The organism is Bacteroides sp. 2201st1_D9_2201SCRN_220225, assembly GCF_040928965.1.
Taxonomy (GTDB): Bacteria; Bacteroidota; Bacteroidia; order Bacteroidales; family Bacteroidaceae; genus Bacteroides; species Bacteroides stercoris.
Map to the genome: position 1 here is coordinate 37,441 of NZ_JBCODG010000011.1, position 54,494 is coordinate 91,934.

Annotated in this window: 69 protein-coding genes; 18 read left to right on the plus strand and 51 right to left on the minus strand. The window is 51.5% G+C overall.

Going from position 1 to position 54,494, the window contains the following annotated elements:
- The 41 genes from AB5903_RS05345 to AB5903_RS05545 form a co-directional block, all read right to left on the minus strand.
- On the minus strand, positions 1 to 646 hold a 646-nt coding region (locus AB5903_RS05345), incomplete at its 3' end, for a tyrosine protein kinase (protein ID WP_368117684.1).
- 140 nt (positions 647 to 786) lie between these two features.
- A complete protein-coding gene (locus tag AB5903_RS05350; protein WP_004293663.1) occupies positions 787 to 1,659 on the minus strand; it encodes a DpnD/PcfM family protein in 873 nt (290 codons plus the stop codon).
- The gene (locus AB5903_RS05355; protein ID WP_008143046.1) at positions 1,656 to 3,560 is read right to left on the minus strand and encodes a hypothetical protein; all 1,905 of its coding nucleotides are present in this window, start codon (positions 3,558 to 3,560) and stop codon (positions 1,656 to 1,658) included. The genes AB5903_RS05350 and AB5903_RS05355 overlap by 4 nt, the downstream gene beginning before the upstream one ends.
- On the minus strand, positions 3,547 to 4,137 hold the full coding sequence (locus AB5903_RS05360) for a hypothetical protein (protein WP_018665671.1): 591 nt from the start codon (positions 4,135 to 4,137) through the stop codon (positions 3,547 to 3,549). Before AB5903_RS05360 ends, AB5903_RS05355 begins: the two co-directional genes overlap by 14 nt.
- Positions 4,138 to 4,267: 130 nt before the next feature.
- A complete protein-coding gene (locus AB5903_RS05365) occupies positions 4,268 to 4,936 on the minus strand; it encodes a hypothetical protein (RefSeq protein WP_004293660.1) in 669 nt (222 codons plus the stop codon).
- 81 nt (positions 4,937 to 5,017) lie between these two features.
- Positions 5,018 to 5,608, minus strand: a complete 591-nt coding sequence (locus AB5903_RS05370; protein ID WP_004293659.1) for a tyrosine-type recombinase/integrase — start codon at positions 5,606 to 5,608, stop codon at positions 5,018 to 5,020.
- Between the two features lie 11 nt (positions 5,609 to 5,619).
- Complete coding sequence (locus AB5903_RS05375) at positions 5,620 to 6,519, minus strand: DUF932 domain-containing protein (protein ID WP_004293658.1); 900 nt, start codon at positions 6,517 to 6,519, stop codon at positions 5,620 to 5,622.
- A gap of 69 nt (positions 6,520 to 6,588) precedes the next feature.
- Positions 6,589 to 7,350 carry a hypothetical protein gene (locus tag AB5903_RS05380; protein ID WP_017140898.1) on the minus strand — a complete coding sequence of 254 codons (762 nt, stop codon included), beginning with the start codon at positions 7,348 to 7,350 and terminating at the stop codon, positions 6,589 to 6,591.
- 2 nt (positions 7,351 to 7,352) lie between these two features.
- Positions 7,353 to 8,165: a hypothetical protein gene (locus AB5903_RS05385; protein ID WP_008860793.1), complete on the minus strand. Its 813-nt coding sequence runs from the start codon at positions 8,163 to 8,165 to the stop codon at positions 7,353 to 7,355.
- Positions 8,166 to 8,186: 21 nt separating this feature from the next.
- The gene (locus AB5903_RS05390) at positions 8,187 to 8,402 is read right to left on the minus strand and encodes a hypothetical protein (protein WP_004303944.1); all 216 of its coding nucleotides are present in this window, start codon (positions 8,400 to 8,402) and stop codon (positions 8,187 to 8,189) included.
- A gap of 15 nt (positions 8,403 to 8,417) precedes the next feature.
- Positions 8,418 to 8,954 (minus strand): hypothetical protein, encoded by a 537-nt coding sequence (locus tag AB5903_RS05395; RefSeq protein WP_004293654.1) that lies wholly within the window; start codon positions 8,952 to 8,954, stop codon positions 8,418 to 8,420.
- Between the two features lie 2 nt (positions 8,955 to 8,956).
- Positions 8,957 to 9,979 carry a hypothetical protein gene (locus AB5903_RS05400; protein WP_004293653.1) on the minus strand — a complete coding sequence of 341 codons (1,023 nt, stop codon included), beginning with the start codon at positions 9,977 to 9,979 and terminating at the stop codon, positions 8,957 to 8,959.
- 59 nt (positions 9,980 to 10,038) lie between these two features.
- Entirely contained in the window at positions 10,039 to 10,248 is a 210-nt protein-coding gene (locus AB5903_RS05405; RefSeq protein ID WP_004293652.1) for a hypothetical protein, read from the minus strand.
- Position 10,249: 1 nt separating this feature from the next.
- On the minus strand, positions 10,250 to 10,468 hold the full coding sequence (locus tag AB5903_RS05410) for a hypothetical protein (protein WP_004293651.1): 219 nt from the start codon (positions 10,466 to 10,468) through the stop codon (positions 10,250 to 10,252).
- A 51-nt stretch (positions 10,469 to 10,519) separates the two neighbouring features.
- Positions 10,520 to 10,867 carry a hypothetical protein gene (locus tag AB5903_RS05415; protein ID WP_008143041.1) on the minus strand — a complete coding sequence of 116 codons (348 nt, stop codon included), beginning with the start codon at positions 10,865 to 10,867 and terminating at the stop codon, positions 10,520 to 10,522.
- Entirely contained in the window at positions 10,867 to 11,799 is a 933-nt protein-coding gene (locus AB5903_RS05420; protein WP_195422076.1) for a hypothetical protein, read from the minus strand. The genes AB5903_RS05415 and AB5903_RS05420 overlap by 1 nt, the downstream gene beginning before the upstream one ends.
- Entirely contained in the window at positions 11,780 to 12,016 is a 237-nt protein-coding gene (locus AB5903_RS05425; RefSeq protein ID WP_004322721.1) for a hypothetical protein, read from the minus strand. Before AB5903_RS05425 ends, AB5903_RS05420 begins: the two co-directional genes overlap by 20 nt.
- Positions 12,017 to 12,049: 33 nt before the next feature.
- The gene (locus AB5903_RS05430) at positions 12,050 to 12,634 is read right to left on the minus strand and encodes a hypothetical protein (protein ID WP_008860792.1); all 585 of its coding nucleotides are present in this window, start codon (positions 12,632 to 12,634) and stop codon (positions 12,050 to 12,052) included.
- A gap of 11 nt (positions 12,635 to 12,645) precedes the next feature.
- Complete coding sequence (locus AB5903_RS05435; protein ID WP_008860791.1) at positions 12,646 to 13,371, minus strand: hypothetical protein; 726 nt, start codon at positions 13,369 to 13,371, stop codon at positions 12,646 to 12,648.
- Positions 13,372 to 13,384: 13 nt separating this feature from the next.
- The gene (locus AB5903_RS05440) at positions 13,385 to 13,672 is read right to left on the minus strand and encodes a hypothetical protein (protein ID WP_004322729.1); all 288 of its coding nucleotides are present in this window, start codon (positions 13,670 to 13,672) and stop codon (positions 13,385 to 13,387) included.
- A gap of 12 nt (positions 13,673 to 13,684) precedes the next feature.
- Positions 13,685 to 13,837: a hypothetical protein gene (locus AB5903_RS05445; protein WP_009316556.1), complete on the minus strand. Its 153-nt coding sequence runs from the start codon at positions 13,835 to 13,837 to the stop codon at positions 13,685 to 13,687.
- A 389-nt stretch (positions 13,838 to 14,226) separates the two neighbouring features.
- On the minus strand, positions 14,227 to 15,315 hold the full coding sequence (locus tag AB5903_RS05450) for a hypothetical protein (protein ID WP_008143029.1): 1,089 nt from the start codon (positions 15,313 to 15,315) through the stop codon (positions 14,227 to 14,229).
- Positions 15,312 to 15,791, minus strand: coding sequence for a hypothetical protein (locus tag AB5903_RS05455; protein WP_004293642.1), 480 nt, complete (start codon positions 15,789 to 15,791; stop codon positions 15,312 to 15,314). The genes AB5903_RS05450 and AB5903_RS05455 overlap by 4 nt, the downstream gene beginning before the upstream one ends.
- An 869-nt stretch (positions 15,792 to 16,660) precedes the next feature.
- Positions 16,661 to 17,923 (minus strand): RNA-directed DNA polymerase, encoded by a 1,263-nt coding sequence (locus AB5903_RS05460; protein ID WP_195422075.1) that lies wholly within the window; start codon positions 17,921 to 17,923, stop codon positions 16,661 to 16,663.
- Positions 17,916 to 18,554: a hypothetical protein gene (locus tag AB5903_RS05465; protein ID WP_009316558.1), complete on the minus strand. Its 639-nt coding sequence runs from the start codon at positions 18,552 to 18,554 to the stop codon at positions 17,916 to 17,918. The genes AB5903_RS05460 and AB5903_RS05465 overlap by 8 nt, the downstream gene beginning before the upstream one ends.
- Positions 18,555 to 18,597: 43 nt before the next feature.
- Positions 18,598 to 19,245 carry a hypothetical protein gene (locus AB5903_RS05470; RefSeq protein ID WP_004293639.1) on the minus strand — a complete coding sequence of 216 codons (648 nt, stop codon included), beginning with the start codon at positions 19,243 to 19,245 and terminating at the stop codon, positions 18,598 to 18,600.
- A gap of 28 nt (positions 19,246 to 19,273) precedes the next feature.
- Positions 19,274 to 19,519, minus strand: a complete 246-nt coding sequence (locus AB5903_RS05475; RefSeq protein WP_004293638.1) for a hypothetical protein — start codon at positions 19,517 to 19,519, stop codon at positions 19,274 to 19,276.
- A 12-nt stretch (positions 19,520 to 19,531) separates the two neighbouring features.
- Complete coding sequence (locus tag AB5903_RS05480; RefSeq protein ID WP_008143020.1) at positions 19,532 to 19,711, minus strand: hypothetical protein; 180 nt, start codon at positions 19,709 to 19,711, stop codon at positions 19,532 to 19,534.
- 10 nt (positions 19,712 to 19,721) lie between these two features.
- Positions 19,722 to 20,042, minus strand: coding sequence for a hypothetical protein (locus tag AB5903_RS05485; protein WP_004303957.1), 321 nt, complete (start codon positions 20,040 to 20,042; stop codon positions 19,722 to 19,724).
- A 5-nt stretch (positions 20,043 to 20,047) separates the two neighbouring features.
- On the minus strand, positions 20,048 to 20,527 hold the full coding sequence (locus AB5903_RS05490) for a hypothetical protein (RefSeq protein ID WP_004293635.1): 480 nt from the start codon (positions 20,525 to 20,527) through the stop codon (positions 20,048 to 20,050).
- Between the two features lie 4 nt (positions 20,528 to 20,531).
- Positions 20,532 to 20,807 carry a DUF3846 domain-containing protein gene (locus AB5903_RS05495; RefSeq protein WP_008143017.1) on the minus strand — a complete coding sequence of 92 codons (276 nt, stop codon included), beginning with the start codon at positions 20,805 to 20,807 and terminating at the stop codon, positions 20,532 to 20,534.
- Between the two features lie 15 nt (positions 20,808 to 20,822).
- Positions 20,823 to 21,281: a hypothetical protein gene (locus AB5903_RS05500; RefSeq protein ID WP_004293633.1), complete on the minus strand. Its 459-nt coding sequence runs from the start codon at positions 21,279 to 21,281 to the stop codon at positions 20,823 to 20,825.
- A complete protein-coding gene (locus AB5903_RS05505) occupies positions 21,278 to 22,168 on the minus strand; it encodes a hypothetical protein (protein ID WP_008860787.1) in 891 nt (296 codons plus the stop codon). The genes AB5903_RS05500 and AB5903_RS05505 overlap by 4 nt, the downstream gene beginning before the upstream one ends.
- Positions 22,169 to 22,178: 10 nt before the next feature.
- Positions 22,179 to 23,276, minus strand: a complete 1,098-nt coding sequence (locus AB5903_RS05510; protein ID WP_004293631.1) for a hypothetical protein — start codon at positions 23,274 to 23,276, stop codon at positions 22,179 to 22,181.
- Positions 23,277 to 23,316: 40 nt separating this feature from the next.
- Positions 23,317 to 23,844 (minus strand): hypothetical protein, encoded by a 528-nt coding sequence (locus tag AB5903_RS05515; RefSeq protein WP_004293630.1) that lies wholly within the window; start codon positions 23,842 to 23,844, stop codon positions 23,317 to 23,319.
- Between the two features lie 5 nt (positions 23,845 to 23,849).
- Positions 23,850 to 24,089, minus strand: a complete 240-nt coding sequence (locus AB5903_RS05520) for a hypothetical protein (protein WP_004293629.1) — start codon at positions 24,087 to 24,089, stop codon at positions 23,850 to 23,852.
- Positions 24,090 to 24,093: 4 nt separating this feature from the next.
- Positions 24,094 to 24,306, minus strand: a complete 213-nt coding sequence (locus tag AB5903_RS05525; RefSeq protein ID WP_004293628.1) for a hypothetical protein — start codon at positions 24,304 to 24,306, stop codon at positions 24,094 to 24,096.
- Positions 24,307 to 24,455: 149 nt separating this feature from the next.
- Entirely contained in the window at positions 24,456 to 24,713 is a 258-nt protein-coding gene (locus AB5903_RS05530; protein WP_004303959.1) for a hypothetical protein, read from the minus strand.
- Positions 24,714 to 24,729: 16 nt separating this feature from the next.
- Entirely contained in the window at positions 24,730 to 25,122 is a 393-nt protein-coding gene (locus tag AB5903_RS05535) for a hypothetical protein (RefSeq protein ID WP_004303960.1), read from the minus strand.
- Positions 25,123 to 25,392: 270 nt separating this feature from the next.
- Positions 25,393 to 25,764 carry a hypothetical protein gene (locus tag AB5903_RS05540; protein ID WP_004293624.1) on the minus strand — a complete coding sequence of 124 codons (372 nt, stop codon included), beginning with the start codon at positions 25,762 to 25,764 and terminating at the stop codon, positions 25,393 to 25,395.
- Between the two features lie 65 nt (positions 25,765 to 25,829).
- Positions 25,830 to 26,402 (minus strand): hypothetical protein, encoded by a 573-nt coding sequence (locus AB5903_RS05545; protein ID WP_117721218.1) that lies wholly within the window; start codon positions 26,400 to 26,402, stop codon positions 25,830 to 25,832.
- 1,922 nt (positions 26,403 to 28,324) lie between these two features.
- Here AB5903_RS05545 and AB5903_RS05550 point away from each other — a divergent pair.
- The 3 genes from AB5903_RS05550 to AB5903_RS05560 all read left to right on the plus strand — a co-directional run bounded on the left by AB5903_RS05550 (position 28,325) and on the right by AB5903_RS05560 (position 31,498).
- Positions 28,325 to 29,116, plus strand: coding sequence for a hypothetical protein (locus AB5903_RS05550; RefSeq protein ID WP_004293621.1), 792 nt, complete (start codon positions 28,325 to 28,327; stop codon positions 29,114 to 29,116).
- Positions 29,117 to 29,643: 527 nt separating this feature from the next.
- On the plus strand, positions 29,644 to 30,891 hold the full coding sequence (locus tag AB5903_RS05555; RefSeq protein WP_004293619.1) for an ATP/GTP-binding protein: 1,248 nt from the start codon (positions 29,644 to 29,646) through the stop codon (positions 30,889 to 30,891).
- On the plus strand, positions 30,866 to 31,498 hold the full coding sequence (locus tag AB5903_RS05560) for an RloB family protein (protein WP_004293618.1): 633 nt from the start codon (positions 30,866 to 30,868) through the stop codon (positions 31,496 to 31,498). Before AB5903_RS05555 ends, AB5903_RS05560 begins: the two co-directional genes overlap by 26 nt.
- Positions 31,499 to 31,649: 151 nt before the next feature.
- Here the strand turns inward: AB5903_RS05560 and AB5903_RS05565 are convergent, their stop codons facing one another.
- The 6 genes from AB5903_RS05565 to AB5903_RS05590 form a co-directional block, all read right to left on the minus strand.
- Positions 31,650 to 32,093: a hypothetical protein gene (locus tag AB5903_RS05565; protein ID WP_195291946.1), complete on the minus strand. Its 444-nt coding sequence runs from the start codon at positions 32,091 to 32,093 to the stop codon at positions 31,650 to 31,652.
- Entirely contained in the window at positions 32,080 to 32,319 is a 240-nt protein-coding gene (locus AB5903_RS05570; RefSeq protein ID WP_004293616.1) for a hypothetical protein, read from the minus strand. The genes AB5903_RS05565 and AB5903_RS05570 overlap by 14 nt, the downstream gene beginning before the upstream one ends.
- 156 nt (positions 32,320 to 32,475) lie before the next feature.
- Complete coding sequence (locus AB5903_RS05575; protein ID WP_195291947.1) at positions 32,476 to 32,913, minus strand: hypothetical protein; 438 nt, start codon at positions 32,911 to 32,913, stop codon at positions 32,476 to 32,478.
- Between the two features lie 2 nt (positions 32,914 to 32,915).
- Complete coding sequence (locus tag AB5903_RS05580) at positions 32,916 to 34,049, minus strand: phage antirepressor KilAC domain-containing protein (protein ID WP_004303966.1); 1,134 nt, start codon at positions 34,047 to 34,049, stop codon at positions 32,916 to 32,918.
- A complete protein-coding gene (locus AB5903_RS05585; protein WP_004303967.1) occupies positions 34,036 to 34,374 on the minus strand; it encodes a hypothetical protein in 339 nt (112 codons plus the stop codon). Before AB5903_RS05585 ends, AB5903_RS05580 begins: the two co-directional genes overlap by 14 nt.
- A gap of 10 nt (positions 34,375 to 34,384) precedes the next feature.
- On the minus strand, positions 34,385 to 34,837 hold the full coding sequence (locus AB5903_RS05590) for a hypothetical protein (RefSeq protein WP_004293612.1): 453 nt from the start codon (positions 34,835 to 34,837) through the stop codon (positions 34,385 to 34,387).
- 288 nt (positions 34,838 to 35,125) lie between these two features.
- Here AB5903_RS05590 and AB5903_RS05595 point away from each other — a divergent pair, with 288 nt between their 5' ends.
- The 10 genes from AB5903_RS05595 to AB5903_RS05640 all read left to right on the plus strand — a co-directional run bounded on the left by AB5903_RS05595 (position 35,126) and on the right by AB5903_RS05640 (position 43,998).
- Positions 35,126 to 36,448 carry a DUF935 family protein gene (locus AB5903_RS05595; protein WP_008142945.1) on the plus strand — a complete coding sequence of 441 codons (1,323 nt, stop codon included), beginning with the start codon at positions 35,126 to 35,128 and terminating at the stop codon, positions 36,446 to 36,448.
- A 224-nt stretch (positions 36,449 to 36,672) separates the two neighbouring features.
- Entirely contained in the window at positions 36,673 to 37,308 is a 636-nt protein-coding gene (locus tag AB5903_RS05600) for a phage minor head protein (protein ID WP_008142943.1), read from the plus strand.
- Positions 37,289 to 37,867, plus strand: coding sequence for a hypothetical protein (locus AB5903_RS05605; RefSeq protein ID WP_008860784.1), 579 nt, complete (start codon positions 37,289 to 37,291; stop codon positions 37,865 to 37,867). The genes AB5903_RS05600 and AB5903_RS05605 overlap by 20 nt, the downstream gene beginning before the upstream one ends.
- Positions 37,864 to 38,568: a hypothetical protein gene (locus tag AB5903_RS05610; protein WP_004293608.1), complete on the plus strand. Its 705-nt coding sequence runs from the start codon at positions 37,864 to 37,866 to the stop codon at positions 38,566 to 38,568. Before AB5903_RS05605 ends, AB5903_RS05610 begins: the two co-directional genes overlap by 4 nt.
- 283 nt (positions 38,569 to 38,851) lie before the next feature.
- Positions 38,852 to 40,090 carry an ATP-dependent Clp protease proteolytic subunit gene (locus tag AB5903_RS05615; RefSeq protein WP_004293607.1) on the plus strand — a complete coding sequence of 413 codons (1,239 nt, stop codon included), beginning with the start codon at positions 38,852 to 38,854 and terminating at the stop codon, positions 40,088 to 40,090.
- A 126-nt stretch (positions 40,091 to 40,216) separates the two neighbouring features.
- The gene (locus AB5903_RS05620) at positions 40,217 to 41,266 is read left to right on the plus strand and encodes a hypothetical protein (protein WP_004293606.1); all 1,050 of its coding nucleotides are present in this window, start codon (positions 40,217 to 40,219) and stop codon (positions 41,264 to 41,266) included.
- Positions 41,267 to 41,341: 75 nt separating this feature from the next.
- Complete coding sequence (locus AB5903_RS05625) at positions 41,342 to 41,689, plus strand: hypothetical protein (RefSeq protein ID WP_004293605.1); 348 nt, start codon at positions 41,342 to 41,344, stop codon at positions 41,687 to 41,689.
- Entirely contained in the window at positions 41,689 to 43,041 is a 1,353-nt protein-coding gene (locus tag AB5903_RS05630; protein WP_004303973.1) for a DUF2586 family protein, read from the plus strand. Before AB5903_RS05625 ends, AB5903_RS05630 begins: the two co-directional genes overlap by 1 nt.
- Positions 43,042 to 43,044: 3 nt before the next feature.
- Positions 43,045 to 43,500 (plus strand): hypothetical protein, encoded by a 456-nt coding sequence (locus AB5903_RS05635; protein WP_004293603.1) that lies wholly within the window; start codon positions 43,045 to 43,047, stop codon positions 43,498 to 43,500.
- Positions 43,501 to 43,506: 6 nt separating this feature from the next.
- The gene (locus AB5903_RS05640) at positions 43,507 to 43,998 is read left to right on the plus strand and encodes a DNA N-6-adenine-methyltransferase (RefSeq protein WP_004293602.1); all 492 of its coding nucleotides are present in this window, start codon (positions 43,507 to 43,509) and stop codon (positions 43,996 to 43,998) included.
- An 84-nt stretch (positions 43,999 to 44,082) separates the two neighbouring features.
- Here AB5903_RS05640 and AB5903_RS05645 read toward each other — a convergent pair whose 3' ends face one another.
- From AB5903_RS05645 to AB5903_RS05655, 3 genes are read right to left on the minus strand one after another with little or no spacing between them, the layout of a single operon-like run.
- Positions 44,083 to 44,847 carry a metallophosphoesterase gene (locus AB5903_RS05645; RefSeq protein ID WP_004293601.1) on the minus strand — a complete coding sequence of 255 codons (765 nt, stop codon included), beginning with the start codon at positions 44,845 to 44,847 and terminating at the stop codon, positions 44,083 to 44,085.
- Positions 44,844 to 45,626, minus strand: coding sequence for a hypothetical protein (locus AB5903_RS05650; RefSeq protein ID WP_004293600.1), 783 nt, complete (start codon positions 45,624 to 45,626; stop codon positions 44,844 to 44,846). The genes AB5903_RS05645 and AB5903_RS05650 overlap by 4 nt, the downstream gene beginning before the upstream one ends.
- Complete coding sequence (locus AB5903_RS05655) at positions 45,620 to 46,597, minus strand: hypothetical protein (protein ID WP_004303975.1); 978 nt, start codon at positions 46,595 to 46,597, stop codon at positions 45,620 to 45,622. Before AB5903_RS05655 ends, AB5903_RS05650 begins: the two co-directional genes overlap by 7 nt.
- Before the next feature lie 224 nt (positions 46,598 to 46,821).
- Here AB5903_RS05655 and AB5903_RS05660 point away from each other — a divergent pair, with 224 nt between their 5' ends.
- From AB5903_RS05660 to AB5903_RS05680, 5 genes are all read left to right on the plus strand, one after another.
- Positions 46,822 to 47,178: a hypothetical protein gene (locus tag AB5903_RS05660; protein ID WP_008860783.1), complete on the plus strand. Its 357-nt coding sequence runs from the start codon at positions 46,822 to 46,824 to the stop codon at positions 47,176 to 47,178.
- An 11-nt stretch (positions 47,179 to 47,189) separates the two neighbouring features.
- A complete protein-coding gene (locus AB5903_RS05665; RefSeq protein WP_004293597.1) occupies positions 47,190 to 47,375 on the plus strand; it encodes a hypothetical protein in 186 nt (61 codons plus the stop codon).
- A 93-nt stretch (positions 47,376 to 47,468) separates the two neighbouring features.
- Positions 47,469 to 51,311 (plus strand): phage tail tape measure protein, encoded by a 3,843-nt coding sequence (locus AB5903_RS05670; RefSeq protein WP_004293596.1) that lies wholly within the window; start codon positions 47,469 to 47,471, stop codon positions 51,309 to 51,311.
- Positions 51,312 to 51,323: 12 nt separating this feature from the next.
- The gene (locus tag AB5903_RS05675) at positions 51,324 to 52,301 is read left to right on the plus strand and encodes a DUF6046 domain-containing protein (protein ID WP_004293595.1); all 978 of its coding nucleotides are present in this window, start codon (positions 51,324 to 51,326) and stop codon (positions 52,299 to 52,301) included.
- The gene (locus AB5903_RS05680) at positions 52,292 to 53,617 is read left to right on the plus strand and encodes a hypothetical protein (protein WP_004293594.1); all 1,326 of its coding nucleotides are present in this window, start codon (positions 52,292 to 52,294) and stop codon (positions 53,615 to 53,617) included. Before AB5903_RS05675 ends, AB5903_RS05680 begins: the two co-directional genes overlap by 10 nt.
- Before the next feature lie 9 nt (positions 53,618 to 53,626).
- On the opposite strand, the gene AB5903_RS05685 is transcribed toward AB5903_RS05680, so the two are convergent.
- Positions 53,627 to 54,358, minus strand: a complete 732-nt coding sequence (locus tag AB5903_RS05685) for a toll/interleukin-1 receptor domain-containing protein (RefSeq protein ID WP_241217366.1) — start codon at positions 54,356 to 54,358, stop codon at positions 53,627 to 53,629.
- Positions 54,359 to 54,494 lie beyond the last annotated feature (136 nt).

Consider the following 54,494-nt stretch of genomic DNA (forward strand, 5'->3'; position numbering starts at 1 on the left):
ATATAATCACCATCCGGGAGGAGAGCACCTTGTCGCGTACCGTGGGGTTGGCGATTGCCCAATCGGAATGGAAATGCATGTCCGGAATGGATGCGATGTCCACAATATCGCCCCCGTTTTCCAGATGGAGATAATCCGGCTGATACAGGTCGCAAAGGAATTTGCCGTCCGTATCGCTGATGGCGTATATCTTGCCGTCGAGTGCGGCCGTCATCTCCTCCTCGCTGCGGTAGACCAACAGGTATTTACAGCCGGTCTTCATCTCTTCCGCAATCCGCTTATGCAGTTCTTCAGGAGATAATTCACGCAGTCTTGACACGACCGCCCCGATACTTTCCACGGCATCGTAGCTGTCCAAGACATCATGGCAGGTCGTTTCAAACTCCTCTTTCGGACGACCCGCAAAATTGATGGTACGGACTTCCTGCCCGTGCCCGCCGAGCAGGTAAAAGGGCGTACCGTTCCATTGTTCCTTTCTGACAGAGAGCGGCCGGGAGCATTCCCGTGTCTGCCGGTTCACAACGGCATACAGTTCCAGACTTTCCCCGCATTCCATACGCAGGATATGCCGGGCGAACTCCGTAAATGTCATGATTTTGATTCCTTCCCCGTTCGCCGTGAAGAAATCCTGTCTTGTCTGTTTCATAAATCCGTTTTTTTAAGAGTAGGTAATCGTTTTGTATAAGGGGTGGAATACTCACCTCGTTTTGAAAAAAAAGACCGCCGCAGCCGTAGCCGCGACGGCCCGTCATCATTATGGCATGTGATGAACAGGTTCTATTTTCGTTATTCGGCCTCGTAGTACGGTACGCCGTGCCTTACCACTGCTTTTTCCATTTCTTCCCACCAGATTTCACTATGGCGGTCATTGTCAAAATCTATGGGCTTTCTTTTACCGAGCCGCAGCCGGTCCCGTGTCTCCATTTCCGTTTCGTACACAATCTGTTCCATTTCTTCGTCCGTAACATGGTAGGTATCGAACGGCTCCGGCAGAGATTCCAACTCCCTGCGTGACAGCTCGGATTGCCCGCAGGTGAAAACCTTGTCATAGAAAGCGTCATCTTTCGGCGGCAGTTCGGGTTCCTGTTCCGGCAGCACATCCAAATAATCCGACTCGTACAGGTAGTTTTCGTCGCGCCCCTTCGTCTGCCGGTTGTTCTTGAACTCTTCCAGATCACTTTCCGTCAGGCGGAATTCCTTCTTCTTACGCCGCAGGTACTCCATCATGTTTTCGAGGGAGGAGAACGGGGCTATGAGCTCCATGGAAGAACGGTTGTGCCAGGCATCGCTCCGGTACAGCAGGTAGACCTGCGGGCGGTTCCGGGCCGCCTCCTTACGGTATTCGCCGAACTCATACAGGGCGTTGTCGAAACTTCCGAATGCCAGCCGGACTTTGTCTTCGACGGATATGGACTCCCGGCATTCCTCGAAACGGCGTTGCACGTATCCGATGAAATCCACGTCTTCCAGAGTCTCCATGACCGTGCTGTCATCAGTCGAGAGCGCGATGTCAGCTCCTGCGAAATTGTCGGCTGACAGCACGTGTTTCTCTTCATTGTATTCGTCTTCCGCCCTGCAGACGGCCAGACCGGGCGTTTCTGCCTCGATCTCCACGACCTTACGGAGCGTCTCTTCGATAGCTATCCGGTATTTTTTCATTGTATGATGTTTATTTGTTTCAGTTCACGTTTGTAGTTTCTCAATGACGGCTTGTGCCCTTTCTCCCTTACGATCTGGCGCATCTGTGCAAAGGTGTATGCCTTCTCCATGTCCAGGCCGTAGTCCGTGGCGAATGCCGTCATTCCGATATAGCAGAAGCCGAACTTCCGGTGCAGCATGTCGGCCGTATAAGGAGTCATGTCTTCCGCCAAGGTTACGGGGACAGCCATTCCCCGGATCTTGAACTTCAAGCCCTCGATAAGGGTCCCGCAGTTGTCGCTGTGGTAGGTCAGGTCCCTGCGGCGGGCGCAGTAACCGATGGTCTCACCCATGAAGGTGTTGCGGAAGATTTCCGTACGGTTCAGGTCCTTCAACTTCTCGACACCGTAATAGCAGACCGCCTGTACGGCTTTCAACGCTTTGTCCACACGGGGTTTGACAAAGCGGGGGTCGTTTTCCGCCACGATCTTTTCCAGCCACGTGCGGTGGAAGGTTCCGACAGGCACGTCGAACACCTTCTCCGGCGTGCAGTATTTTGAATCCGACCGCGTCATCATCAGATGTGCCGAGGACGGCTCGTATTGTTCTTTCAGGTAAAAGGCCAGACAGGTATTGCCGACTTTGCAGTAAGTATAGTCGTCACGGCTGTTTTTCAGCGACAGCATCGTGGTTTCCCCGCCGTAGAACTTCTCGGGCAGTCCGGTCTGTCGGCAGAACTCCGTGAGGAAATGTCCGGGGATGGCATGTGCATAACTGCGCTCCTGGTAGCACTCCTTCGCCATTTGCGGAGTGATGAACCGTTTGGCAAAGTCACAGATATGGTAATGACCGTAATCATACGCCGCCTGCGTGTTCGCGGAGCTCTGGAACTTTTTGGGCATCTGGCGGAACCAGCGGAAACTCGTCCCGTGCTCCATGCAGTAGTCGACAAATTCCCGCGTCCATACATTTTCAGGAAATTCGGGACAGTTGCCGTTTCTTCGGATGAATGCCTTGCACACTTCCACCGAGAGCAGGGATTGTTCAGTTTCCTCGTCGATATAGCAGTTCGTCTCCCGTTTGCTGTTATCGATGGCAATGACCAGTCTTTCCGGTGTCTTGAACCGCTTCGGCAACTCCCCGAACATGTAAGGGTGTTTCTCCATCAGCCGGTCCGCCAGCATGTCGTCCAGATATACCGACAACGGCTTGAAAAACTGGGGGTCTGTGATGAAGTTTTTTCCTTCGGTCGAACAGACAGCCGCATGGAGAATCTCATAGGAATAGAACCGGGCGGGAACAAGCGAGAGGTCATGTTCCGCCATCTTGCGGTAGTATGCCGCAGTCTTGAAACGGGACGGCACGACGGCATCGGTAACCGTGCTCAATATTTTCATCCCGTCGAGCATCCCGTAATAGAACTCTTGAGTCTTTACCTCAACGGGGACATATCCGAGGATAAGCCCCGTTTTCATGACGGCGTCTGTCCTGCTGTCCGTGTAATACGGGTCGTAAATATAGCTGCGCAAGGCCAGGTATGCCAGTTGCGCGTCCCAAAGGCGTTCAGGTATGAAGGCGAGAATGTCGAAATCCCCGCGTCCGTTTCGGATGACCGCTTCTGCCATTTCTCGGGTAACCATTGCTTCGGGAACGGCCGTGATATTCTTCGGTTTTTTGCGCATGGCGTAGTCACAGACTGCTCCCGAACGGTACGCCTCCGGAATATTGCGCAGCTCGAAGCTGTGCCAGCTCTCCGTGCTGCCCGCGATGATTCGTTCTATACGTCCGGGTGTGAGGAAACGTCCCGGAATATGGCTCAGCACCTCTATTTCCTTGCTTTCGACGGCTGCTTCCACGATCTCTTCCGTGAACAGGTGTTCCGGCAGCCATTCTATGGCCGATACGATGTTATTGTGCCGCATACAGTTTCTTTTTAAGGTTGGACGAACGGACGATTCTCACAAGGCGGCACCCCCGGTAGACATAGAGTATCCTGGATTCCCGTTCGGCGAGTTCCTCAAGTCCCTGCCAGTGCTGCGGTGTATTTATCTTTTCGAGTCGGACATGGTTGTTCACATATACCGTGATCGGTTTCATGCTGTCATGGGAGGGCGTATCTTCGACGAAGAGCGGCAGTTCACAGTATTCTCCCTTGTCCATGACATGCCATCTGCCGTTATCGAACAGGAGGCACGTGTCCTCCATGCGGCCGAAAATGTCTGCGTTGTCCGCGATGCGTGATGCGGATTGCCGCGGTGTTTCCCGTCCGTCACGGATCTTTGAAAAACAGTGGACGGTATCGCCGGTTCCTGTCCATTTTCCATAGGGTGACGGTCCCAGTTTTTGTATGTCGCCCAGCGACAGCAGGGCATCTACCCGTCTGTCATTGGGATAGAACACCCGGAGTTTCCTCACAAGGTCTTTTGAAAGCGTCTCATGGAGCGCCTTGATGTGCCGGACACTGCCGTCCGGCAACAGTTTTCCGATTTGTATGCTCATAATAGTGCTATCTCTTGTTGTTGAAGTATAGCCGGGTCGTCCTTCTTTCGATTGACAGTCCGGCTTGAAAATTATGATTTACAGAAGTCTTCGGACTGGTATCCGGCCATGTCCGGTACGGAACCGCGTGTCATTCCGTCCTGTCGTCTTCCCGTCTTTTCATTTTCAGTTCCCTGCCGGTTGCCGTGCGGCAGAGCGGCAGTTTCCCGGAAGCGGTTTGCTTGCATCCCTCGACGAGCCGTCCTTCGGACACCATTTTCCCGTACATTTCCCTGATATAACGGTATGCCGGGGAGGTGTTCGAATAAACGGACTTCCCACGGAGTGTCTTGACACGCAGCTTTTCGACGAGTATTTCCAGCACCTGCTCCCGGCTCTTGTACAGGTTCCGGCGCTTGGTGCGGAAGGCGTCGAGAAAGACACCCCCGATAGTCATGTCATGAGTCTTGTGGTAATACGCGAGTTCTTCCTCCTCCGTCAGGTCGAGAATCTCGCCGTAAGTGTCAGTACGTAGGTACCGGAAGGTCGTTCCTTGTGCCAGAATCTTCTCGATAAGCTCCATGTGCTCTTTAAGAACAGGGCCCGATAACGATTGGGGATGACAGTACAGGCATGTCTTTCCGAGATACACCTCGGGACAACCGTCTTTGTATTTGTTTTCCTTGATGCTGAACCCTGTTTCCGTGAAAAGGCGCTTTACCTCGTCGAAGAAGCGTCCGGCTTTCTCTTCCGGCATGCGACCGCCGTCATAGCCGGACTCGACGCGGAAGTATGTGTCGATATATATCGGTGTGTCCATTTACAGTTCTGATTTTGATATGTTATATAAAGCATAGCCCGGAACCTCCCGCTCGGGTTCCGGGCATCGTTGAAAATATTCTCATAGACGTATGGAATCGAACACTTTGTCGATGTCCTCCTGCGCCAGCCCGATGTAGCGCCGGGTGGTTTCCAGGTTGGAATGGCGGAATATCTGGTTGAGCAGGATCAGGCCCTCGGCCGAGCGTCCCATCAGCTCGTAGACATAGCGCCCGAAAGTCTTGCGGAAGGTATGTGTGGAGAATGCCCTGATCGGCAGCCTGTACCTTACCTTGAATACCTTGAGCAGCCTGTTGATGTATTCCAGCGAGTAAGGTTTCCCGGTACGCGGGCTGAGAAAGATGTACTGTTCGGGGGCGGGTTGTCCGAGCATCTCGTACAGGAAACGGTTCTTCTCCTGCACGTCCCTGTTGAACTTGATCAGGCGGTTTTTCTTTGTTTTCTGCTCGATGCGGGTCATGGTGCTTTTTCCTAAGATGTCTTTCCAGCGCAGGGTCCTCACGTCGGAGGCCCTGCATGCCGTGCAGAACGACAGCCAGCAGTAGGTCTCCCACAGGTACTCGCCGTCCTTCTCAAGCCCGCGGACCAGCCTGTTATATTCCGCTATGGGCAGGTAGTCGGCTGTCGTCAGTTGTCCCTTGATTCTTGTCACGTGGCAGCCTTTTAAGATTCCGGCAACCCTTCCGAGAGCATCAGCTCGGCCAGCGCCCCGTTCTGGGGAATCATGGCCGGAATGTCCGTACGTCCGGGCTTGTAGATTTCGGTTGCCACGTTATAGATATCCCACGCCGTGAGCGTCTTCTTCTCTTCGGTGAGTTTGAGCAGGTCCTCGGTGAAGATGGAAATCTGGGACTGGTTCAGGGGATAGGTCTCCACCTTGGACGAAAGACGCTTGTCGGAACTGTCATGCGATACGCGCAATGCTGTCAGCAATCCGATGTAGGCGTACATCTCCACCGGGGTAATTACTTTCGCTTTCAGGCGGCGGATGCGTTCCCTGTCCTCGTTCATCTGTACCTCGAAGTTCGAGAGCCACTCGTCTACACGACCGAAAAGCTCTTCGGTGGTGACTTTGTCTTTCCCGTAGTTCGACACACTGCGTTCGGGGGAGAGGATGCACTGGTTGTGGCACACCCTGACGCACGGGCCGATGGCCGCCTGGATGCCGTCCTGATGGAAGGCGATGACAAGCGTCGTGGTCAGCTCGTCCGTTTCCCATTCCTTAATGCGGATGGTCGTATAAACGCGGCGCAGGATATGCGCCTCGACGGCCATCGCCCCGTACTTTTGTTCCACCTGGGGCAGGACGACCACGCCGGGCTGTGCCTTGTTCTTGTTCTGGGCGGCGAAGATTTCCTCCACCTCGTAATTCAGGTTGTGTTTCTGGCAGATGTCCGCCATGCGCTCTATCACCTCGTAATGGTAGATTCCCTTGAGCGGGTTGCCATAGATGTCATTTTCCTTGTGTGTGCGCCGGAGCGTGTCGAGCGTCATCACCTCGACGTTGTTGTTCTGGAAATCGAACTGCACGGGGGCGGCCGTTGTTGCTAATGCTGTTGCCATAATGATTGATATTAAAAAAGTTATACAATAAGAAAGGCGGTGAACCGTTGTCCATCGCCTTTCCGGAATTCATTTTGCGGTTTCAGGCAGGTAACGCCTGCATATCAGGTCCGTGATACTCGGGTAATACACGTTGCCATAAGTTCCGTATGGTCCGAAACGGGCAAGGAAGCGGAAGTAAAAATCTACCGGACGCCGGTAGCTCGTCTGTATTTTGGTTTTCAGCAGGCGGTAGGCGTACTCGTCAGAATTTTCCACCTTGACCTTGCGTCCGTTGAAATAATAGTTTCCCTCCTTATCTGAAGAAAACGATACCTCTTCCTTTGCCGGACGCTCGCCGGCAACGACCCTGAAGAAGTCCTCCAGGGAGCGGCAATCCTGGTATTCTACCGGAATCGTGTCGCCCTCTCGCAGTTTCACGTCCAGTTTGTCAAGCAGTGTCTTGATGGCGGGCGTGTAGATATTTTCGGATTGGAAGCATCTTGTATCCCGCCAGTATTTCTCGAAAAGAGAGCCGGTTTCAAGGAGTAGGAACAGGGTTTCACGCGCTGTCTGCGGTTTATCGGCCAGATACGGAATATACTCGGTCACCAGTATGGAAAGTGAAAGATACTCCTCCGGTTGCAGTTCGCTCTTCTGGTGCAGGTTACAGTGCCTCTCGAGCAGGGAGTCGATGTCGGCTTCCCGCAAGCTTTCGTCCGTCCATACCAGGCAACCTTCTTTCTTGCAGGCGGGACATTTATCCGCTCCATACGGCAGGAGCATCACCTTGCCGCAATCGGAACAGGTGACCAGGTCGCCTCGTTCCGTATAAACATCTACCGTTTCCATTCTCAATCCTCCGCGTAAGGCCATTCAAGGCAGCAGTCATTGCATACGGCCACGCCCTCGTCACTCAGAATGTCAATATCTGTGCCCCCACATTCGGGGCATACCGGTGCCTTTTTCTTGTCCATTCGTCGCTCTGCCGCTTCTTCCGTCAGAAGCAGCGGCACCCAGTATGCCGATGTGCCAAAATCCCGTATCCCGTTTTCATCCTGTATGGGTTCACAACCTTTCGTTCCCATGTATTTCTGGGAGTCCGGCCAACACACGGCACGGTAACACTTGTCCCGTTCGGGAGATTTGCCGGTATGGCGTATATAGTCTTCCTCGGGCACGTAAAGCGCCCCGTTGTCCCCGCTTCCCCATGCCGGATAACCGGTTCCTTCTTCCTCGAAAGGAGCACTTTCCTCGGGAAATTCCACGAGTGCATATAACTTGTCATCCCATGCCAGGGAACACTCGCCGCAGTGGAACCGACTTTCGTGAATATCATAACGGATATTTTCCGAATTGCATTTCGGACAGATAATGTCTTTTGTTTTTACTTTCGGGAAACTCAGGATTTCTCCGGCAATGATTTCCATGCTGGGCCAGAACAACTGTTCGCAGTAATCGTCGGCCATCTTTTCCGCCAGATTCTGCATGTCGTCATCGCTGATCTTTTCCACATCGAAACCTTGTCCTTCCAGGTCATCGCGGTGGACGGACGTGATAGGGAAATACCCGGCGTTCAGCTCCCGGATAAATTGTCTTTCCTCTTCTGTCGGTTCGGGTAAGTTGTTGAAATATTCCCTGAGCCGTTGATAAAGTTCTCTTACCATAATTATATTCCTGTTTTTAATCTAATATCCACCAGTCGAGGACCAGTAGTTCCGGTCCATGATTTTTTCAAGTTCGAGGTCGGAACGTTCTTTCCAGAGGTCGAAGTCATCAAGCAGCTCCGTTCCGTCCTCCAGAGAAAGCACAGTATCCTCATTGTCAAACAGATAGTCTTGTATGTCATATCCGGACGGATAACGGTTTTCCCGGATGATTTCTTCTGCAATTTCCTTGTCCATTCGGTTGCCATTTTTTCAGTTCGCCGGTATTGTAACCGGATTCATTTGTTTTGTCTTTTCCTTGTAAAACCTGTCGATGGCAAGGAAGTAGTCCTCCGCATCCCAATCAGTGCCCGCATGCTCAGTCTCGAATTCTTCCGCCCACTGGACGATCTCGGCATTGACGGCACGGGAGTCCCTGTCCTCCCACAGGTTGTCCGCCCCGGCATTGTAGGCAAGGTCCACGACAGCCTCCTGCAACTTGTTGTAGCCGTTACACTCTCTACCGTTGGAACGCAGCCATAAGTCCACGTCGACGGCATCCTCTTCCGTCGTCCCATTGTGCAGGCACAGGCACTGCCCGTTGCCGTTATGGCATACGAGGACCGGCCGTTTGGTGTCGGGGCATATCCGTACCAGCAGCTCATTGGCGGCAAGTGTTTCCGTATCATGCCCATTGAGCATTGCAGGAAGCGCCTGGCTGACCAGACTCAGGATTTCCTGTTCCTCCTTTGTCCCGGACGGCTTGGAAGCCAACAGGTTCTGTATGCGTTTAAGAAGATTGTAAATCATAATCAGCAGTCATTATGTTCTTTCCAGATTTTACGTTTCTCGTCATAGCCCTTGTTTTCCCACCATTCATTGCAGGTTTCGGCAAACCCCTGATGGTTGTCTCCGGCCGGACACTTGTCCTGACGGCAACCCGTGATCTGTTCCATTTGATTTGCGTCCAACGAGTTCCACCATTCCTCCATGCGTTCTTTGAACTCTTTTAAAGTACAGAATGGCTGATGGTCCTCGCATTCGTCGCACCAGTTATCATAGCGGTCTATACCCGTGGTACCGATGAATGTACGGGCATTCGGATCCACCCATGCCTGGGTCTGTATATTGTCTGAACCGCACCCCTCGCATACGACAATCTCGTCGTCATTGACATCAGCGGAGATGAACCCGTGTTCTTCCAGCCAGTGGGCAATCTCAAGCAATCCCTCGGTCTGTACCTGTCCGATGGGCTCATCGAAATCCTCGCCGGCTTCGCCGTTGAGCGTGCAGAGCAGTTTGCCGTTCCCGTCGATGAAAAGTTCATAAACGGTCGCACTTTCATAACCGCCGTATCCGTAAAAAGCGGAATTGTGGACCACCACTATCGGGGAGGTTTCATACTCCGCTGATTCCGCCTCCCGGTAATGTACGCCGCAGTTGCGGTAGAACGTGCCGATGATGTTGTTCTCCTTCTTCACGGCGTCGCGGATTTTCTCCATAAGTGATCTTCTGATGGAGATGATACTGAGGTGCGCATAATCCTTACGGAGACGTCTGTACACTTCCTGCTCGAAGTTGCCTCGAACAGAGTCGAAAGGGGATACGCCGGCGTTCTCCCGGATATATTTGTCCTCGTTAAAGTTGTAGCGCCGGCAGACAATATTCTTGACGCGGCGGAATTCCTCTCCGGCAAATTTGAGGATACTGTTCTCGCCTAGCGAAGTCGGAAAATAGCAGCGGGGCATGTGCACTGTCATTTCACGGTAAAGTGTGTCATCGTCTTCCGGAAAGGTTCTGTCTGTTTCCGGCTTTGTAGGTTTTTCCTGTTCCATGTTGCTTGTTTTTTATCTGTAGTTGAACAATTTCCGGTTTGCCGCCCGTTGCATGGCGGTCACCATATTCTTATGTCATAATCTTTAAAATAGTATTCCAACTCTTTTAATCCTTCCAAAGAGTGCAGCTCGTTCTTTCCGGTCACTTCGATGTCGACGGATACTGCATTTTCATCTTTGATGTTTACTTTGGCATTGTCAAATACGCATCTTACATATTCTGCAATGCATGAGGCAGGCAGGTCGTTTTTTACAATATTAAGTACCATATTATTTATTGTTCATTAAATGTTTGCTACGTCCATAAACCGGGCACCGCTTGCGGTATCTGCATTCGCCCCGGGCCGCGTCGGTATGCGCCCGGTGCCATTCATCCCAGCTCTTCACTCCATTGTCTGTAAGGAATATGATCAGTTGCATGCAGCAGAAACCGCGTTCCTCACGTTTCCGGTCATGAAGGTTGGCCAGCCCGTTATCTTTAGGTTTCATACAGGTTTGATGTTACGGCAGGTTTGCTCGAAACGCCTTCATGGCATATCATTAAAACCATGAGACATGCACATAGGCATCGCTTTGGTCACTGCCGTTGATTAGACAATCGAGTACTTCGATAAACTTTTCCCGGTCCATCCCGACCTTTGCCAGGCAGGAATAAAATTCTTCGGCATTCTGCCGGAAGGTTTCATCCTGTTCTGAGATATGTTTTCTTAGCTGCTGCAGACCCGAACGGGCTATTTCGAAGTCATCGGTATAGGCGTCTTCTGCGGAGTTATCAACTTCGAACATTGTCAGGATATCATAAAAGATATCCTGACCGTCCCCGCCATACATACCCGGATATTTGTATTCGATTTGCCAAACTCTGGCTACATGTAGTTTTCTGGCCATTATCTTTTCATTTTTCGGATTTGTTGTCTTATGCAGTACAGCATCAATTCGATACCACGGATGCTTTCCTCATTCTCTTTCAGTTTGTAATAGTAGGCGTTCGCTTCGTCGTAGTCTTCCCGTGCCTTGCGCAATCTGCATTCCTTGGCGTCACGGACCTGTTCATGGGACAGGTCGTAACCGATGAACTCGTCCATGAAACAGGAAACCGTACGCCCGTAATAGTGGTCCGTGCGGGTTTCCACCGCAGTACGGATGATGTCGTCGCACCGCCTTCCGAGTGTCCGGAGTACGTCGCTGATATGCCGGTCATGGTACTCGTAACCGAAGAAACGGGTATACCACTCGTGTTCCTGCCGGTTTGTCTTCCCCGCGTAATACTCGTACCATTGGGCGTCGCACTTGGTGTGCCTCTGGGTAACCTTGAATATGGCATACTCTTCACCGATCCATGTAAAACGTGAGAGTATCTCACTCGCTTCTTCCTCATAGTAGCTATCCCGCCAATTCAATTCTTCGGTCTGGCTGAGCGGGAGGAATGACTGTTTGGTGATCCACTGCCCGAAACCTTTGTGCGTGACATGCGGAAGCACTTTCACGACCTTGCTCCATGCCTCGTTGCAGGCTTCATCCAGTGAAGGGAAACTTTCAGGAAAGCGTTCCCTGTCCGTTCCGTCTCGCAACACCTCGTTCCAATCTTTGTCGCAGACAATGAGGGTGAGGTCCTCCCTCACATGGCAGTCGCGTTCGCAATAGCCGTAGGGAGCATCGCAGAGCGTGTACCACTCCTTCGGTCCATAACCGTCGTCACGTCCCAGATAGCGTCTGGGCTTCCCCTTCTCTGTCTGCACCTCCCACACTTCCGTGCAGTTTCCACGGTCGATATGGTGCAGGCGTACCCTGATTTCCTTGTTATCTCGTTTTTCTTCCATGTCGTTCATTTTTAGTATGGCCTGTCTTTTTCTTTTCGAGAATCCGGTAGATTTCTTCAAGGTCATGCTCATTGTCTATCGGTTGCCCGTATTCCGTATCCACGATGACCACCCTGGCATTGGCCAGGTGACATCCTGCTATCGTCTTGTCATAGTCGCTCCATTCAGGATTGATTTCTGTTACCGTGTCAAATTCAAGTCCGTATGATGTCTTCATTGTATTTCCAGTTATTATGCGTATTTTTCTATTTTATGCTGCCGCTTTGTTCTGCCCGTCGATAATATGCCTGCATTCGGCTTCCAGTTCTTTCATACATTCCGTACCATAGAATCCCCAACAACTGTCCAGTTCATTGTCATCGTCACTTTCCGGCATGATGCGATACCCGAAAACTTCCCCGGTATAGTAGTTGTCAAGGGTACTGATTTCGTCTTGCAGGTATCCCTCGATCCGCTTCCTGCGTTTCGCGGTGATGTTCTTCCACCCGTATTCCCGGCGCACCTTGTCCAACGGTACCGCGATGATTCCGAAAAATCCGGAATCCCACGGGCAGCTGAACGGCGAGGTGGATATTGTAATGCCGCCATGGTCGTAGAGGTAGACCGGCAGGGCGATATATTCCTTCAGGAACGATTCCTGGAAATTTCCGATATGCCCTTCAAAAACCTTGTCGATATCGAAGTGGTCATCAAACTCCTTCTCCGGGCGGTAGCGACGATGTGCCGTATAAAGCGTACCGAGATTGTCATACGCTTCACGCGGGCTTCGGGCGTCATCATCATAATAGATGTTGATGCGATACCCGTTATATTTGATTTGATTATATAGATTCATTTGCCTGGGTATTATGTTTTGTTACAAAGTCTTACAAATTGTTCCGTAATCTCGTCCCGCTCGAACTCGTCGCAGTTCAGGTCGAAGAATATACCCGAAGCCGCGAGCATGTCACGGGCTTCTCCGTAGGTAAGGTCGTTCCTGTGCCTGTATCTGTCCACCATATCCCGATGTTCGGCTTCCGCCCGGTCGTGCAGCCTCATTTTATACTGCCTGTACCATGCGGGGAACTGTTCCTTGGAAACCATATGTTCCAGCTGCAAGTCCCGGTATCTTCCCGGTGCCAGCAGGATGTGGCTGTCAATGTAGGACTTCGCCTCGGCTATGATTCCCTCCCTGGTGAAGGGACGGTGGGAGCGTGCCGTGAAATGCACCCATCCACCATGCAACGGGTGTTCGATTTCAATCTGCACACCCTGCCTCCTGACATGTACCACGATATAGGCGGTCTGGCCGGGGAACATATCGTCCTTGAGGCTCACTTCCCGGCAGGCCGGCGGGTCAACATGGATGTAGTGGTCCTGCCTTGCGCCCTCGAGGAACCTTTCAAGCTGCCGCATCGACTGGCAGTAGATGAATGTCCCCACGCGGCACTGGCCTCGGCGGATGTCGCCGTAATAGTACTTTCTTGCCCTTGCTCCGGTAATGCGGGACTCGTCCGATGCCTCGAAATAGCTCCGGTAGGTATCGTCCGTACGGCAGAAATCATATATTTCCTGAAAAGTCCTTGTTTTCATTTGTTACTCCTTTTTATGTATTGTCTTCTTCCGGCGGGGGAAATTCCCCCGTCCTGTAAAATATCTCTCCGAGACGGTCAGCCTGTTCCGCCAGACCTCTCTTCCGGACAGCCGACACGGCATCGCATGCGGCCTTTTCGTACATGCCCAGCAGTACCGCCTCGGGCAGGCGTTTCGTCCGCCACACCTCCTGTGCGGTGGCGAGCATCTCCACCTCGCAGCCCAGATGGGCGGCTGTGAGGATAATGACGGCATTGCCGATAAAGTTCGGTATGCGTTCTTCCTGTTGTTCTCCTTTCATTGTTCCGTGCCTTTAATCCGTTTCGAACTCGTCTTCATAGACCTCGATCTCCTTCCCGCTCTCGCAGATGCGTACCAGCCAGGTGTATTGGAGCCGTTCCAGCAGCTCTATACGGCGATAGCCCTTGTAGGGCACTTTCAGCGTTGCAATGTCTCCCGGTTTCATGTCAGGCGGGTATTTCAAACTGGACATGGAAATGGAATTCGCTTATCAGGCTGCAGATCTGCGGTACTGATTTAGGATCCTCCCCGTAAGGGTAGAAGATGGTCCGGCAACGTGTCAGGCATCGGATACCCTGTTTTCGTAACCGGTACAGCAGGTAGGCCCTGCGTCGTAGTTGTTTCTTGCTCATCGTATAAAGGATTATGTCGTTTTGATTAGAATAGCGGTGTGGTCGTCAAACAGGGGCATCTCTTTACGTTTTCGATGTAATGCCTCCATTGAAAGATGCTCATCTTGTGTTAACAGGGATGAGCATCATTTCAATGGAGGGAGTACTAATTTATTCTGACCCGCCACACCGTGCCGCCTACCGGGCGGATGGAGATGACGGCCTATTTCTTACGCCATGCCGCCATCTTCTTTTTGATGTTGATATTGTTGTCCGCCAGCATTTTTTTCAGGACTGCCAGCAACCGCCAGCCTTCTCCGTTTTTATACTCTTCCGCCTTGGCTGACAGGAACGCCAGTGACTGGTACTTGTCCAGACGCCGACCCCGGTCATTGACAGCCGTGCAACCGTGGAAACGAATCAGGTTCTGCATGGTAAAGAACGCCCCGGCTCCCTTATAGGCATCCATCCATGCCTTGCTTTGAGGAGTGCCCCATGGCAGCCGGATACGACGGTCATTGAACTGTCTGACCGCGTTGTAAAGCTGTGTGGCGTCCAACGCGTGCCTGATGTGGGTTATCGCGATGGAAAGCGGGTAGTACAGTTTGGATTGCAGGTCCTCCACGAAAATATTACGGCCGTGTATACGCTTGTAGGGAACTCCCTTGCATTTTCTTGTTTCCAGGTTGCCCACGTGTTTTTTCAGCGCGTTGACATAGTCGCTCGCGATGGCCAAAACCACATCACGGTTGAACCAGCGGTTTCTCTCGGCAAAACCCGTGATGTCCTTGTGTTCCATCTTCATCTGGGCGTGCAGCTCGTTCAAGAGCATTTTCCACTGGTAATCATAGCCTTTCCGGTGAATCATCTCGGTCACCCCTGCCGGCTCTTTTTCACGGTAATGCGTGTATGACATCATATGGAACATTTGTGCCATGACCCACCGGCGGAAGAGTCGGTTGTTGGGAACGGTACCCTGTGCCATGATGCTGCCGAATATCGGGTCGTTGTCATCCAGGATGGTAAGTTTCCCGTCTTTGTTGGAGGCGATATACTCGCCGCCCTCGGCTCCCTGCATGGCGAACAGGCAGCTCACGTCCACACCGGCACCGCGGAGTGCCTCGATACGCTCCCGCGCCCCTTTGGGAAGTCCGGCGGGAGAATTATGGCCGGCCACCACCGGATAGACGGTGCCCAAATCCGAATTCTTGCCGATAACGGTGCCCGTGGCGGCAAATTCCTTGTCCGCGATGGCGAATTCCGTGCCGCATCCGGGGCACAGGACTTTTGTTTCTTGTTTCTTTCTGCTCATTGTGAATTTGTTAATAGTTGATTACTTCCGGGTTCCACCCATTTTCTGAGTATCACCAGGTCCTTGTCTTTTTCGCTTTGCCAGAACCATTTGCCCATCGTTTCGGGATTCCATGTGAACCCGCCTATAATCCGGCAGAGGATATAGAATTCCAGCTCGAATTGCGCGGTATCCCGGTGTTGCCCGTACAGCATGTCCCCGTCCTCGAGGTCACTTTCGGGCAATGCCATGAAATACCGGCGGGACTTGCTCTGGCTGCGCTCCGATGGTATCGAATGTTTATAGCGGCGGTACAGCTCCTCCACATCCGTGAAAAAATCCCCGCAGCCGTACTCCGGCAACCACGGAGCGCCATCATACCTGCCGTTCCGTATCATGTGTCTCCCGTTTACTTTTAAACTTCTGGACTGGAAATCAATCCGGAAATTTGCGCCGTTCTCTATGGCGGTGACGGTTTCTCGGTAAATATCTTCCATTTTCTCACCTGTTTACAATAAATGGCACTCAAACCCCTGGCGCGTATCTTTATAGTCCTGATAAATACAGTAGGACTTCGGTCCTGAACCAGGTAGTTGCCTGGCTCAGGACCAAGCTTGAATACTGTATCTTGAATTTGGGTCCCTCGTGCATATGCGGTCGCGCTACCTTCTGTTCAGGGGACTCATCCGGACGGCACATCCCTTTAAAAACCTGATACGGGCCGCGAGTACAGCTGGAACCTGTGTCATCTGTCGTGTTAGCAGGAGATGACACAGGCTCCAGCCGTGTGAATTGCGGCTCTGTTGAAATCCCGGCCTTGCCCCCTTTGCCCTGTGCTGTTCTTTTTGCGGTTCCCGGAATGCCGGCACGTTCCTTTACAGGTCCGATGTCTGCTGTGGCGGAAGCCGGAATGGCGCCGTCGTATAACGTTAGGGATACGACGGCGCGAGACGGGCTTATCGGGGACAGCAGGCTGAATCCATTCCCCCGAACCGCACGTTCCCGTGCTGGAAAAGACTGAAAGTTCTCATAATACCGGCACATGGCTTTATGCTTCCGATGTATCCCGCGTATGGGTCTTCTGCGGAGTCCGAAGGCGACGGTCAGCCGCCTTCAGACTCGGAAAGAAGACGTTGGTACGCGGGATGCCCAAACCTATTCCTTGAACTTTCCCGGTGTGCTCCGGTAACGGGTGCGGGACAGACGGCACATGACTTTAATTTCCCGATACATTACAGGCGCAGCCAGAATCGAGATGGGATTAACCGGGTGTTAGACCGGTTAATCTCGATATGGATTCTGGTTATAAGCCTGTAACGTTGAATAGCCTGCCCGTCCACCCGTTCTGCCGTGTGCCCGGCGTAACTTATAGCGATGCCACCAGCGTGTTGTACACCGCCCGGCTGGTCAGAAGGGCGTTACGCATGCAGCCGACAGTCAGGTAACCCGGTATGTCCCGGTCTGTTTTATCGCGGTTGGCCTTCACGTTGCGTTCCCGTCCCCGGACGATGCAGCCATCCGGTTTGGTTCGGACATATCCCAGACCGCCGATCTTGCACCTGCCCGTCTGAACGGCTCTAAAGCAGTCCATCACGAACTTGTTCAGCTCGTTGAGGTCACTCTTCACATTACAGACCGGCAATACCTGTATCGCCCAGCTGAACTCGCCCTTGTACAGGTAACGGTTCACGGCGTCCACGGCTTTTACCAGTGTCGTGTCCCGGCAGCGGATTGTCCGCCGCTCGATCTCGTGCTGGAAGGTCTTGATGCGTGATGACGAGAGCGAGACCATGCCGCCCTTGATACTGAATCCTAAGAACTTGAACCAGACATCGGCTGCCAGGTATTCCACTTTCTTAGGATTTAGCTTCATGGATTTATCTTCCAGGCGTTTTTGGAGTGTGTCCATCGCTTTTTCATAATCCTTGCCGATAAAAAGCATATCGTCGGAATACCGGACGTAGTAGCCGTTCATTTGTGACAGTTCCCTGTCTAGGTCGTAGAGCAGTACATCCGCCAGCCAGCTAGCCACAGCACAACCCTGTTTCAAGGATTGATACTTGCTTTGCAACCGGTTATCTTCATCGAAATAGAGGTCCGAGTGGTAATATTTCCTAAGTACGTCTATCAGGGCAGACTGGCCGTGTTTGGCCTCCACCTTGTCGAACGCCTCGTCGATGAACCGTATCGGAACACTGTCGAAGTATTTGGAAAGGTCGGACTTCCAGCCCAGACAGCCGCTATTGCCGGTTTCTGTCATCCGGTGGCTGACTTCCGTAACTACCTTGCCGCACCCTATACCGGTCTGGTAGGACTTGCACGAAGAGTGCAGCATCTCCGGCATCAACTCGAAGAGCAGGTCGTTGGCGATACCCAGTACTACGCGGTCCATCGGCTCGTTTACGTACACTGTGCGGAACTCACCGTTGTCCTTGGGTATCTGCGCCGTGTGGGGAGGGGAAATCTCGTACTTTCCCCGGCGCATGGCATAGGCCATCGCCATACGGGTATGCTCGTCGGTCAGCCGAATAAGTTGGTCTTTCCTAATGTCTTTCAGCACGCCTTTCTCAATGGCCTTCGTCCACCGGCCTATGTCGAAGAACATTTGCAATATCTTGTCTTCATTCATAGCACTCAAAACTTTTTTGGGAAAGGATAAAATTCAGTATGTCCATGCCGGATTCTACGTCACATTCCTGCTCGTACTCCTCGCCCGTGTAGTAACTGTAACCCATGATGAAGATTTTCCCGTCTTTCCGGAGCGACGCGTTCGTGATGACCAGTTCCACGGGGTCACGGTCCACAACATGGAGATAGGTCGAGGATTGTTCACCGTTGTCATCAAGGCTGCCGCCACACTCGGAAAGCAGCTCCACGGACAGGGCGTAACATTTTTCATTCAGGGCTTTCTCCGCCACGTGATGGTTGTTCATCTCTTCCGTAAGTGTTCGGATGCGGTCACCGCGTCTCTGCTCGGGAACCGGTTCGAAAGCGGTTTCGAACATCCAGACAGGCATCCATTTATGGAAGACGGCGGGTCCCAAGCGGCATATGTAAACTTCATCGTTCTCTTTCTCCGTCTCCGGGATATCCATTCCCGAGGCTCGTGCTGCCGCTACGCTCATGCGCTCGAAACCGCCGAGGCAGGAAGGTGCCGACTTCAAACGGTAGGGACGGATGTTTCCTACAGGGACACCCATTGACATAAGTAGCATCCCCTTAAAAGTGTCGGTAACGGGAGTGGTTTGCTGTTTGTTCATTCTTTTATTCATTTTCTGGTCTTTGTACATACATTATGATTTCTCACGCATCCTCCGCAAGGGCCACAAGCCGCTCTTCCGGCAGCAGGAACTCCTCGTCCGTGAAGTAATAGCAGATTTTCCGGTCCACGGCCTCCGCCTCGTCCGATATGGGTGCGCCGTCTTTGCCGACCAGCACGTCTTGCAGACCCGTTACAGAGACCAAGGTTTTGTATTCCCCGCCCGTTCCACGGAACAGCGTCAGTTCCCTGACAAAATATTCCCTGTCATTCCATGTGATAATCTCAAACATTTCCTCCACTTCCGGGAACAGCCGGCACAGGACCGGAAACAGTTTGCAGGCATCGCTCCGGAGCATCAGGAAGACACATTCCATCAGGCATAGTCCGGCATCTTTGAGCATGGGCAGCAATACGTCCGTGCCTGCTCCGTTTGCCTCTGCCACTATCAGGGCTTTCCAGTATCCTTCCTGGAATGAGTCCGTCCAAGGGATGAGTTCGGCTGCCCTGACGGAATAGGAAACCGCGATTTCTTCCGGATTGTCCTCGTCCGTGGAAATCAGTCCTATTTTCGTGTCATCTTCGACAGGCTCCTTTACCGGCAGGCAGACTTTCATTTTCCGGAACGTGTCCGTGTCCTCGTCCGCCCAGTTGACAAAGCCGCCGAATCTTATAAAATCATATCTGCTCATTTGTCATTATTGTTTATTGTTATTTACCTTACAATTCTTCCGGTTCTCCATCGTTGATACTCCGGTAGAAACGGTCTCCGTCCGCCCACTTCTTGGCGGTGATAGCCAGCTCGAACGCTTCCTCTATGGAAAGGCCGTCGGCGGGAAGGGCATCAAGGAGTTCTCCCATGCATACGTCATTCTCGCGATACTCTTTCTGCACCTTTCCGAGTGTCATTCTGCCCTTGTCCGTCTTTTTACGCCACAAAAGCATCTGTTGTATCCAATTTTTCATGCGATTCTTTTATTAAAGGAAATCCTTGGCATAACTGCGGGCTTCATTGAAAGTGTTGAAGCCGATTCCACTCATGCAAGAGATTGCCCAGTATCTTAATTTCCTGCTTTCGGCACGGGCAAGATAGATTTGCCCGATACAAATCCCGTCTTTGAGAATGTCATGCCGCTTGTCTTTTGTAATCCGTACCATGTTCCGACATTCACTTGTCCATTTTCCAAAATCCGTAATCGGACCCGTCACCGAGATGAGCACCGAAATAGTACCCCTCCGGTGAGTAACTATCGAGCGTGTCGAACAGCGATTCCAGCAATCCCGCCGCGTCATCGCTGTTCCACCAGTCTGCTTCTTTGTCCTCCATGGCATGGGCGGGGATGGCATTCATCACCTGCACGTATTCCGGTGTGTCACGGATAACGTCCAAGAACGCCGGAATCAGGTCCTGCGTGCGCATCGTGCCGTGGGAGATACTCTCTCCCGGCACGGCATGGAGGCGGTTTTGTGTCCTCTCGTCTATGAACATGGCATTTAGATAAAGGGCAGACGGGTATCTTCCAGCATGGAGGCCAGCATTTGACACATCTCGTATGAAGCACGGTTGCGGTCGTCAATGCAGCGTGAATCACGCCCTGCCATAGCGGTAATGGAAGCCTTTACCGTTCTGAAGAATGTCTGTTCCAGTGTCTTGTGGAAATAAGGAAGAGCCTGGGCGAAACGTTCGGACTTGAATCCCAAATCGTTCATGGCGTATTCCAGCTGTTTGGCCGCCTTGTACTCGCGGCTGTTCTCCAGGCTTTCCGGAATATCACCGAACTGTGCGGTCCGGAGCTGGCGTTCCAGTTCGATGACGGCCACCGAAAGCAACAGCTTGATGGCTTCCGGGTTGCCGATACCGTGTTTCTGCCCGTCAGCGGTATGGAACTCGATCAGGTTTACACTGTTATTCTCTTGTAATTCTTTGTAGCATGCGAGGGTCTTGCTGAGCGCTTTTGCTTTCTCTTTATCCATAATTTTATCTGATTTGATTGTTATTGCACACAAGTACGTCCCCAACGATGAAGTCTTTCGACGCCGGGTGATGAGCACGGAATATCCTGCTCGCTTCAAGATTGAGGGACAGAGGGATAAGTTTGCCTTCCTCGTTGACGACCATTGTCGTGCTCCCGTCCAGTTCCACCAGTTCGATGTAGCCGCCGACAATCGCCTGCATCTCCTCCAGCGTGAAGTCTGAGCCATTGGCTGGCTGCACGGGTTGGCGTGTTCCGTCCGTTTTGATGATTTCTGTCATAGTTGCTTTGAAATTTTAAGATTCATGACTCGCCAGTATATCCAAAATCTGTTGCAAAGGGAATTTTTCAGTCCAGAATCGCTCGTCGGTATGTTTGCCGTACGCCCGGTATCTGGCTTCCCCGTTTGCAAATACCGCCAAGATATGGCTGACCAGCACATTGTCCGGCGGAACCAACCTTTCCAGTTCCGTTTCGGTCAGTTCCACGAAGCACCAGTTATTGTCTTCCGGCAAGTCCTCGCTGCCCAGTATCCCGTCCTCGTCCGGCTGGTAAAAACCAACCGATATGTCATAAAAGTTCAAAGACTGGAAACTGATGTCATCCTTGAATGGCTTGACGGCTTCCAGCCTGCCGGACTGTGTCTGTCTCCACTCTTTTGACAGGTACACGATTGCAAAGTCGCAGCAATCCCATGCACTGTCAGTTCCTGCCTTGAGCAGGAGGTATGGGGTAGGTTCATTTGAGATTTTCATCGTATTTCCCTCCTTTTATGCCACGCGTGATACCGTTTCACGGTGCGTAGCTGGTTAATGATATGGCCAAAAAGCTCGCGTGAATAGATGCGGTAATGGAACACAGCCGAATACTCGCATACATTGCCGTGAAAGTCCACGTGGGAGCGGTCATCCGCAAAGTCGAACAAGTCGCCCTGGATTTCCAGCGTGTATTTGTTCTTCCGTAGCCAGTCAAAAAACTCGAAGATGTCCTTCTTTTGGGAGTAGAAAGTGCAGTATTCGTAGCGGTTTCCGCGCAGGTTCCTCAGCAATGCCGCCATCTCGTTCCGTTCCCGGCGGTCGCCAAATTCGGATCCCGTCCGAGTGGCGAGGTTCTTCAGGAAATATATTTTACCTCCATACTCGAAATAGTACGGTATGTAGGTGACCGTCTTTTTGTACCAATTGACATATTTGACAAAGGAAGCCTTCTTGACGATGGCGGGATGCAGGTTTACTTTCTCCATGTGTTCCCGAATCTGGCGGTAGATTTCCGCATTGGAAAGACGTATGGGACGTTCCGCCCGGAAATACCTGCCGTCCGACTCGAAACAGAGCGCGTACAGGTTTCGGTAATACGGTTCCCCGACAAAGAACCAGTCGCTCTGCATGCGGGCCGGAGGCAGGCATTCCAGCAGTTCGTAATAACGTTCCTCCGTAATTTCATGGAAGGGCTTGCAAAGTGCCCGGGTATAACGCTTCACAAGCAGTGTCATGCGTACCGGTGATACAGCGACCAGGTACGGGTTCTTCTCCCTTTCGCGCAGTGCTTCCAGCGTCTCGCCGCCGTAGTCGCTGTGCATGTCATCCGACATCGACGTGAGGCATGTCCCGTCGAAATAACGTGAATCGATGATGTATCTCATGGGCACTGGATTAAATGGTTATTTTCAACACCTGACCGGCGGCATATTCGGCATTGCGGGTGAGCTGGCGCTGCCATGCCTGGTTGCGTGGCGCCCACTTGAAAGCGTTACGCTTCAAGGTCGTACGCATATCGGTATCGGGTATTTTGTCGAAGAGGATTTGCAGGCGGTCTTCTTCGAAGTTGTAGACCACCTTGCCGCCATCGAACGGAATCTCACGATTTTCACGGCTTGCCCGTTCCTGCTGCTTTTCCCGCACCTTGCGGACGAGTTCGGGATACTTGAAGATTGAATGGCGTGCCGTGACGACAGGTTTCTTGACTTTGTCGTTCCACTCTCGCAGACGAGCGACGGCACGGTCGATGATTTCCACGTTGCCATGGTTGACATAGGTGGAGAGTCGCCCGGCGAGGTTGCTGACGAAGAGAGCCCGGCTATAGCCTCGTGCCGTACCCGTATCGATACCGTGAATGGTCGAGGCGGCATCGTCGATAAAGGCTTTGACCTTCTGCCACTCCTCCTCGAGACGCTGTTCTTCGGGCTTGGCCGCTTCGGTAGCCTTGCGAATCGCTTCGAGTGCACGTTCTCGCCATTCCCGGAACGCCGTGACGCTCTTGGCGTGGCTGTTGCAGGCCTTTTCGTTGCGGCCCGTGTTGAAGCGTGCAGGTCCCGTAATCATCGCGCTGGCACAACGGCTGTTGGCGGCGATCATGGCAGAGAAATAGCGTTTGTAGTTTTCCATGTAACGTTCCCGCTGCTGCTCGGGCATCGACTGCAAATCCTCGTGCAGTTCCTTTTCGTGCGAGGCGATGTCTGACTCACCCCGCTCGTCGGGTGAGAAGGAGGTGAGGTTGTAGGAGCTGCACGCCTGCTTGAAATATTCTTCCAGATAGCCCGGGTGCGCCACTTCCACAACTTCCCAGTCCTTGAAGTCCGCCGGGGCGAGGATTTCTTCCTTGCCCGGATTCCCTACAAGATGGGAATAGCTGCAATACCCGTGTCTCTTTCCCCTGAAAAGAAACGCTACCGGTTCGCTTTCCGGGGCATCCACACGCCGCACCATGGTCACACGATGGGCATTTTCCTTTGTCAATAATGTTGTTTCCATACCTTTCTTCTTGATTTCGTTATTTGATTGTTTCCGATTTTTATTGTTGCTTCATCCGGGCGGCATGGTCCATTACAGAGGCGAACCCCACCTCGATACCTATCTGGTATCCGCCCTTGATAGTCGATTCCAGCTCCGCCTCGCTTTCGATCAGGGATTCCGAATCATCGGCATAAAGCCTGTACAGGGAGAATACGTCTGCCTCCCATAGCTTCCGGGCATTTTCCGCCGATACAAGCAGCCACACGAAACCGTCCTCACGGGTTACCTTGACGGCGGCTTCGCTATGGCTCAGAGTCCGCCACTCCTTGATGTCCAGTGCCACCCTCCACACGATATACATCAGCGCATCGTGGCGGCTTTTAATATCAGGGGAATCGCACAGGCGGCTGGCCACATCTTTGAGTGTCCGGAAAGAGTCCGCCATGAACTGCTCCACGACATACGGCTTTTCGGCAATGGCGGAACAGGCATCGTCCGCCCTGCCTGATTCCGGAACGGTCTGAATATCCTCCTCTTCAAGGAAGATTTCACGGTGCAGGTAGTCCAAGTAGTAATATGATTTCATTCCGCTTATTCTTTGGGGGTGAAAGTGATTCTCGTGTGCCCGTCATAACCGAAGGACGGTTTCAGGCCGAAGGCTTCGGCATCACTGCTGATGCAGCAGATGTCCCAAATCTCCAACCCTCCGGCGCAGGTTATGACGGTATTGTTTTCAGATATTTGCGGCGACTTGTCTTTCAATGCAGCCCCGCCGCAGATGCCGCGTAGAATAACACCACGCTGGTGGGTAGTAAGTTCTTTCGTTTCCATAGACCTAATCTTTTGCTTTTACACCGAACATGTTCTCCATTGTACTGGCGAGGGCTTCCTTGAAACCGTCGCTTACGCCCCAGTATTCAAGTAACCCGTTGCCGATGACCTGCATCTGTTTGTCGGTGGGCATATCGCCATCATACCCGTATTCCTTGAGCAGGGCACGGCTGATGATGACACCTTTTATCTCGTTGATTCTATGTTCCTCTCCCATAGCCGTTAATACATCTTTACCCGCAGACCAGATATCTGCTTTCTCGTTATTTCTGTCATTTTCTTTATCCGTTTATAAAAGCATAGGGGCATTCCGCCCCCATAGTTGTTATTAATTCATATTATTTTGCATGATTTTTTCCGGAACACCTATCCGGCATAGATGTACTTGAGCTTGGGCACTCCGTTCTGGAGCACGGTGAAGGCGTTTTCTTCCACCTGCACGTCCTTTGCCTTTGGCCACCATAGCCACGAGAGTTTCCCGTCGGGTTTGAGGAATGCCACGGCATTACCCTGCACTTTCCCGACCTCACGCACGCCGAGGTCTTTTCCGCCCTCGAACAGCCGGACGCACCGCCACTTCGAGCCAAGCGTCATTTTCCGTTTCACGTCTGCTAATGTTTTCATACTCATTGCGTTTTTATTATTGCATATAAATTCTGCATTTCCGGTTGCACCGTCTCAGGCTGTCCGCCGAGAGCGGATAACTGCGGTTCAAATGGTCGGGAAACCCTTCTCGGAACATCAGCTCCGCCGTAGCGTACTCCTTGCACCATTTCCGCCGACGTCTCCCACGGGCAGGTCTCGTTTCCGGCATCCGCCTTTTCGGAGATTTCGGCACACGCCATTTCCCACCGACAAACACCGCTTCATATTCCCGTTGTAACACGCCGCTGCAATACGCCGCCACGCTGACAGCGGGCACACTTCCGAGCTGTCCCGTCGCGGCAAGGCTGTCAAGCGTATCGGTGGCAGCCTTGAAACTGGCAAAGCACCCGTAACTGCGGGTGCGCTTTGCGTCAAACACTTCTATCATATTTATTCGTTTTATTATTGGCACATCCGTTCTCCGCTTCCCCGCACAGGATAACAGCGGAAGCACGGCAGGCGGTTCCGCAGAACGCCAGACCGTGCTTAACCGTGTTATATACAAGGTAGGCACAACGCCTCACGGCGCAAGGAAGTCATATCGGAGGGAATTTTAGAAAAGTGCGGGCATTTCAGGGTGCAATCCTGACACAGTGTATATCAATGCCCGAAAAAGCGCGCACGCCCCGCAGTTTCCGCAGCACGTGTGCGCGTCATGTCACTCGCCATCGTCCCCGCTGTCAATTCCTGCGGTGATGTTGCATATCTCCTGCAATGCCGATTCTATCTGCACAAGGTCGTCGATGTCGAACTTCACGGCATCGCAGTCCTTCTCCCACACTTGGCGGGCTATGAAGACGGCATCATGCAGCGACCGCTCGGACTCTTCCAGAGCGGTCTTCAGGTCGTCCACGGTGTACTCCCCGTCCTGCGGCGGAGGTACAGTCCCGGCACCGTTTTTTGCCGGGAAATTCTTTTCGCCTATCACGTTACAGTTGCTTTCGCCCGAAATGAAAAGCGCGTATCCGTGGCATACGTCACAAGAACACGCGCTTACGACGGCAGATACGAAAAGGGCAGGCAGTCCCACACGTTCAGCGGGCTGCCTGCCGTCCTTTTGCCTTTTTCGGGCAGGTTTCAGTTACTCCGTTGCCCTTATGCCGCCTTTTTGCTTTCGTCGGCAACCGTTCCGGCAGGCTGTTCCGCCACCTTTTCAGCCTTGCCGGTCTTGGTCGTTTTCTCGGTTGGCTTTTCGAGGCTGGCGAGGTTCGGGGCGAAATTCATGGCGTTGCGGATAGCCTTTGCAGCGGCATGGATTGTCTTTTGGAAATCACGGTTTGACTTCTCGAGGTCTACTTTGGTCGGCACAAGACCGATACGCGCCCAAACGCTGTCGGTAAGGTCGTACTTCTTGATACGATTTCCCGACTTCTCGCAGATGATGATTTCCGCAGGGGTTGTGGCACGGAATTTCGAGCGTATGCCGTCGGCATCGGCACGCAGTTTCTTTTCCTCCGCAATGGTGTGCCACATAGTTGCGACCATGTTTTTAATCACACGGAAAATCTCGTTGTCCGACTTGTCGGCAGGCTCAAAGTCCGCACCGAAAAAGTGCTGTGCCGTCTGCACGAGTTCACCGTCCTTGTTGGTAGAGTTGTAAACCAACATGATACCTGCAAACGAACCGATGTTTGCATACTGTTCCTTGTTCAATTTAGAAGTTGCCATAATGATAAAATTTTAGAAACACTGCGCAAAATCACGCATTGCGGGCACTCGGGGAGTCGAACCCCGAACTCTGCACCATAGCGCAAAGTGTGGCATTTCCTGCCACGCGCCCAAAAATTTGCCGTGCATTTCACCCTGCACGGCAAAATTTTTCGTAACTTTGTCGCACTTAAAACGTACCCCATAGCAGAGCTATCCAAATGAGCGCATTTTCGGCATATCGTATCTTTGCACGAGTTCTACTCATCGTGTCGTGGCTCTGCGCTGCTTTACTCCAATTTCGGCAAGACGCTTCTCTGGCACGTTCCGGATCTTTTCCAATCCGGCAGCTAACAGTAAGGCGGTGGGCGGCTGGTGATTATGGGCATAACATTGGCAATGCTCTTTTCTCAAGCTCCGTGCGGACTGTTTTTCCGCTACCGTGCATTTTATCTCCGTGCGCACAAGGGCGCAATTATGGCATTATTCTTGCACGTCCTTTTCAGTGGCGGTATTCTCAATACTCCCAGCGACTTGCAAAAGTCTTGACGTATTTCCGGCACTCGGAATAAATACGATTTATCCCGTTCCATAAATTTCCCTACTTTCGTAGGTTGGCAATACTGGTATTATTGCCCCGTGCGAAGCGTGGTTATTTAACGCACTCTTTAAGCGTACCTAAACGCACACGGTGTTGTTTCGGGTGTTACCCTTTGACGGCTCAACAACTCACTTTCGTGTAAACGCCGTTTTTGTTTCTCGCTCTCGGCGGTCTTTGCTTTTCTGTTTTTTAATTCTGTTTTTTACTATCTATTTTTTTATTCGTTTTTCTCCGTACTTGTTTGCCGTTTGTTTGGCTTTCGAGTACATGACTATTATAAAACCGTTTTTCAGAACTGCAAAACTTTTTGAGAAAAAAATTTGGAACGTTCCAAAAACAGCCTTTTTGCGAATATGGAACGCACGCGCGCGAAGTGAATTTGTAAATAGTTGAATATCAATAAAATAGAAAAAATGATTTTCTTTGAAAAAAATTTTTCCTTTGCAAAAATCAAAAAAGCCCCGTTTCAACGTATGTATAAAATCAAAATCAGTTTTGTCTATTGATTATCAGATTATTAGCTGCTTAAAATGGATAAAATAGGACTGAAAAGATTTTTTTACTTTCAATTTGTAAGCAAAGATAATGTAAAAGACGTTTTTAGGCTTACTTTATACAAAAGTAAACCTAATAAATTATTGATATTCAATGGTGTAATAAAAATAAAAAGATTAGGGAGGGTGTACCCTCGGGTGCGGATTCGGTCTCTGTCCTCGGGCCGTTTTTTCAAGTCCGGTTTTCCAAAATGGCTCAAAATGCGGCTTTCGGATTGAAACTGTAAGCAGGTATCAAAAAATATACAGTAAAGTACTTGTATTTATCATGGTTGCTTAAGGTGCTGGTGTTCACCATGTCCCATATTTTTGAAATATTCTCATTTGTGGATGCCTGTCCTTTCAATTTTCACGGGTGTACAGACTTTCTGCACGATTTCCGGGTTCCGGCTTGAAGTTGTTTTTTAGATACGCTGAAAACGCATCAAAAAATATATAGAGACACGTCGGTATATTGACTGTTCTTAACCGGATTGGACGACGGAAAAGGAGGATGTGTATTCCTGTCATTCAGTATGTTCGGATATGCTTTTCACAATCGGACAATCTTGTAATGTTTTGTTCCTTAATCATATAGAATATACAGAACGAAGCTATCCACATGGATTCCGACTTATTTGTACGGTTTTTGTGACTTTATACAGGAAACCGTGGAAATGCAGAAGAAATGGGGTTCAGTCACCTGCCTTTTTGGTGAATTATACGTATATTTGCCGTATTGTATCCACTTATGTATGAAGTATGGCATTTTGCTGTTACAGGAAATATCTGGATAAAGAATCGAAAGAATGGAATCATATCATAAGAAGAAAATCGGGAGTATTCCGAAAGACAGCACGGGTGGGTCGTCCATTCGCAAGGGAATGGTCGTCTTCAACGGTGGGACATCGGAAACCGGACTTGTGGGAGATGTCACGGGTAATTGCGTGTCGGTTCCGGTAAGGATGACTGCGGGCAGAGAACTCGTTACCGATGACGCGGTCATGTTTCTGAATGATTGCCGGGAAGCGAGCGCAGAGCAAAAGATTGCCCTCCAACGCCTGCTGAACGAAGGCCATCTTGCATGGGACAAGCGCCGGGGTGTATGTTCGGAATCTCTCTATGCTCCCAAAGACGGACAGTTGGTAAAACTCAGTATCCTGGATGAGCATGTAATACTGGGGGCTTTCAAGGAAATCGACGCAAAAGGACGTGTTGTGCTGTATTGCCTGCTGGACGAAGACGGGAGCCTGCGCTATTCCCTGCATGAAACAGTCGGGTACGCGGTGAATCTCCAGATACTGCCTATCGGAACCAGTGGCCGTAGCAGGCTTTCCGATGCTCTACGCCAGAAAGGGCTTGCATGGAACGGACGGCTGAAGGAACTCGAACGGCTGGCAACACGTGTCAGACGCGGTGACAAGTACTATTACCTGAATGACATACTGGAAATCCGTGAATGCAGGGACAACAACAGGCCGGCGGACAGGAAACGGTTGGAATGCGGGAACTATTTCATGGAGCGGAGGGATGCCGAACTGGTACGTGACTGCGTGCGCTCTGTCGTAAGGCTGAACCGCGACAAGGATGCCAGACGGTAAGAGGGTGACGGTATAAGGTATTCGTTCTGTTTCTCTCTCTTGTATCTGGGGAGGAAGTGGTCCTTTAATCCTCATCTTATCCGTTTTCAACACTTTCCGATTCAAAAAAACAAAAAAACAGACGGCGTGCCGTCTGTCATGATTTGTTTCTTTTTTGGTATCTTTTTTCTTTGCGTCAAAGAAAAAAGTACATCTTTCTTCTTGTATAATACTACTTATAGTATTGTTGCTACATTTGTAACACCCCTCCTGTCAGATACACGGTACATTTGTACCACATTGAGGGGAAAGATGTGGCGAATTTCGCGTCTTTCCACCCAAATTCCACTATCGGGAGCATGAATCGCAAGCCGATGTTGCCGCTTCGGAAAATTGCAGTCGCCTTTTGCAGGGCAGCATTGCAAGAACGAAAACGGTCTGATTTTCACGTGCAGGAAAATAACCGCAAAAAGAGATCCGATAAAACATCTATATATGAAAAATATCCCCTATATTTGCATAAAATTTACATATAACTGCGATATAATATGATTATTCAGTTCACAGTCGAAAATTTCCTTTCGTTCAAGGAGCCGGCGACCTTGTCTTTGGCTGCTTCCGCGCTGAAAGAAAAACAGACCCGGTCCGATGAGATTGTTTTTGAGCTTGAAGGTACGAACCTCTCTTTGCTGAAGAGTGCGGTCATCTACGGGGCCAATGCCAGCGGGAAATCGAATCTGGTCAAAGCACTCGATTTCTTCAAATGGTTTGTCATCAATTCCTCCAAAGGCGTGCAGTCCGGCGAAAGCATACGGGTGGAAAGTTTCCGTCTCAACCGGAGGACGGAACAGGAGCCCAGTTATTTTGAGGCGGTCTTTGCCGACGAAACGGTCCAATACCGCTATGGGTTCGAAGTCGATGAAAAACGTGTACACCGGGAGTGGCTTTATCAAAAGGGCAACAAGCGCAAGGCAAAGGAGGTGGAACTGTTCCTGCGTGACGGCGATGAGTATGAACTGCATCCCAAATTTTCGGTCGGCAAAGAGGTTGTCGCCAAAAAAATGGTGCGCGACAATGCGCTGCTTCTTTCCGTGGCAGCACAGTTCAACGAAAGCGTCTCGGTGGAAATCATGGGATGGTTGGCCAACACCACGATTGTTCTTGGCAGCAGCGACGAGCGGATTTGGGAAATGGCGATAGCCCAGATCGATGATCCGTCCATGAAAAGGCGTATTGTGGAGTTTGCCCGGTTTGCAGACTTCGGAATCGACGACATACGCAAGGTTGACAATACAGTCATCAGTTCACACCAGCAATATGACGAGGAGGGCAACGCCACGAAGACGGTCACTTTCCCGTTCCGCGTAAACGAATCGGAGGGTACGATCAAATACTTCTCGCTGGCTTATCCTATAATCGACGCGTTGGATCATGGCAAAAGGCTGGTTGTCGACGAGTTCGACTCGAAAATGCACCCTCTGTTGACAAGTCGCATCATCGGGCTGTTCAATTCCAGAGTGACAAATCCCAGGAATGCACAGTTGATTTTCACGACACATGACACCAACCTGCTTAATGCAAGCCTGTTCCGCAGGGATCAGATCTGGTTTACACAGAAAGATTCGTTTGGAGCCTCGGAACTCTATTCGTTGGCGGAATACAAGGTTCGCAACAGTGCACCTTTCGAAAAGGAGTACCTGATGGGGAAATATGGCGGTATCCCTGTCATCGGCCAGTTTGAACGGTTATTTGACCTGAGGGAGGAAGAATATGGCAGCACGGACGAACAAGCGTGATCCACGCGCGGCACGGACACTCAGGCGTATCAGTTTTGTCCGTGAGGTCAAACAATCCTTCCTGATCATCTGCGAGGGGGTAAATACGGAACCGGATTATTTCAATGCATTTCGCCTGACTTCCGCCAATATTAAAGCGGTAGGCCAGGGACTCAATACGGTAGGTCTTGTCCAAAAGGCTTTACGGATGAAAGAAGAAGAGCGGAAGAAAGGACGCGAGTATGACCAGTGCTGGGTGGTATTTGACAAGGATGACTTTCCCGATCGGGATTTCAACCGGGCTATCGGTATGGCGGAAGCCGGTGGCATGAGGGTGGCATACAGCAACCAGGCTTTCGAGTATTGGTTCTTGCTGCACTATAACCTGGTACAAGGCCCGATGCACAGAAATCAATATGAAACAAAGCTATCCGGCTTGTTGGGCTTCTCCTACAACAAGGAAGCCGGTACAGGCGGTCGTGTTTTCAGGGAGCTGGGCGGTAAACAGGCTCAGGCCATCACGAACGCAAAAGCCGTATTGCGCCGAATGGAGGGAATACCGCCGGCACAGGCGGAATCTTCGACAACGGTGCATCTTCTTGTGGAAGAACTGAATAAGTATATTTAGCATATTCTGTCGTTTGCCCGGATAATATTGTACCCGGCTACCACCTCCTTCCGGTTTTATCGGATTTTATGTCGCAAAAACACAAAAACAGACGGCAAATCACAACGATGCCGTCTGTTTTTATTCATTTACGTTCCGTGGACAGATACGCTCAAACTTTTCGGTGTCTCTCTTTCCATTGGCTGACCTCTTCGTCAGAGACGGATGCCACGGTCCTTTTTTCCACATCGAACATCCGATGACAGAATGCCCTGATAGAAAAAGGATTTCCAAGTTCCGCCAATATCCCTACAAGCCGGTTGTAGGAATCCATGTGCCACAGGTAATCGTACATCCCGCTGACCGGCACCCGTTCAAGCAATCCCATACGCGTTGTCTTTTCCACGCACTTGTCGAAAATCCGCGAACCCATCTCCATGTTCTCCATGTAGTACCGCTTGCTGCGCAAGGTGTCGTAACCTTTTTCACGCAGGCGTGTACGGTCTGCCATGTACAGCATGAAGATGACCTCTTCCGGGGTGAACGCGCCGACCAGCCCGGTGAAGCATTTCATAAACGGTATCACGTGTTGCCTTTTGTCGTCATTCCCTTTCATGTCCGTTTTCGCGTTCGTTCGTCCGTAATGTTTCCGCTTCCCCGTCATCCTTAATCGACGGATTGACATAGAACTGGCATATCCTGCCGTTTATCATCGGTTTATACACGGCGTATCCCAGTTTTTTGGCGTAACGCCCCACGGATACGCGGTTGGCGAACTTGCCGGTATGTTCCGTCAGGTGTTCCGACATCTCCCCGACGGTCATTCTGCTTTTCAGTTTCATATCATTCGCGTTTAAATGTTTTCCTGATAAAGGATAGCCGTGACTAATACGAACTGTTTGCAAATGGTATGAATTAATAAGAGGCGGTTCCATGAAATCGGCAAAGGAGGAATCAACCGGTTATACTGATACTTCATTCATGAAACCGTCCCTCATCTATTTTCCCATTATCCGGACAATCTCCCGTATCGTGTCGAAGTTCCGCTCGTCCAGCCATTCTTTGGCCACGTTCCACGAGAGCGACATTCCGAACTTCAGGTTCTCCATGGTGATGGTATGGTGCGACAACCTGCCTTCAGTGGGCTTGAGCCCTGCCGCATGCAGTTCACACAGTCCGTCCTGAAAGAATGTGCACCCGCCTGCTTCCTGTTTCGTCTGTACCATCGGCACGATATACGGGATTTTTCCCAACAGCAGGCCTACCGCCCACCGAGTGGGTGCAAGACGCTCCCTGTATCCGGCTTTCAGCAACCGGAGGATGTCTTCCGGCGTACCGAGGCACGGTATCCGGCATTGCTGCCTGCACAGACGGCAACGGCACTCTACCGGCCGTCTTCCTGTCTTGCGGATGATCCGCTGTAATGCCGTTTCCATCGCTATGCACCCGGTGGGCAGTATTCAGGGTTCCTCTTGCGCCACAGTTCTATGATACACTCCCGTCCGGCCTGTGTCCATCGTTTGGTGGATCCGAAAGTATATACCTTGCCCCGGCTGTTCTCCCACGTGTAAGGCACATCGCATTGCCAGGCCCGGCAGGAAGGAAAGACCACCCATTGCCGCTTCTCGTACTTGCAGATGCCCTCTTCGGCAAGGAACTGGTGCAACTGTCGCGGCGATATGCCGAGTTCGTCAGCGATGCGCGTGCTCTTGAACCAGTCCCTGTTCTCGATAAACTCCTCGTAGAATACGATTTTCGGCAGGGATTCACTCACCACCTTCCGCAGTTCCAGAATCAGTCTCGTCGCCGATTCCATATCCTGCGGCATGGGACAATCCATACAGGGCAGACCGGGTGCCGCCACCCTGGGGCGTTCGCGTACGATTGTCTTCCCTCGTTTCACGGAGAGTTTGCCGATAGCCTCGCCCAACCATTCCGCCAAAGACAGGTCAGGGGCGATCCATCTGGCCAACGGTATGACAAGCGGTGATTCCAACCAGGTCGCACCGTGCCCCCGCCCCCGTGTGGTGAAGACTTGCGACTCGTATTTCCCGGTATGTCCGTTGCCGGCCATTTCCCTGCGGAGCATATCCGTGGAAGCGATGCGTAGCCATTCAGACGGGATTTTCCCGAAGTGCATCGTGATCTGCGTGGCGTTGACCATCAGCTTGTCGCCGACACGCCGGAACGTGACGGGGAACCCTTCCTCGAAGTGCATGACGATGTCGTCCTGCGGGACGGCGTGCAGCTCCCCGGCTTCCAGTTCCAGAAGCTTGTTGCCCCACACTTCCAATTCATCAAGCAGGTCACGGGGTATAATAGTCTCCTTGCGTACCAGTTGTAAAAGCCGGCGCATATCGATGGGACGGAAACCCCACTGTTCCCTGCCGTTTTTCCGGAAACTGATTTTCAATGCCGTCGGGCAAACACGGGCGATGGCGCCGTTTTCAAGCAGTTCGTCCCGCTTGAGTATATCGCATATATCCACGGCGCAGATATGGAGCTGGCCGTTATGGTTCCGGGAAACCCTTATGTTCCAGTCCCGGAACGGAACATTCCTATTTTCCCTCATAGGTATTTCCTCCTTTCTTTTGGTTATCAGACTTACGTTTGTTTTCAAGCAAGGCTCTCTTATGTGCCATCTTGCGCACCGGATAGTACGTGCGTTTCTCGCCGCAAAGGGCGTCATAATCTTTCAGCATCAGTGTGCCGAGGTCGGCCAGCTCGATTTCCACATCCGGATGCAGATGCCTGAAATAGAGTCCGCCGCTGCATACATACTTGCCCGTGCAACAGAATGAGATAGCCTGCAAGTTGCCTTTTGTCAATTCCGCCGCGCTGTGCAGCGAGCGCGTGACCGCTACAAGAACCTGTGCCCCGTTGAAGATGAGCACCATCTTGGGTCGTTTAAATGTGCTGCGTCTCATGTTGTTCTAAAATTTGCGTTAATTCCTCCTTTGTAAATCTAAGACCGGCAGCCTGTACCAGCCAAGTGTCTGAAACCGTAAATCCACCGGACAGCAGTTCGTCCACGCGCTCCAGAAGGTAGACACCGAACGCGGGATCGATGTAAACGACAAATAATAGAGCCAGACATTCATCAATTAACAGGTGTCCCGACGCCTCGTCACGGATGATCATCTTTTCCCTGTCTATTCCGTAGGCGTCTGCCAACGCCGTTGCCCAGTGATGGAAAGCGACACGGAAATCACGGACATTATGCCGGCGTGCATCTCCTTTGGCCTGGATGAAGCGTGTCGCGTCGAAATAGACCGGTCCGTCTTCCCGTAACGTTCCGAAAAGCAGATCGGGGAACTCCCTGTACCGGATTATCCGGCAGGGAATCTTTTCTTCTTTCATGTTCTCTTTTTCATTGTTCTTGGATTTGTATCTAACGTGGTGCAAAGATATATCTTTTTAATATGAAATACACTATAAATATATACATAAATTACACTTTTAATAAATTGTTAATCACTGATAATAAGATATTTACAACATAAATAAAACCGAAATATCTATATATTTAAGTTGTATATTTCGGTTTGTAAATCAAGCATTAAGAGTCCCGTTCTCCATATATTCTTTTAGCCGTAAAAACCTCTCTTGAGGATTGTCTCTACTCTTTGAACAAGAAACAAAAAAATTATGGCTACATCGGACAAATCATTTAACGGGGAACTCTTGGAGAGTATTTTTAAGACCTCCAAAAAGACAATTCAGGAGTATGTCCGCGAAATCGAGCGCAACAACCGCTACCGTTCATGCCGTCAGGATACCGGCTCGGGATATATTCTCGATGACCGCGCCCGGCTCATTGACCTGTATGAAGCCTGCCTGCAACAGGACGCTCATATACGTTCCGTTGTCGAGACACTGGAAAGCCAGATTCTCGGCGACCGCTATATGCTTGCCCGTGTAAACGAAAAGGGAAAATACATCAAGGACGTGGCGAACTCCCTGAAGATACAGGGTTCGCAGTTCGACAAGATAATCAAGGGCATAGTGGAATCCAAGCTCTACGGGTACACCCTGCTTGAAATCATGCCGCATACTGACCCCAGAACGGGCAGGCTGGCGGAAGTCAACATCATCGAACGGCGTAATGTGTTGCCGGACCAGAAAACGGTACTGAAGCGGCAGGGACTGTGGGAGCCGCATTGGGATTTACATGACCCGGCATATTACCGTTGTTATGTACTGGTAAACTCCGGCGACTTGGGACTTTTTTCCGCCACGACCCCTTTGATACTGGCCAAGAAATTCACGGTGGCCAACTATGTGAACTTTTCCCATACTTACGGACAGCCGATTATCCACGGAAAGACGGTCAGCGAGAGCAACGCCGACCGCAAGAGGCTGGCTAACGAGATAGCCAACGCGGCACAGAACAAGGTGGTGGTTACCGGCATTGAGGACGAGGTCGATATCAAGACATTCACCATGTCCAACTCGGAAAAGATATATACCGGGCTTATCGAGTTTGTGAACAAGGAAGTTGCCAACCTCGTGCTCGGCTCCGAGTCGATGGCCGGAGGGATGCAGTCGTACGTGGGTTCCACGAAAGCACACCAGGACATTTTCCGCGACCGTATCGAAGTCTACCGTCGGTATATCGAAAACGTCATGAACGAGGAGATAATCCCCCGCCTGGTGGCTATCGGGTATATCCCCGGAGGATTGGAGTTCCGGTATTCGAACCGGATAGAGATGAGCAACGAGGACCGCATCAAGCTCTATTCGCTGATCACGGACAAATATGAAGTGGCGGCCGATGAGATCGAGAAAGAGTTCGGTATCAATGTGGGCCGGCAGCTCAATGTTATCCCGGGATTAGGTTTCGGAGCCGAAGGCGGCTCATCCGGTCTCAGCCACAACGACCGGGGCATCATGTCGGACGAGGAGTATTTCCGGCGTTACGGACGCCCCCGGGGGGCGAAGGTCGGAAATTTTCTGCGGGGAGCGGAATAGAAGCCCGTCTTCCGCTCCCGGACAACGCTCCGTTCAGGGCTGTCAGGGCATCTGCAACCACGGAATCCGATACGGAAAAGGAGTATCGTGTCATTTTCGATGCATTCCGCAGGCTGATCCTCTATTGGGAGAACAGCGCGGAACGTCTCGACATTATAGAGGACATCATCACCCTGCGTGCCTCTTTCCTCATAGACCGTGCGCTGACAGGTCTGCGAATCGATATGGACCGGGCATTGGAGATACTGAAAAATCACAACTCCTTTACAACAGAGAGGGAACGGCAGCAGCGTGACATCCTGATTGCAGCTATAGACAACCTGGTGGATTTTGCCGCGGCAGAGGAGTATGCCATGCTCGGGGAACTGCCCGAGACAGCGGATGAACAGGACATGGAAGCATACGAAAAGATATGCCGCAGGTATAACCTCGTCCATGCGGAGGAAGAGAACAACCAGGTATTCTTCGCGGCCTCGATGGCCGCATGGTGGATGGCGGTGGATATGGATACCGTGCTTACCTACATGACACAAGGCGATGAACGGGTACGTGCCTGGCATCTTTCATTGGAAGGGATTTCCTTCCGCAAATCCGAGTTTCCTCCGGAGCTGATACCGCCGATCGAATGGGGATGCCGCTGCTTTCTGGTCGCGGAGGGGTTCGCCGCTGTCCGGGCGGCTTTGCCGGATAAGGGAGACTATCTGGAAAAGGTGGATCCGGTCTTCCGGGAGAGCCTGGCAACCGGCGGGCGTATCTTTTCCGATGCGCACCGCTATTTCTCCGTCCCGCTTCCGGGTTACATGAATGATATTGTGAAACGCATTAAAGGAAAGTTCGCCTATGCCCAAGATAACGCTTGATGAGTTTTGCAGCCACTGGGTAAGCAGGACCAGTACGCGCGTCATGGCCAGCCGGCTGGAGTTCAACGTATTCGACTTCGCAACTGCTGCCGGTGACTATACCAGGCAGCAGTTCGTGTCCTCATTCGCTTCGGGGGGATTCAACGGTAGCAAATGGGCGCCTCGTACCTCCAAATGGGGAAAGAGGTTCACCCATCCTCTCATGAACGATACGGGGACTCTGGCCCGGAGCATACAGTCGGAAGCCGGCCGGACAGACATAGTGGGACGGCGTTCGGACCGTACGCGCATCTTCCGGAAAGGCGCCAGGTATTGCATGTGGACTACGGAAAAGAGCTTTCCAGTCAAGGGCAAGCGGGGACGCAGCAAGGAGCGTTACGGGCATTATGCCGCCATACACAATACCGATCCGAAGTTCGGGCTGTACACGGTAAACCAGTATTCCACGCGCCGTCCCGTACACCGGCAGTTCATCGGATTCTCACCGAAGACGGACGACTATATCGCCGCCCATTTCATAGATATGATTTTTAAAGGATTTCCACACCAGCCGTTATGATAAAAGACAAACACCCAGCACCACAGCCCGCACAACCGTCGGCACCGGCGGAGAGCCTGCCTGAAGAAGTTTCCGCGAACCCTTTCGTGGAGATATACCGGGCCGTTAAGCGGGCTGTCCTGACCCTGCGGGAGAATCCGGACGACCCGTTGTCGCCGCCCCTGTTCAAAACCGTCGCTATCGACAACGGCCAGTTCGCCCGCATTGTCCGTGACGATAACACGGAGTATGAGACTGTGTTCCCTGCCGTGTTCATCCACTTTATCAACGTGAGGTACCTGGTACAGCAACAGCGTATCGGTGAGGGACGCGCCACCATGCGCGTGCGGTTTATCCTGAATACGCTCAACAATGCGGACGAAGACAAGGAATGCGAGGCGTTTCTGGTCTTCCAGCGGCTCAATGTAGCCATACAGGATGCCAAGAACCATGAGCCGGCGCTGAGCGAGCGGTGCAACCTGACCTATTTCGACATGCCGCTTTCAACCAATATGTTGCAGGCGTACTGGATAGACTACGAGGTATGGTTCAGGGAATCTTCCGCGTGGAAATACAGGGACTGGGTAAAAAGGTATGTGGTCATGCCCCCGTTCACCCAACACAGCGATGCGCCGCAACATGACAGCGGCGGACACGGCTTCCATCCGCGTCCGGAACATGACGAAGTATCTGGTTTTTCGGATACTGGATCGGAAAATTGAAATCCATGCAGGAGATTTATCCGCACTGCGTATAAACAGACATGAATCAGCAGATAATACAAGACTCATGATACATTTTCTGTACTTGCTGAATTTAGAATGTTCAGCATGCCGGTCTTGATACAAATAGTTGCAACCGGTCTGTAATTTGAACAATCTATTATACTGTAAAGATAATCGCATTTCCATAAATGGATGGATTCTCATATTTCCACTTCCATAAATAGCAGTGCAAAACCTTTTCTTTTTCCACCGCCTACTCTTGTTCAAATAACCCTTGCATATGGATATGAACACACTTCAATATGTCGTCGGAGAGGCGAAGGCAGGCCAGCCGGCTGTTATCCGTTTCTTCGGTCGCGTGACGGAAGAGACGACCTCACGTTTCAATGACGAGTTCGACTTTTTGGAAAATATCATCCGTCCCTCCTGTATCCGCGTGTTGATCAACTCGGAGGGCGGCAGTGTCCTTTACGGCATGTCCACCTATTCCACCATCGCCAATGCCACGGTGGATACGGAATGTATCATCGAAGGGGTCGCGGCATCGATGGCCTCCATCATCTGGGCGGCGGGCAAGCGTTCTCTCATGCGTGATTATGCCATACTGATGATTCATAACCCGATGTTGCCGGACGATGACGGAGGGGAACCGTCGGACATGGTAACGGCTTTTACCAAACAGATCGAGACGATTTACCGGAAACGGTTCGGCCTGAAAGCGGAGCATGTGCGGGCCATCATGGACGGACAGGCAGGAAAGGACGGGACCTATTTCGACGCACAGGCTGCCGTCAAGGCCGGCATCATACCTGCGGAGCATGTCATCCATACCTCGAAGCAGCTTTGCCGTAAAGTGCATGACGAGATAGAAGGATTGACCGATACGGCCGCCATCCAGGAACTGATGAGCCGTGTCAGCGCGGGAAATAAACCTTTCAAAGGCATTGAACCTACTCTTACAGAAACGGAAAACGATATGGCAAACGAAAACAAGACACAAGGCTTTGAGTACGGGGCGATTGCAGCCTCGCTGGGCATGAAGGACGGTGAGGTCAAGGACGTGATGGCACGTATCTCTGAACTGGCCGCGATGGAACCCAAATACAGAGAAATACAGAAATCACTGAGCGACGCGCAGACCGTCATCGCCGGAAAAGACGCCTCCATCCGGAACTTGCAGACAGACCTGGCCGCAGCGACGGCACGCCTTTCCGCCTACGAGCAGAAAGAGAAGGACGAGCAGGCTTCCCGTATCGAGACATTGGTGGAGAATGCCATTGCAGAAGGCAAGATTGACCGTGAGGCGAAAACGCAGTGGGTGGAGATGGCCGGTTCCAACTTCGAGTTGGCGGAAAGCACGCTGGCTTCCATTCCCGCGCGGGAGAAAATCTCGAAGGAAATCGCCGATGACCCTGCCAACATCCAGGCCACGGCGGAAGCGACAAAGACCGCCGAACAGCTGATGGCCGAGAAGGTGGCGGAAGTGGTCGGTGCGGATTTCAAGTTCCGAAAGCTCTGACAGACTATCCGCGGGCGTCCGCCCGATTTTAACTGACATGCCGGAGACCGCAGTGTCTCGCGCGGAAACAGCAGGTATCCGCCAGTCGGCCGAGTTTCATTCTTCAACGGAAAACTTAAAACGACAATGGCTGATACAGTAAACTTTCTTCAAAACGGGTATAGCGGCGAAGTACTTGAGGACTTGCTGACCTATACCGTGCAGGGCAATGATACAGTCCGCGAGGGACTGATTCATATCAAGACGGGCATCCAGCACCGCTATACGCTTCCTGCCATCAAGCTGGGCAACATTATCCAGGACAACGTGCCGACCCCACAACCCATCCACGGAGCCAAGGGCGATGACGGCACGAACGAGTACCAGTTCACCGAACGCCATCTTGAGCCGTCCGATTTTATGGTCTATCTCGAGTTTAACCCGAGGGACTACGAGAAGTACTGGCGTTTCGCGCAGCCGGAAGGCAATCTCGTGTTCCGCGAGCTCGACCCGAAAATCCAGGCGACGATGCTCCGTCTCCTTATGGACAAGAAAAACGAGTATATCGGAAACGCCATCTGGACTTCCGCCCGCGGAGGAGAGACGGTGGCCAAGATTACCGCACCGGAAGGCTGCACGAAAATCGGAGCCAACAAGGAGAAATATTTTGACGGGGTCATCAAACGGATCCTCGACAATGTGAACTCCTCCGATGCCGAGGTGGTTGCCGGAGGGCAGTGCATCATTTCGGGAACGACCGAGCTGACGGACGGGGCCGCGGTGGAGGCGGCGCTCTATGCGATGTGGAGGAAATGTCCGAAGCAGATCCGAAAGAAGACATCTCTGACCTTTGTGGTCGGATGGGACGCCTGGGACGCGTATGACCAATATATCTCGGACAAGCAGGTCAAGTATTCCGAGAATACCGAGGTCAACCGCTATCGCTTCAAGGGCAAGCGCATCGTCCCGGTCGTGGGAATCCCCGAACACACGATGGTGCTCGGCGAGTTCTCCACCGGCATGGACTCCAACCTGTGGATGGGGGTGGATTACGCGAACGACACGGACATCCTGAAAATCGACCGTCTGCAGGCCAACTCCGAGCTGTTCTTTTTCCAGATGCGCATGAAAATGGACGTGAACATCGTCCGCCCGGCGGAGATCGTGGTCCATACCGCCTACAAGAAGAGCGAATAACACACCTTTCTTCATTCTCAATATCCACCCGGGGAGCGGAGGCAAGGCCCCGTTCCCCATTTTCATTCTACTGTTATGGCAAAGAAAATCAACACGGAGGAAACTCCGCAGACAGACAACAATAATATTCCTGCACCGGAGGCTCAGGCGGTGCCCGTTCCGGAAACGGCATCGGAAAACCTCGGGACAGGCGGCGAGACTGAAGACAGGCTGCCGGCCAAGACCGCGGGGAAAGGGAATGCAGGGTCGGAGGAGACGACAGAGCCTCACATCCTGTCCCTGCTGAAAAAGTTCCCGGCATATCCGTCGCTGTACATCGACACGCACGGAGGAACCTATGCGCCGGACACGGCGGCCGCCATCAGGGGCAAGGCCGTACTCTACAGGAATCCTTTCTACAACGAACTTAAAAAGAAATCATAATGGCACTCGGTAATGTATTTATCAAGGATGTGGACGGCAATATTCCTTACGATACCGGCTCGTCGGGCGAGAAGGTGACGGGACTGCTGTTCGACGTGTCCCTCCAGCCGACGCTTTTCACGGAGGGGTATGGTAAAACCAATGAGACCAGGCTCAAGCCTGGCGATGTCTGCTACATCACCTCGTTCAAGTCCGCCGTGAACGACTTCGGTATCATCGAACGTGTGGAGGCAACCGACGAGGAGGAGATGAATGTCAATTTCCTGCACGGCATCCCGGCATACCATATCCGTGAATTTTTCCGCATGTCCGGCAATCCGGGCGGTTCAGGAAAACTCTACGTGATGTTCGCGGACTGTTCGGCGAACTGGGATGCGCTGGAAATCATGCAGCGTGCTGCCGGGGGTATGATCAACCAGATAGGCATATGGACGGAACAGCCGCTGTGGAAAGCGAACGGCGCATCGGAACAATACAACCTCAATCTGGTAAAGGGGCTCAACGACGTGGCCGTGGGGCTTGCGGAGCAGAACCAGCCGCTCTCGCTCATCCTTTCCGCCAATCCTTCCAATACGGGGGCGGATACGACTGAGGGGCGTCAGATTGACCTGAATAAAATACCTTCATGTATCTGTGAATCGAGCCGTATCAGCTGTATATTCGGCCAGGCGCATCACGAAAAGATCTCCACGATGCAGATGTGCAACAGGAACCATACGCCCGTGGGATTTTTGGGAGCGGTTATGGGAGCCATAGCAAAGGCCAACGTGCACGAATCCATCGCATGGGTCAAGCAGTTCAATCTCTTCGCGGACGATTTCCAGGAAATAGAGTTGGGGTTCGGGGACATCAACCTCGACGAGGCAGAGGAGAACTTCCTCAGCCTGAACCGGTACGAGTCACTCTCCCCGTCACTGCTGGACGAACTCGACGATAAGGGGTATATTTTTCCCATCAAGTATGCCGGCCGCGAGAACGGGATCTACATCTCGAAAGACCAGACATGCTCACATGGGGATTTCCGTACCATTGCCCGGAACCGCACCATCAACAAGAGCCGCCGTGCCGTGCGTGCAGCCCTGCTGCCGTATGTGAACTCACCGCTGATGGTCAATCCTTCAACCGGGTTCCTCGCCCCGTCGAAGATTACAGCTTTCAAGACACTCATCGGGGATATACTGGCCAAGATGCAGGCGGCGCAGGAAATTTCAGGATACGCCGTCACTATCGACCCGAACCAGAACGTGTTGGTGGACGACACGCTGCGCATCTCCTATGTCCTTGTCCCGGTGGGCGTGGCCGTGAAGATTTATGTAGAGGAAGGACTGTCATTAACCGCAAATAAGACATAGCATATGGCAATAATCAACAATGTAGCATACTCGTGGTCGATGATAACCCTGTCATCGACCGCCCTGGGAATCGATGAAGGTTCCACGACCCTTGAAGGCGTGTCGGCCATCAAATGGTCGAAGAAGCGCAAGGTCGAAAGTAACTACGGCATGGGAGGACGGCCGGTGTCGAGGGGGTTCGGGAACATTACCTATACGGCGAGCATCACGATGGACTATGCCACGCAACAGCTGTTGCGTTCGGTGTACGGCTCGCTGCTCGAAATCGGCGAGTTCGACCTGATTATCAGCTTTGCCAACCCGATGGCCGGCGAGGACTGGACAACGACGACCGTAACGCTCAAAGGTTGCATCTTCACGGAGGATTGTCTCGAGTCACAGCAGGATGATACCAATATCACCCATGAATTCGATCTCAACCCGTTCGATATCCAAATCGGCTCGGGTGATACAATCTAAGCTGTCATGGATGTAACTTTCGAGGGGAAATCTTCTACCGGAAAGAACGAATGGCTCACGCCTCCCTGCCTGCTTCGGAGGCTGGGGCCGTTCGATTTGGATCCGTGTTCGCCCGTAAACCGCCCATGGGATACGGCGCGACATCACTATACCATTGAGGATGACGGCCTGCAACAACCCTGGTTCGGACGTGTGTTCTGCAATCCTCCCTATGACACTGCACTGATTGTCCGGTTTATCCGCAGGTGTGTCGAACACAGGAATGCCGTCGCGCTCACTTTTGCCCGCACGGACACGCGCCTGTTCCACGAACTGATATTCCCAAACGCCGATTCAATACTCTTTATCAAGGGACGGCTCAGTTTTTACCATGTTACGGGGGAACAGGGTGGTACGGCCGGAGCGCCGTCATGCCTGATCGCCTTCAACAAAGAAAATACCGCGGTTCTGGAAACATGCGGTATCGACGGGAAGTTGGTGAAGCCACGACTTCAATAGTCAACCATAAATTTGTTACATAATAACCCGTCTGTTTGCCGGATATTGACCTTGGCTGACAGACGGGATTTATGTATGGCAGACTTAAATCGAAATATGCGCTTCCTTATCGAATGACGTATGCTCGTTACTGAACACATAGCCCAACTGGTTGCATATGCACCGGGTGTTTCCGATGACCTTATTGATATTGCGGTGCGAGTGGCCATATATCCAGTATTCAATCGGGCTGTCTGCAATGAAACCGCCAAGCTCCACGGTAAATGCCCCATTGAGCGGACTGCCCTTGAACTCCGGCGCCATCAGTTCGAATGACGGTACATGATGAGTGGCGACAATGAGATGTCTGGCAGTACTTTGTTTTACGCTCTGTTCCAGAAAACGGAAACAGCGCGAATGTTCGTCATTGAACCTTGTCCAGTCCAGCGGTTCGCTGCCGTAACGCATCCTGCGGAAATCTGTGATGGCTGCCTCAGTTTCATAGGCATCCTGCAACAGGATATGTGACCACAGTGTGGTAGCGATCAATTCTATATCGTTACCCAATGGGATAACGGCATTATAGTGGCAGGTGATGTTTTCCCTGATTTTGAGCGACCAGCCGTTATACAGCTTGTCTATGTCGAACATCTTGTAAAACTCGTGGTTTCCGGGAACCACGATGACCCGGCTGTAATTTCCGGAAGCCCAGTCCCAGAACGGATGTCTGGAGTAGTTCTCATCTCCGATATATCCTATATCTCCGGCAAGGACAAGCACTTCTCCGGCAACAGCCAGCGGGTTGTGCTTCAAAAAACTGCTGTTCTCCCGAAACTCGAGATGCAGGTCGGATGCGTATTGGATTCTCATTGTTGTGTTATGAAATTGGCTTCAAGTTGTTCCAATAACTGTTCTCCGGAAATGCTTTTAAGTCCTGCCGATTTGAAAAAATCAGAGTTTGGCACTTCTTCTTTGACAGCCAGGCAAAACCTGTCAACATCTTGTTTAAGCGAATCAGGAACTTCGTAGGTGTCGGCAGGAGCAAGCATGGCAACCAGCCGGAATACATCTTTCTTGTGCTTGACGATATGTTTGCTGTCCACTTGTTCTCCATTGCTTTTCCGCTCGGTCATTTCTAAATAGGCCCTGCATTTCAGACAGATAAGACTTTCAATGTTCGCAATATGTACGCCCTCCTCCAACGTGCTGTGTTCAATGGTATAATTATAATAGTCATCATCCATCAAAATGGCTGACAGACTTGACAGGTCATCATCAACCGGAATGGGGGTAATGTGGGCATCGTCCGGGAATTTGACAACCCCGATATTTCGTGAAAAGAGTTCTATCTGATACGGGAAATCCGGATTTCCCGGTTCCTTGAACCTGTAATATTCATGCCTGCATTCCCCGTTCCCGGTTCCCTTATTCCTTTGTCTGTACCCTGCGGTTTTTACAAACTCCCAGAATTTTGCAGCAAAATCCGAAGACAGCGCCTCCACAATCAGTATAATGTCTATGTCCTTGGTCGCCCTTGGAGTTTGTGCATATATTTCTTCATGCATTTCACAGGCAGTACCACCTATGATGACATAGTTTCCTTCATATCCGGTGAAAAACTCCCTGAATTTATCAATTCCTCTTACCATATCATATTATTTATCATAGTTTCCAATTCTATTTGAATGCGTTCATCATCCATATCCTTCATGGCCAGAAATAAAGACAATTTGTCTACAATGCCGTTTTTTGAGAAAAAACATGGATTGTAACGCCATATCTCTATGCGGGTCTCGCCATATTCCTTGTCTGTCCGGATTTGCAACCGTCGAGCTTCTTCTTTTGCAATGGCATAAGTGTCATTTTTTTCCTTGTTCAGCATTGAATATTCCGACAAGGCATTTACTCCACTAATACAAAATACTTCATCAGGCAGACTATCGGTATATACAATCCGCTCGATGGGGTTCGCCAGGAACGGCAACATCCTGTCCCATAATTCACGCTTTTTGAACTGAAATATCATACTCTTTGTCTTGCCGCCGGATAAAGCGATAACTTCTTTATCTTTCAGCCATCTGACCGCCCGGTTTACATTGGCATACGACACGTTGAAAAGATCTGCAATATCATAAGTTCCTTTCCCTTCGAGAGACTTTACTTCAAGATGATAAAGGATTATGCATTGGGCAATTGCAGGAATCTGCGTTTCTTCACCTCCCCCGATATTATTTTTATGCGGTTTCAAATCTATCAACAAATCCGGTATGAACATTTGCTTTTGCGGTATGATGAAATTTACACGATGTCTGACAAGACGCCGTACATTATAGGCCGCCACTGTACGCAATACAAATATTACCGGGCATTGGGCTTTTCGCTCAACCAGTTCTTTTTGTTTCCGCATCTGCCCCGGAGTATATGCAGAACTGTCTGCACTATACAGAAGAACTACGTCATGCCCCAACAAGTTAGCCGTACAAAATGTATAACCGGCAGTAATATTGGCTGGGAATGTATGCAAGACATCCTTTTCGACCGGCCTGATGTCCGCCCTCAAATCAAGCAATTCAGCGATGTACCGGCTTGTCACATCTATAAAATCATCTATTTTGCACATAATCATTTATGTTTGAGAATATGCAAAATTAACGATTATATACTATATATCAAAGAAATATATGAAATATATTCAGCGAAATTTCCTTTAAAGACTGATCTGGGAATATCAGGAGCAAAGAAGTTTTTTGTATAACATATGGATTACAAGTGAATAAGAACCGTGTCTTCAACCTTTCCACGATTCTTTGTCCTACTCTTTCGGTGAATCAAAACAAATTCGATATGGACGAAAAAATGCTTTCATTGGAACAGGAGATCAAGATCAAGGAAAAAGCCCTCAAACTGAAAGAGGAGAAGAAACTCCGCAAGATTTGTCCGATGGTCGTTTTCGGAGACACCGCAAACGGCGAGAAAGAGATTTATGTGGCCTACATGTCCGAACCGAGCTTTCCGCAGTTCAGCAAATTCATGGCCGCTTCCAAAAAGGACGAGGTAATCGCCATGCGCACGTTGGCCCGCGACTGCTTCGTGGACGGAGATAAGGAACTCGTGGACGACGAGTCGCTCTTCCTGTTCGGTCTGATGGGACAGCTTTCCGAGCTGATCACCACCCGCCAGAGTGTCCTGGTAAACTTATAAGCCGGTGGGTAGTGACCGACGAGCAGCGCATCCGCCAGCGGATGATCTATGTCCGCCACTACTTTCCCGGCGTCAACCTCGACACGATTTCCGACGAGGAGTTCGCGATGCTTTCCGAAGAGGCGTTGTGGCTGCACGAGCAGATGCTCATCAGCCGTATGCCCGTTCCGATGTCATTGCCGGAGAGGACTCCTTGACCTGCCGCCGTAAGCTTCCGGTTTGCGGCGGCCTTCGTTTCATAATCTCCGCCCTTGCGGAAAGACTATTCTTTTAACGCAGTACCCATTACCATGGCTCAGGAACAGAACTATCAGGTCAACTACTCCATCAACGTGGATGCCTCTCAGGGCACCAAGCAGGTTATCGCCTTCGGTGAGGCGGTAGGCAAGCTGGTACAGGCGAAAGCGTCCCTGACTCCGGCCGTCACGAACATCAAGAATATGATGGACGAGATAGACCGCGTGTTCCGCACCAAGAACGGCAAGAAACGTAATTTCGATTACCGCCTGACCATCGATACGAAAAAAAGCGAAGAGAAGCTGGAACGTATCAAGGGGTTACTCACGGATATTTCCACGCTTTCCAAAGGCATCAGCCTGACCATCAATGCCGGTCAGGCTTTGGACAGCAAGAAAATCAAGGCCAACGCCAAAAGCCTTTACGAGAAAAAGGCTGCCGAGATGCGCAAAGCGGAGATCGAAAAGAATGCCGCCTCGTCCGTTGGCACGATGGCAGACGCGCAGAAACGCATTACCAAAGCCATCGGGAAAATCAACTCCGCCCTGGTTTCCATGGAACGTGACCGGGAACTGCAAATCAAGACCGGGACGGCGGAAAACAGGTTGCAGCAGATACTTTCCCTATTGGGTCGTATCAAAAGTGCTTCTGTCATTTCTTTCAACATGCAGGGAGGCATACCATCCGAAGGACTCACACCTTCCGTTCCGGTGCCATATGCTCCGCAGGCCTTCGTAATGCCCGAAAAGGCCCGGCAAAAACTGATGGAACGGCTTTATGCAGGACAGCAGCTGCATCGCCAGAAACTGGTCCACGCGGAGGAGCTCTTTACCGCAGACCAGCGCCGTAAGGCGGCTCTGGCAGAAACCGCCGCGGCGGAAAAGCGGCGTGCCGATGAAGCGCGGGCTAAAGAACGGGAGTGCAAGAATGCCGCCCGTGCTGCGGAGAAAATACGCCGGCAGGCAGAACAGGCACGCCGTAAGGCAGAAACGGAACGTATAAAGGCCGAGCAGGCTGCAAGACGGCAGGAACAGCGCAATGCGATGCAGTCCGTCAGGCTCATGCAGCGGGAACATACTGCAGCCGGTACGCTCTACCGCAGTAAACGCCGTGCCGCCATCAACCGTATCCAGTATTCGAAAGCGCCGTCACTCAGGAACCTCCCGTTCGCTTCGATGCTCAATGCCTATATGGGTTACAGCCTGATCCGTTCGGAACTGACGAAGGCCATCGACTATTCCAACATCATGGAATCGGCACATTCCATCCTCCGTGTGGCGGACAGCGACCTCAAGACATTCGAGACCCGTTTTGACAGTATGGCCCGTCATGTCCGTAAAATCGGCATCGACACGAAATACACAGCCGTGGAGATTGCCGGTGCCGTCAAATACCTGTCGATGGCGGGCATGAATATCGAGACAATCAACAAGTCCATCCGCCCGATCACGAACCTGGCACTTATCGGTGACAACGACGTGTCGTATATCGCCGACCTGGCCACGAACATCATGGCCGGTTATGATATCCATAACGACAGCATGGACAGCGTGGCGGACATTATCTCCTCCACCATTTCCCGCTCGAATGTGAATATCGTGGAGATGGCGGAGTCATACAAGATGGCTGCCGGTTACCTGCGTATGGCGGGCGTGGACTTCACGGAAAGCAGTGCCGCCATCGGTCTTTTGGGCAATATGGGTCTGAAGGGAACGCTGGCGGGAACCTCGTTGCGTGCTCTTTCCACACGTTTTGCCAAACCTACCAAGGAGGCACAGGAAGTTCTGGACCGCCTGGGCATCCGGTTCACGGAAATGCGCGACATCGAGGGGGTGCAGGTCGAGAAACTCCGTCCTATAGCGGACATTTTCGAGGAATTGAACAAGAAGGGCGCGTCGATGGCGGATGTCCAGGCAATCTTCGGGAAAATTGGCGGTAACGCGGCGATGATGTTCCTGAAGAACTACGACAAACTACGAGAACTGACTTCATATAACCGGGGGTCCCAGGGCGTTTCCTCAGAACTGGCATTGGTAAAGCAGAATACGACCAAGGGATTGTGGGCGCAGGTGACCTCCCAGCTGACCGAAGGGTTCATGCAGGCATACGAGGTGTTGGAACCCTCTATCCGCACTGTGCTCCGCACTTTTCTGGCAAAGTTCAAGGCTCCGGAATTTACCCGTGGCCTGGTGTCCATCGGGAATGCCTTGTTGGACATCTTCACCGTGATCGGCAATATCGGCGCATGGGTGACCCGCAATTTCCATTGGATAGAACCGCTTGTCTTTACAGGCGTTGTCGCGACCCGGCTGTTCAAGGTGGCGGGAGCCCTGACGAATATCGGCATCGCCATGGGGTTTATCGGCAAACAGTCTGCGGCCACGACATCAATCAGTGCCGTGCAGGGGCTGCTGGGGGCGGGTGGTATCGGTAAGGTTTCGTTTGCCCAGAAGCGGGCCATCGTGTCGGCCATGCAGTCCGCAGGCGTGGCGGGACGGGGAGCGATGAACCGCGCCTTGATGGCCGGGGGCGGTGTCATCGGAGCCAAAGGAGTCCTGCAGTCGCTGTTTGCCACACAGGTGGCTACCGGCAGCGGACTGACCGGTGCTGCCGCCTCGTTGAGTGCCATCAGTACAGGCGCGGTTGCCGCCACGGCAGGTATAGCCGCATTGGTCGGGACTTTGGGATGGGTGGCTTACAAGACCTGGAAGATAAAGGAGGCGAAGGATGCCGTACTGGAAGAGATCGAATCGAACCGCAAGTACCGTTATCCGTCCATAGAGGCACTTTACTCCTCCCTGAGCGAGACCTATAACATGGCTGTCAAGACAAAGCGTGCCGTGGACGAGGTCGTTGCCGGCAAAAGTATCGAAGAGGCTTCGGGACATAAAATCGGAGCCTTCACATCCAACTGGTGGGCCGGGTTCTTGGGGGAATTTGCCATCGCTTCATCTGAGGGGATGGTATCGCGAGACCATGTGTATAACATGGACAAAGCCCGTCAGGATGACATAAGGGATGCGCTTGTCACCCTTGCCAAACGCGACAGCCAGACACGTATCGATGCCGCGTACGCCGAGTTCGGGAAGATGGGTACGGTATTGGAAGTGGACGCTTTCCTCAAGACGGTAAAGGAGCGTTTCGGGCAACAGGAGAAGGATCTCGACAAGTCTTTGTGGCGTATGCAGGATGGCAAGGCCGTCTATGTGAATGATATCGGGGACAGGTCGGAAGCGGTTGCCGCCCGCACATACGACTATGCCCGGTACATGAACACGCAGACCGTTCCGGAGATTGTGCGTGCCGCCACCGCTTATCGGAATGCCATATCGAGTGCCGCCAATGCGCATGAGCTGATGCGTAAGGGAGGGTTCGACTTTGACCAGTTCAGGGCCTGGGGATTCGAGCAGGACGAAAACGGGCTATGGAAACAGCGGGCACTGGGGCAGAACGCCACCGATGCGCAGCGTATAGACAACATCGCGCATCGCAAGCTGGCACATACGACACTCGTGAAGTTCTTTTCATCGCTCCGGCAGACTTTCGGAGGTTCGGCGGAGGCAGCCGAGAACATCCTCCGCGTGGCGGGCTTCACTCCCGACCAGTACGGCAACGAACCGGATTCCAACGATACACGTCCGTTTGCTGCCAACCCGATTACCAACACGCATCTGGATGACGGAGGGGCCGGCGGCAACTATTCCGGCACGGGGCGGTTGTCCTCGGCGGCACCTAAACAGGTCATCGTGAACATAGAGAGCCTGCTCAGTGTCAGGACCATCGACCTGATGAAGTCGAAGGAGGGGCAGACGGAAGAGATACAGAACCTGAAAGAACAACTGGCACAGGCGCTCATCGATGTCGTGCATGACTTCGATGCCTCCTGGAACGCATAAAATGAAAGGATTATGGGAAGACTGATACAAATCGCGGCCTCGACTTTGTTGAGCGGAGGCATACTCAACCACGGTTCGCTTGGCGGATACATCAGCAACGCCACGCGTCTGGCGTTGGGCATGGGGCTTGCCGAATTGCAGGACGGGCAGGTACATTACTTCTCCAGGCACCATGACCTGCTCAAACGGGCAGCCATACAGGTTGCCTCGCAGACGGCTTACGGGTTGCTACGTTCCTATCCCCGATACCTCAAATACTGGGAACAGCAGGTGCGGGACAAATATCTTCAGACACAGTCGCAGTCCAGCCTTGCGAACAAGACCGGACAGTACTACCAGCTCATCAGGGAACAGCAGGCGGTGGCGCAGAAGAAAAACCATATCGATTCCATCGTCGGCCGGACAGTGGCGGATTTTCTGGAACTGTCCATATCAGAGGAGGGGAAGTATTATGACAACAGCGAGTGCAAGGTTTTGCCGAACAGCCGGTATGGACTGGTGACATTCGTGGACCTGGGACCGCAGGTACAGGTCAGCAGCCGGAACAATATCCTGCTGACCCGGGTACAGGGGCGGGACTATACCCGCAAGGAATATATATCCGGGGGTGACCTCGAGATTACCATCAACGGCAAGATCACCTCCAAATACCCGGACGTGTATCCCGAGGCGGAAGTGTCCAAGTTTATCAGGCTGGTACAATACAAGGGTGTCATCGATTGCGACAACACGGTATTGCGCCAGTTCAACATTTCACGGTTGATTATACAGGGCTATACCTTACAGCCTACGGATTGCCGGAACGTGCAGCCGTATTCGCTGAACTGTGTCGCCGTGGAGCCATCGGAAGCCGTGGAACTGAAACTGGCGGAACAGGAAAAGGTGGACACGGCCATCAAGCACACGAACAAGTGGATCAAGTATGTTAAATTCGGTACGGAGGTCATCGACCCCGCCTCGTTGCTTAAACTGACACGTTTATGGGTATAGCTGCAATGGATATCCTCTGCTGTCGCATCACCATCGGGGATGCCGACCCATCCAATCCGATGAGGATACAGAACGGCGTGGAGATTACGGAAGTCCAGTCGCTCGAAATCAACGAGAGTTACAAGAAGCTGATCGGAACGGCCAAAGTGATATTCCCGAAAGGGTCGGTATGCCGCTCCACGATTATCGGGAACGTGACATTGGAGGGCAAGGACGTGTCGAGGATAACGACGGAGGTGATGCAGGACGGTGTCATCATCGAGAAACGCAGCGCGCAGCGTCTGGTTGACGAGACGACATTCAAGGTCGGACAGCGCATCAATATCAAGCTGGGCTACAACGGCGTGCTGAAAAATATGTTCGACGGATACATTACCGGATACAATTCGGACAGCACGCTGGAAATCCAGTGTGAGAATATGGCCTACAAACTCAAACTGAAACAGGCACCTCATTTCGAGACCCCGGCGAAAGGGACGACGGTGAACGAGGTGCTGGAAGGCAAGTATAATATCCTGAAAGATACCGGCTTCAGGATACACTCGGATACGAAGCGGTTTGAGATACATATCGGCAAGGTAAAGGTCACGGACAACTTCACGGTAGCGGATATCCTTTCCGAATGGTCGAAGTACAAGGTCTACTGTTTTTTAAAATACGATGCCGATGATGACGGGGCCATACCGTCCATTGCCGTCGGGCGTCCTTATTCGTCCAGCAAGGCTCAGCCGGTATTCCCGGAGGATGAATCGACAGGACCGTACAGGATATACTTCAACGAGCATGTGGCGCAGAGCAACCTGAAAGTGGTCAAGACCGATCCGAAGTTTTTGGCGGTGACGGGCAAGGCACTCGGGACGGATGAAAAATTCTTTGAGGTGACAGTACGCATGAATCCTGAATACGACCCGGCGACGCCGGGCAGCAAGGAGTTTCAGACGGTCAATGCCACGCAGATTTCAAAAAAGACGCACAAAGTAACGGGCAACACGACGGCATCAGGAGCGAAGACCAGGACCAAGGTGGATTTATCCACATATACCATCGTACCATATATGTCACCTCATGTCGGAATCAATTCCGACCGGCTTGTAGAAGAGACGACGGAATACTTTCGGAATTACAATCTGAACGGAATCACCGGCAATGTGACAGTATTCGGGGATTTCGGACTGTCTCCTGCCGTACAGGTGGAACTGATCGACTACCGTAATCCTTCCAAGAACGGCGTATACCTCGTGGAAGAGGTAACGACTACTTTCGGGGTGGGTGGATACAGGCAACAACTGAGTATTCCGTATAAAATTAGGAAATAAGATTTACCGTTATTCAACAGGAGGAATTTCTATCAATGGTTCTTCGTTTATTACCTTGATAATATTCGGAAGTTCGCTATTGTATTTATCGTCAGTAGAGCAATCAAAACCTTTTCTTCCACTAATGAAATCCGGTGTCGAAGTTTCAAAAGACCCTTTGCGTACAACCGGTATAAATTTAGTGGTTCCCTGATTGTTATATATTTCATGTGATATTATACCCCCTTCATAAGCGGCACCTCCTTTACCGGATTCAGCTTTCTCTTTATACTTTGGAGTCAGAATGCACAGAACTTTAGTTGCCTTACGGATGCTTTCAAGCATAAATTTAGGCAAGTCAGTTCCATGAGGTTGATACTGGTCTATTTGAGCATCAATCCCTCGTCTTCGCAAATCTTTGGCGAAAGTTTGAATCCAATTCATAAAGACATTGTCTTCTACCTCCCACGCATACGAAATCAACACAAACGGCTTGTTTTTATTCACAATTGGTTCTTCCGCCACTTTATTGAGAATTTCAGGCAGAGGCGTATTATCGATTGTAGGAATGTCTACATCTGCCCAAGGATTCAAAGCTTCTTGTATCGCATCTTTTGGAGTATTCATTAGCAGCAGCCTGTTTATTTTGATAGACAAATCTTTGAGGAATTTTTGTACATCATTCTCATCAAGAGCTAAAAATAAAGTCCTATACCATTTAATTCTTGATGTAAATTCTTCCTTTTCCCGCAATTCTGCCATATATTCCCCATATGTATGAGGTAACGACAATGTTGTTAAATATGGCCTGATTGTATTATGGTGAGTTCTATCAATTCAATTTATCCTCTTGTATCAGACAGCAGAACTCTTTAACTGCCCAATTTGTGAGCTTTAG

Bases quoted from the DNA above. Each gene is read 5' to 3' on its own strand.
- AB5903_RS05550 (WP_004293621.1), top strand. From the start codon at position 28,325: ATGGAATCATATCATAAGAAGAAAATCGGGAGTATTCCGAAAGACAGC.
- AB5903_RS05670 (WP_004293596.1), top strand. From the start codon at position 47,469: ATGGCTCAGGAACAGAACTATCAGGTCAACTACTCCATCAACGTGGAT.
- AB5903_RS05490 (WP_004293635.1), bottom strand. From the start codon at position 20,527: ATGGATAAAGAGAAAGCAAAAGCGCTCAGCAAGACCCTCGCATGCTAC.
- AB5903_RS05395 (WP_004293654.1), bottom strand. From the start codon at position 8,954: ATGATTTACAATCTTCTTAAACGCATACAGAACCTGTTGGCTTCCAAG.
- AB5903_RS05425 (WP_004322721.1), bottom strand. From the start codon at position 12,016: ATGAAGACATCATACGGACTTGAATTTGACACGGTAACAGAAATCAAT.
- AB5903_RS05495 (WP_008143017.1), bottom strand. From the start codon at position 20,807: ATGACAGAAATCATCAAAACGGACGGAACACGCCAACCCGTGCAGCCA.
- AB5903_RS05525 (WP_004293628.1), bottom strand. From the start codon at position 24,306: ATGGGAGAGGAACATAGAATCAACGAGATAAAAGGTGTCATCATCAGC.
- AB5903_RS05640 (WP_004293602.1), top strand. From the start codon at position 43,507: ATGGATGTAACTTTCGAGGGGAAATCTTCTACCGGAAAGAACGAATGG.
- AB5903_RS05520 (WP_004293629.1), bottom strand. From the start codon at position 24,089: ATGGAAACGAAAGAACTTACTACCCACCAGCGTGGTGTTATTCTACGC.
- AB5903_RS05450 (WP_008143029.1), bottom strand. From the start codon at position 15,315: ATGAGCAGAAAGAAACAAGAAACAAAAGTCCTGTGCCCCGGATGCGGC.
- AB5903_RS05455 (WP_004293642.1), bottom strand. From the start codon at position 15,791: ATGGAAGATATTTACCGAGAAACCGTCACCGCCATAGAGAACGGCGCA.
- AB5903_RS05445 (WP_009316556.1), bottom strand. From the start codon at position 13,837: ATGAAACCGGGAGACATTGCAACGCTGAAAGTGCCCTACAAGGGCTAT.
- AB5903_RS05590 (WP_004293612.1), bottom strand. From the start codon at position 34,837: ATGAAAGAAGAAAAGATTCCCTGCCGGATAATCCGGTACAGGGAGTTC.
- AB5903_RS05655 (WP_004303975.1), bottom strand. From the start codon at position 46,597: ATGTGCAAAATAGATGATTTTATAGATGTGACAAGCCGGTACATCGCT.
- AB5903_RS05350 (WP_004293663.1), bottom strand. From the start codon at position 1,659: ATGAAAAAATACCGGATAGCTATCGAAGAGACGCTCCGTAAGGTCGTG.
- AB5903_RS05630 (WP_004303973.1), top strand. From the start codon at position 41,689: ATGGCACTCGGTAATGTATTTATCAAGGATGTGGACGGCAATATTCCT.
- AB5903_RS05570 (WP_004293616.1), bottom strand. From the start codon at position 32,319: ATGAAACTGAAAAGCAGAATGACCGTCGGGGAGATGTCGGAACACCTG.
- AB5903_RS05625 (WP_004293605.1), top strand. From the start codon at position 41,342: ATGGCAAAGAAAATCAACACGGAGGAAACTCCGCAGACAGACAACAAT.
- AB5903_RS05505 (WP_008860787.1), bottom strand. From the start codon at position 22,168: ATGAGATACATCATCGATTCACGTTATTTCGACGGGACATGCCTCACG.
- AB5903_RS05610 (WP_004293608.1), top strand. From the start codon at position 37,864: ATGATAAAAGACAAACACCCAGCACCACAGCCCGCACAACCGTCGGCA.
- AB5903_RS05435 (WP_008860791.1), bottom strand. From the start codon at position 13,371: ATGAAAACAAGGACTTTTCAGGAAATATATGATTTCTGCCGTACGGAC.
- AB5903_RS05415 (WP_008143041.1), bottom strand. From the start codon at position 10,867: ATGGCCAGAAAACTACATGTAGCCAGAGTTTGGCAAATCGAATACAAA.
- AB5903_RS05530 (WP_004303959.1), bottom strand. From the start codon at position 24,713: ATGAAAACATTAGCAGACGTGAAACGGAAAATGACGCTTGGCTCGAAG.
- AB5903_RS05375 (WP_004293658.1), bottom strand. From the start codon at position 6,519: ATGGCAACAGCATTAGCAACAACGGCCGCCCCCGTGCAGTTCGATTTC.
- AB5903_RS05600 (WP_008142943.1), top strand. From the start codon at position 36,673: ATGGACCGGGCATTGGAGATACTGAAAAATCACAACTCCTTTACAACA.
- AB5903_RS05650 (WP_004293600.1), bottom strand. From the start codon at position 45,626: ATGGTAAGAGGAATTGATAAATTCAGGGAGTTTTTCACCGGATATGAA.
- AB5903_RS05510 (WP_004293631.1), bottom strand. From the start codon at position 23,276: ATGGAAACAACATTATTGACAAAGGAAAATGCCCATCGTGTGACCATG.
- AB5903_RS05660 (WP_008860783.1), top strand. From the start codon at position 46,822: ATGGACGAAAAAATGCTTTCATTGGAACAGGAGATCAAGATCAAGGAA.
- AB5903_RS05615 (WP_004293607.1), top strand. From the start codon at position 38,852: ATGGATATGAACACACTTCAATATGTCGTCGGAGAGGCGAAGGCAGGC.
- AB5903_RS05390 (WP_004303944.1), bottom strand. From the start codon at position 8,402: ATGGACAAGGAAATTGCAGAAGAAATCATCCGGGAAAACCGTTATCCG.
- AB5903_RS05675 (WP_004293595.1), top strand. From the start codon at position 51,324: ATGGGAAGACTGATACAAATCGCGGCCTCGACTTTGTTGAGCGGAGGC.
- AB5903_RS05410 (WP_004293651.1), bottom strand. From the start codon at position 10,468: ATGAAACCTAAAGATAACGGGCTGGCCAACCTTCATGACCGGAAACGT.
- AB5903_RS05460 (WP_195422075.1), bottom strand. From the start codon at position 17,923: ATGAATGAAGACAAGATATTGCAAATGTTCTTCGACATAGGCCGGTGG.
- AB5903_RS05400 (WP_004293653.1), bottom strand. From the start codon at position 9,979: ATGGAACAGGAAAAACCTACAAAGCCGGAAACAGACAGAACCTTTCCG.
- AB5903_RS05595 (WP_008142945.1), top strand. From the start codon at position 35,126: ATGGCTACATCGGACAAATCATTTAACGGGGAACTCTTGGAGAGTATT.
- AB5903_RS05365 (WP_004293660.1), bottom strand. From the start codon at position 4,936: ATGGACACACCGATATATATCGACACATACTTCCGCGTCGAGTCCGGC.
- AB5903_RS05500 (WP_004293633.1), bottom strand. From the start codon at position 21,281: ATGAAAATCTCAAATGAACCTACCCCATACCTCCTGCTCAAGGCAGGA.
- AB5903_RS05405 (WP_004293652.1), bottom strand. From the start codon at position 10,248: ATGGTACTTAATATTGTAAAAAACGACCTGCCTGCCTCATGCATTGCA.
- AB5903_RS05580 (WP_004303966.1), bottom strand. From the start codon at position 34,049: ATGAGGGAAAATAGGAATGTTCCGTTCCGGGACTGGAACATAAGGGTT.
- AB5903_RS05360 (WP_018665671.1), bottom strand. From the start codon at position 4,137: ATGAGCATACAAATCGGAAAACTGTTGCCGGACGGCAGTGTCCGGCAC.
- AB5903_RS05605 (WP_008860784.1), top strand. From the start codon at position 37,289: ATGCCCAAGATAACGCTTGATGAGTTTTGCAGCCACTGGGTAAGCAGG.
- AB5903_RS05685 (WP_241217366.1), bottom strand. From the start codon at position 54,358: ATGGCAGAATTGCGGGAAAAGGAAGAATTTACATCAAGAATTAAATGG.
- AB5903_RS05575 (WP_195291947.1), bottom strand. From the start codon at position 32,913: ATGGAAACGGCATTACAGCGGATCATCCGCAAGACAGGAAGACGGCCG.
- AB5903_RS05645 (WP_004293601.1), bottom strand. From the start codon at position 44,847: ATGAGAATCCAATACGCATCCGACCTGCATCTCGAGTTTCGGGAGAAC.
- AB5903_RS05440 (WP_004322729.1), bottom strand. From the start codon at position 13,672: ATGAAAGGAGAACAACAGGAAGAACGCATACCGAACTTTATCGGCAAT.
- AB5903_RS05535 (WP_004303960.1), bottom strand. From the start codon at position 25,122: ATGATAGAAGTGTTTGACGCAAAGCGCACCCGCAGTTACGGGTGCTTT.
- AB5903_RS05585 (WP_004303967.1), bottom strand. From the start codon at position 34,374: ATGGTGCTCATCTTCAACGGGGCACAGGTTCTTGTAGCGGTCACGCGC.
- AB5903_RS05430 (WP_008860792.1), bottom strand. From the start codon at position 12,634: ATGAATCTATATAATCAAATCAAATATAACGGGTATCGCATCAACATC.
- AB5903_RS05355 (WP_008143046.1), bottom strand. From the start codon at position 3,560: ATGCGGCACAATAACATCGTATCGGCCATAGAATGGCTGCCGGAACAC.
- AB5903_RS05385 (WP_008860793.1), bottom strand. From the start codon at position 8,165: ATGGTAAGAGAACTTTATCAACGGCTCAGGGAATATTTCAACAACTTA.
- AB5903_RS05680 (WP_004293594.1), top strand. From the start codon at position 52,292: ATGGGTATAGCTGCAATGGATATCCTCTGCTGTCGCATCACCATCGGG.
- AB5903_RS05485 (WP_004303957.1), bottom strand. From the start codon at position 20,042: ATGTTCATAGACGAGAGGACACAAAACCGCCTCCATGCCGTGCCGGGA.
- AB5903_RS05420 (WP_195422076.1), bottom strand. From the start codon at position 11,799: ATGGAAGAAAAACGAGATAACAAGGAAATCAGGGTACGCCTGCACCAT.
- AB5903_RS05635 (WP_004293603.1), top strand. From the start codon at position 43,045: ATGGCAATAATCAACAATGTAGCATACTCGTGGTCGATGATAACCCTG.
- AB5903_RS05515 (WP_004293630.1), bottom strand. From the start codon at position 23,844: ATGAAATCATATTACTACTTGGACTACCTGCACCGTGAAATCTTCCTT.
- AB5903_RS05565 (WP_195291946.1), bottom strand. From the start codon at position 32,093: ATGAAAGGGAATGACGACAAAAGGCAACACGTGATACCGTTTATGAAA.
- AB5903_RS05480 (WP_008143020.1), bottom strand. From the start codon at position 19,711: ATGGTACGGATTACAAAAGACAAGCGGCATGACATTCTCAAAGACGGG.
- AB5903_RS05470 (WP_004293639.1), bottom strand. From the start codon at position 19,245: ATGAGCAGATATGATTTTATAAGATTCGGCGGCTTTGTCAACTGGGCG.
- AB5903_RS05475 (WP_004293638.1), bottom strand. From the start codon at position 19,519: ATGAAAAATTGGATACAACAGATGCTTTTGTGGCGTAAAAAGACGGAC.
- AB5903_RS05465 (WP_009316558.1), bottom strand. From the start codon at position 18,554: ATGAACAAACAGCAAACCACTCCCGTTACCGACACTTTTAAGGGGATG.
- AB5903_RS05555 (WP_004293619.1), top strand. From the start codon at position 29,644: ATGATTATTCAGTTCACAGTCGAAAATTTCCTTTCGTTCAAGGAGCCG.
- AB5903_RS05560 (WP_004293618.1), top strand. From the start codon at position 30,866: ATGGCAGCACGGACGAACAAGCGTGATCCACGCGCGGCACGGACACTC.
- AB5903_RS05380 (WP_017140898.1), bottom strand. From the start codon at position 7,350: ATGGAAACGGTAGATGTTTATACGGAACGAGGCGACCTGGTCACCTGT.
- AB5903_RS05545 (WP_117721218.1), bottom strand. From the start codon at position 26,402: ATGGCAACTTCTAAATTGAACAAGGAACAGTATGCAAACATCGGTTCG.
- AB5903_RS05620 (WP_004293606.1), top strand. From the start codon at position 40,217: ATGGCTGATACAGTAAACTTTCTTCAAAACGGGTATAGCGGCGAAGTA.